The sequence below is a fragment of the Aurantiacibacter sp. KMU-128 genome, from assembly GCF_056933515.1.
On sequence record NZ_JBXORT010000001.1, the window covers coordinates 347501 to 401167 of the forward strand.

Below are 53667 nucleotides of genomic sequence, written 5' to 3' on the forward strand. Positions count from 1 at the left end.
GGCCGAAGGCTCGATGATATGTGTCTGCTGTCGCTTGATCGAAGCAGACGAACACGATGCGATCGAAGGCATCTGGCCATTTGCGCACCATCTCGGCTGCCGTGGTGGTTGCCACTTCCGCCGCCCCATCAGGGGGATAGCCGAAACGTCCGGTCGAGATCGCGGGAAATGCGATAGTAAGCAGGCTGTGCGAACGGGCTAGCTCTAGCGATGTTCGATAGCAGGAGGCGAGCTTTTCGGGTTCGCCCTTTTCGCCGCCTTGCCAATTTGGTCCGACTGTATGGATGATATGCTTGGCTGGCAGACGGTATCCCCGTGTGATCTTCGCCTGGCCGATTTTGCATCCACCCAATAGCCGGCATTCGTGGACCAGTTCGGGTCCCGCCGCGCGGTGGATCGCGCCGTCCACACCGCCGCCGCCCAGCAGCGATGTGTTCGCGGCGTTGACGATAGCGTCGCCCTCAAAACGGGTGATGTCGCCGACTTCTATCTGCAAAATGCCGTCTGTTTCATGCGTGATTCCAGAGGACTAGGCCAGCCACTCAGCGACTTCAAATCTCTCGCCACCGGCGCAAGTCTTCGATAGGCTACGCCAACCGGGGGGGGAACTGGCACCATGCCCAAGAACATCGTCATTCTGCTCGATGGCACGTCGAACCAGATCAGCGAGCACCGCTCCAACGTGCTGCGGCTATATGGCATTCTGTCCAAGCAACCCGACCAGCTGGTCTATTACGATCCCGGCGTTGGCACATTCGGCTCGGCAGGGATGTTTTCCAACATCAAGACCAAGATCGTCGAGCTGTGGGGTCTCGCCACGGGCTATGGCATGGATGCCAATGTGAAGGAGGCGTACCGCTTTTTGGTCGAGAATTACGAGGCGGGGCAATCGGGCGCGGCGAGTGCGGGGCCGTCGCCGCGCGATCGCATCTATATTTGCGGCTTCAGTCGCGGGGCCTATGCCGCGCGGGTGCTGGCGGGCTTTATCAATGCCTTCGGTCTGATGGAGAAGCGCAACCTAAACCTGCTCGATTACGCCTATCGCGCTTACAAGCGCATTGGCGAGCACGGTCAGGACGACAGCACCAGCGAAGCCTTTGCCGAAATGCGGCTGTTCGAGCGCATTCTCGATCCCGACCGACCGCCGATCCGTATGCTCGGCCTGTTCGACACGGTCGCCTCGGTGATCGAGCCCGCGCGTTACGGCTACCGCCTTGCCAGCCACGCTTTCACCAATCGCAATCCCAGTGTGCAGAGCATTTTCCACGCACTCGCGATGGATGAACGCCGCACCATGTTCCGCCATGTGCCATGGGAGGAAGGCGGCGAATATCGCGGCAATCCGTTCAATCAGGCGGGCGCCGTGCCGCAGGAAGTCGAGCAAGTGTGGTTCCCTGGCTTTCACGCCGATGTTGGCGGCGGTCACCGCGAGGAAGACAGCGCGCTGTGCAAGATTCCGCTGTTGTGGATGATCAAGCAGGGCGAGCGCGCGGGGCTGCATTTCTCCAAGACCAGCATCAAGAAACTGGTGATGGCGGATGAAAAGGACAGCAAATACACAGCGCCCGATCCGCTGGCCCCGCGCAAGAACTCGATGACATGGGGATGGAAACCGCTCGAAATCCTGCCTTGCCGCAAGCCTGCGGGTTCGCGGCGACGATCATTGCTCGGATGGATCATCCCGTGGTTCGAAAGCCGGCATGTTCCCCATGGCGCGAAGCTGCACCGCTCGGTGGAAGCCCGGCAGCGCAAGGAAGGCGACTGGCCGCCCAACACACCGCCGCCGGGCCACTTCACCATTGTCGACTGACAGGCGGCAAGGGAAGCGGGGCCGACCAAATCCGAGGTGGGTTGCCAAGGCCAATCGCGCTACACTGCGGCCAAACAGATTCGTCGCAAGAGGACTTTCCCCAATGCATATTGATCGCCGCAAGTTTCTCGCGCTGACCGGAACCGCCTTCTCCGCCGTGCTGGCGGCGGGATGCACGCCCGATGCGCGGATCCTCTCCACGCCGTCTTCGGCAAACCGCTTCGGCCCCTTGCAGCCCGATCCGGCGGGCATTCTCGATCTGCCCGAAGGCTTTTCGTACCGCGTGATCTCTCGCCTTGGCGATATGATGGATGATGGCGAGGGCGTCCCCGATGATGCGGACGGCATGGGCTGTTTCGACATCGGCAATGGCAAGCTGGCACTGGTGCGCAATCACGAAATTTCGCCCGGTCAGGACAATCTCGTCGCCGTGCAGCCTGCCTTCGATACGGTGCAGCGCAGCCTGCTCGCGCTTCCCGGCGGTACAAGCACGATCATTCTTGATGCCGAGACCTTGGAGGTCGAGCGGCAATATCGCAGCCTTGCGGGCACGATCCGCAATTGTGCTGGCGGAGTCACCCCGTGGAACACCTGGCTCACCTGCGAAGAGAACACGACGACGGTTGAGCAGGCCGGTGGCCGCATCAACCAGAACCATGGCTGGGTGTTCGAAGTGCCTGCCGATAGCGGCGGACTGGTCGATCCGGTGCCGCTCACCGCCATGGGCCGATTCAATCACGAAGCCGCCTGCGTCGATCCGGCAACCGGCATCGTCTATATGACCGAGGATCGCGGGGATTCGCTGTTCTACCGCTTCATCCCCGATGTGCCGGGCGATCTGGCAGCGGGCGGCACCTTGCAGGCGCTGGTGCTCGACGGATTGCAGGACACCCGCAACCGCGCTGACGCTTCGGAAGCGATCGCGGTGGGAACGCCCGTTGCAGGCCACTGGATCACGCTCGATAATGTCGAGGCGCCCGAAGACGATCTGCGCACGCGTGGCGCTGCTGCAGGTGCGGCGATATTTGCGCGCGGCGAGGGCATCTGGATGGGCGATGGCGAGATGTATTTCACCGCAACCAGCGGCGGCGCCGCGGGCGAAGGCCAGATCTTCCGTTTCACGCCGCGCGCCAGCGGGCCGGACGTGCTCGAGCTGTTCTACGAAAGTCCCGAAGCCAGCGAATACAGCTTTGGCGACAATCTGGTGGTCTCGCCCTTTGGCGATCTGATCGTGTGTGAAGACCAGTATGGCGACACGGTCGACAATTACCTGCGCGGTATTACGCCAGCGGGCGAGGCCTATGCCTTTGCCCGCCTGCGCTTGCAGACCGAGCCTGCAGGTGCCTGTTTCAGCCCCGACGGGCGCACCATGTTCGTCAATGCTTATAGCCCCACGATGACCCTCGCGATCACAGGGCCTTGGCCGACGGCATAAGCGCGGCGCATGGCATCTGTCCTGTTCGTCTGCCTCGGCAATATCTGCCGCTCACCCATGGCCGAAGGTGCGATGCGCGCGACGGCGGATGCGGCGGGGCTTGATCTGGTGATCGATAGTGCCGGAACAGCCGCCTATCATGTCGGCGAGCCACCCGATCCGCGCGCGGTGGCCTGCGCCGCTGCGCATGGAGTCGATATCTCGCGCCTGCGCGGGCGGCAGGCGATTCTCGACGATTTCTACGATTTCGATCACATCTTCGCGCTGGACGGGCAGAACCTCGCCAACCTCAAGCGCATCATGCCGGATGATGCGACCGCCACGCTCGGGCTGCTGCTCGATGTCCTTCCCGGGCAGGAGGGCAAGCCGGTTCCCGATCCCTATTATGACGGGGAGGATGCTTTCGATTACACTTGGCGGCTCGTCAGCGCGGCGGCCGACGCGATCGTGGCGAAGCTGCAAAGGTGAACTGGCAGCGCCGTATCACTGCCATCACGGGGAGCGAGGTCGTGTCCTCGCGCAAGCTGGCGGGCGGCGATCTGGGCGGCGCGACCTGTCTCAAACTGGCGGACGGACGCGCGCTGGTAGCGAAGGACGGGCCGTTGGCGATGCGCGAGGGCGCGATGCTGGAAGCGATTGCGACAACCGGTGCGCCTGCGCCGCAAATCCATCACCGCGCCGAAGGCCTGCTGCTGATGGACTATGTCGAAGCGGACGGGGCGAAGGATTGGCTGAGCCTCGCCGATGGGCTGGCACTACTCCACGCACCGCGCGACGAGGCGTATGGCTGGGACGAAGACTACGCTTTCGGCAGCGTCGCCGTCGCCAATGCGCGGTGCGAGGACTGGCCGCAATTCTGGGCCGAGAGCCGTCTCGTCTGCCATGCGGCGCATATCGACAGCAGCATCGCTAGGCGGCTTGACCGGCTGGCCGCGCGCCTGCCCGATCTGCTCCCGCGCTACCCGACGCCGAGCCTGCTGCATGGCGATTTATGGGGCGGAAATATCCTGTTCCATCAGGGCAAGCTCGCCGCGCTGATCGATCCGGCGAGCTATATCGGCGACCGCGAGGTCGATGCGGCGATGCTCACCCTGTTCGATCACCCGCCCGATGCGTTTTTCGAAGCCTTGCAGCCAGAGCCGGGCTGGCGCGAACGCCTGCCCGTTTACCGGCTATGGCCGCTGCTGGTGCATTTGCGGCTGTTTGGTGACGGCTATCGCGGGCCGGTGGTGAGCGCGCTCCACGCGCTGGGCGTGTAGCGCGCTCAGCCCAACCTAGCCGACAATGGCGAACTGCGTTGCGATCAGATCGCTGCAGAAACCGGGGTTGCCGGGCACAACCGGACGACCGGTAAGCTGCCACTGGCCGGGTGCGATTTCGGTCAGCGTTCCCTGCAGCTCTGCAGCGCCGTAGCCCTCGGGCTGGGTGATCCAGTCGCGCGGCTGGAGGTTGATCCCCGAATCCCCGACCATCCAGATACCTTCCGCGTGGAAACTGCCCGCGACCATGCCGGAAGGGCCATCGCGGCCCGCAAGCGTCGGGAAGAAGCCGATGATCGCGTCGACATTGTAGCCGACGACCTGCTGCACGCCGTTCTCGTCAGGATCGATGATCGTGTCCATGGTTGTCAGTTCGAGATAGAAGCCATGCTCGCCGTCCTGGCACCTGTAGCTGCCGCCATAAGTGCCCGAAGGCCCGGCCAACTCGTCCTCTAGCGACGGAGCATTCGCAAGGTAATCGGGTTCACCCTGCGCCATCGTCGTTGTCGAGCAGGCGGTGCCGAGCGCAAGAATCGAAGCGCAGGCGAACGAAATGCGGGTGACTTTCAACATATCATACACTCCCTCTGTCACCGCCACGAGATCCCGCAGCGGAAGTGACTATTGCCAATCGTCATCGGGAGGCAGAGCAGGAAAGCGCTGTCAGGCTAACCCCGCGAGCGGTTTGCCCCCCAAATCGCATCAGTGATGATATTCAGGGGAAGTCGAACTGCAACACACAAATGCTGTTAGGATAGCTCCGGAAACGGCGTCCATTCGCCGCCATCGGGGTCTTCGGCGAAGATCCCTTCGAGCAGCGCGTCGATCACGTCTTCGGGCTTGGCCGGATCCCACGCCGGATTGTTGTCCTTGTCGATCAACACCGCGCGCACGCCCTCGGCGAAATCGTGGCGCAGCATCATGCGGCTCGCGATACGGTATTCCATGCGCATATTGTCGGCGAAAGTTTCGCACTGCGCGTTCTCAGCGAATTGCCGCAGCGCGACCTTGCCGGTGGTGGGGCATTTCGCCTTCACCGCTTTCAGCTCTTTCTTCGCCCAGTCGCTGCCATCGGCTTTGAGCGCGGCGATGATCGCTTCCAGCGTGGCGTGGCCGAACAGTGCGTCGATTTTGACGGCATTGCCCGCAATGCGCGCATTGGGCGCGTGGCTTGCCATATTGTCGAGCACGCCCGCAGGCGCTTCGCCCGCAATGATCCGCGCCTTGGCTTCGGCGAGTTTTTCGCTGGTGAGGTAATGCGTGGCGAGGCCCGCCCATTTGCACTCCGCCCCGTCGAGCCGCGCGGCGGTGAGCGCGAGGAAATTGCCCGTCGCACCGCGCAGGCGGGGGAGATACCAACCCGCACCGACATCGGGGAACAGGCCGATATTGCCTTCTGGCATGGCGAACATCGTGTTCTCGGTCGCGACGCGCAGCTGGCAGGGCTGCGAAATGCCGACACCGCCGCCCATCGTCACGCCGTCCATGAAAGCGACGATCGGCTTGGGATAGGTGAACATCAGATGGTTGAGTCGGTACTCGGCATGGAAAAACGCGCGGCCCGATACGCCGTCATCCTCCAGCGCGGATTTCCGCACCATCGCCACATCGCCGCCCGCGCAGAACCCGCGGCCTTCGGCATGGTCGAGGATCACGGCCGTGATCGCATCATCCTCGCGCCAGGCGAGCAGCGCTTCGGACATCGCCTCGCACATGCCTTGCGTCAGCGCGTGCAGCGCCTTGGGGCGGTTCAAGGAGATATGGCCGACGGGGCCGTGGGTATGGATGTGGACTTCGGTCATAATTCCTCCCCGGAACGGGGAGGGGGACCACCGAAGGTGGTGGAGGGGCACCCGCCGCATTCCAAGCCATTTAACGTTCGAAGAGGCCGAGAGTGCCCCTCCACCATGCTTCGCATGGTTCCCCTCCCCCGATGGGGGAAGAATGTTTCACTGCCGCAGCAAATCGCGCCCGACAATCATGCGCATCACCTGGTTGGTGCCTTCGAGGATCGAGTGCACGCGCAAATCGCGCCAGAAGCGTTCGATGGGGTAGTCTTTCAGATAGCCGTAGCCGCCGAAAATCTGCAGCGCATTGTTGACGACATTGCTGCCGCTATCGGTCGCGAGCCGCTTGGCCATGGCGGAGAAACGGGTCTTGTCGGGCGCGCCATCGGTGACCTTCGCAGCGGCGAGGTAGAGCAGCGCGCGCGCCGCCTCCAGCTCGGTCGCCATATCGGCGAGCATGAACTGTGTGTTCTGGAAATCGGCAATCGGCGTATCGAATTGCTGGCGATCCTTCGAATAGGCAATCGCCTCGTCAAGGCAACGCTGCGCGCCGCCGAGCGAACACGCGCCGATATTCAAACGGCCCCCATCGAGGCCCGCCATGGCAAAGCGGAAACCTTCGCCCTCCGCGCCCACACGGTTCGCAACCGGCACGCGGGCGTCTTCGAAAATCACCTGCGCGGTGGGGGAGGCGTTCCAGCCGAGTTTCTTCTCCGGCGCGCCGAAGCTGACGCCCGGCGTGTCCTTGTCGACCACCAAGCAGGTGATGCCGCGCGTCTTGTGTTCGCCCGTACGCACCATCACGACATAGATATCGTTCACCCCGCCGCCGGAAATGAACTGCTTGGTGCCATTGAGCACATAATGCTCGCCATCCAGCTTGGCGCTGGTTTTCAGCGCCGCCGCGTCCGACCCGCTGCCGGGTTCGGTGAGGCAGTAACTCGCCAGCTTCTCCATGCTGATGAGATCGGGCAGGTAGCGGCCCTTCAGATCGTCCGACCCGAAGGTGTCGATCATCCATGCGGCCATATTGTGGATCGAGATAAAGGCGCTTGTCGTCGGGCAGCCATAGGCCATGGCTTCCATGATCAGCGCGGCTTCCAACCGGCCGAGGCCGATGCCGCCCGATTCCTCGCTGACATAAATCCCGCCAAAGCCCAGCTCTGCCGTGCTTTTGATGAGATCGACGGGGAAGTGGTGCTTCTCATCCCACTCGCCCGCGTGCGGAGTGATGTTGTCGGCGGTGAAACGCTGCGCCATTTCCTGAATGGCGAGCTGGTCTTCATTGAGCTGGAATTGTCCGGTCATGGTGCGTTGCGTCTCCTGCGCTTCCCAATGTCAGGAAGTGATTGCAGGTGCAACCAGTGCGATGGGCGATATTATTGCGCCCGTTGGACCTGTGCGGGCTGTTCGGGAACCGGATTGGGGTTGAACGGCTCGGGCGCGGTAGGGCGGGGCGCGAAGCCGGTGGCATTGTCCATCGGTTCGGGCGCGAAACCCTCGGTGCTGATAATCAGATCGTGTGGTTCAGCATGGACGACCGGCGGATCCTCTTCGCTGTCGCCCTCGCTGCCGAACGCGGGCTGGGTTGCCGTGTCGTCAGCGCCGTTGTTGGTGGCTGCAGGCCGCGCCTGGGAAGACCCTGTCTGCGTGCGCCCGGCAGTTGCCAGATCGCTCCCGGAAATGCTGGCAGTGCTTCCCACCGCGGCATTGCGGCTCTCCAGATCGTCACCACAGGCCGCCAGCAGCAATGGCAGCGCGAGCAGCGAAACAGATTTCAGCGGTTCCATCATGACTCTCGTTAGAAGTGATTCGCGTGAGATCAGCCGCAATGTATCCGCGTGATGGTGAAGGAATCGTCATACTCTACATTCAGCCGGTCCATCCGGTAATCCATCGTCACGGCCGAGCGCGGGGGGATCCAGCGCAGGGTGCGCGCGCCGGTCGCGCCCAGCAGATGCTGGCCGACCTCCGCTGTAGCCCGTTCCCCCAGATGCGCTTGCGCGCGGGTCGCATCGCATTCGCCCTCCGGTGCGGCGCGCATCGGCGGGTCTTCGCCCGCATCTGGCGCAGTGGTGGCGCAAGCGGCGAGCAGGGGAAGGGCGAGTATGGTGCAGAGCTGTTTCATGCGCCGCATTCTAGCGCAAAGCGCGCAAACCCGCTAGGCGACTGGGCCAAGAGGAGGCGCGCAGCTATGGCCGGTTTGTGGTTCGAGGAATTTACTGTCGGGCAGGTGTTCGATCATCCCTTGCGGCGCACGGTGACCGAAACCGACAATGTCATGATCACCACCATGACGCACAATCCCGCCGCGCTGCATCTTGATGCCGAATATATGAAAGGCACCGAATATGGCCGCGTGCTGGTTAATTCGTGCTTCACGCTCAGCCTGATGGTAGGAATCAGCGTCAATGACACGACGCAGGGCACCGCCGCCGCCAATCTCGGCTGGGACGAAGTGCGCTTCCCCGCGCCGGTATTTGTCGGTGACACTTTGCGGATCGAATCCGAAGTGCTCGATCTGCGCGAAAGCAAGAGCCGCCCCGCGCAAGGCATCGTTACTTTCGCCCACCGCGCCTTCAACCAGCACGGAACGCTGGTGGCGAGTTGCAAGCGGGCGAGCCTGCAAAACAAGCGACCCGATTGACCGCACAAAGCCGCGATAGTATGCGCCGCGCTGCCCGAGCGGGTGTAGCTCAATGGTAGAGCAGCAGCTTCCCAAGCTGACGACGAGGGTTCGATTCCCTTCACCCGCTCCATATTTTCTGTCCTACCGCTTCGCTGACACTCGGTTGTCCTATCGCTTCGCTACTTGAGGACGGGAGGACTGCTCCATATGATTGTCGGGACCGAATAGACCGGAGCTTGCCCCATCACCGCCCTTTTCCTTGCCTTTCTCGCCACTGCGCTTGCCATGCTGGCGGGGCGGGAGGCGGTGCGGGTGGCGCGGTTTTCGGCAGCTGGGGCATCTACGGGTGCGTTGCTTGTCGTTATCGCGATCGTTGCTATGGGCGCCTGCGCGCTGGCGGCCTGGCTGGCGGGCGAGTTCGCGCCGCTCTTTACGCCGCGCCAGCAAAGCTGGTTTGTCGCCGCGGCATTGGTGTTTGCCGCACTCGAAGTGATCTTCCTCGACGCGCCGCCCGCGCCCAAAGAGCCAACGCAGTCGCTGGGCGCGCTTGGCATTGTGCTGTTTGCTGGTGTTCTCGCCGATGCCAGCGGGCTGGTGATCCTGTCGCTGGCGGTGGCGACGGCTGAGCCCGTGCTTGTCGCCATTGGCGGCGCTTTGGCGGTTATTATTGTCACCGGCTTTGCCGCGCTGGCGGGCGAGGATTGGCACAAATTGCCGCGAACAGTGCTGCGCTTTGCAGTTGGTGCGGTGTTGCTGGCTGCGGGCGCAATAATCGTATTCTTCCCGCCTGCCGCACTTCAATAATCGTCAAAAGCGATCAATGCGGTCGATTGTTTTCCGGAACAATGTCCTGTCCTCGCCCGTTCGTGAGGCAAAGAAGACATTGAAAGGACACATTTATGGCACACGCCGGAGACAATTCGAAAACCGCACTGATCGATGGTCTGAACGGCCTTCTGGCCGATCACCTGGCGCTATACTTCAAGACCAAGAATTTTCACTGGCACGTCACCGGCCCGCGTTTCCGCGATTTGCACCTGCTGTTTGACGAGCAGGCCATCGAGATCCGCGACCAGATCGACGCGATTGGCGAGCGGGTGCGCAAGAACGGAGCGATGACGCTCACCAGCATCGGCTCGGTTGCGCAGGTGACGCAGATTGCCGATCAGGACGACACTTCGCTGTCGGCCGAGGCGATGATTACCGAGCTGCACGATGATAACCAGAAGCTGGTCGAACGGCTGAAGGCGCTGAAGAAGCACGCCGAAGAAGCGGGCGACAACGCGACCGATGGTCTGCTCGACGATTGGACCGATATGGCGGAGGAGCGCGTGTGGTTCCTCAGCTCGACGCTCAACTAAGCGCTGGCGCATACGTATCGAAAGCCGCCGCCGGGTCTCGCCCGGTGGCGGTTTTGTGTTTAGGGAGAGGGCATGGCTGACATTAACATCATCGAAAGTGCAAGCGACGCGCAGATTGCGGCGTTTCTGGAAGACTATCTGCAGGGCGCGCTTGCCGACAGCGAGGGGCGCATCGCCATCAGCGTGCCCGGCGGTTCCACCCCGTTCCCGATTTTCGAGGCGCTGACCAGGACCGGTCTCGACTGGTCGCGGATCGATGTGTGGCCGGGCGATGACCGCATCGTTCCCGAAGACCATCCTGCCAGCAATACCGGCAAGATCCGCGCTTTGCTGGAACCGGTTGGCGCCAGTGTTGTGACGCTGTCCGAGACCGCGGCGCCGCCACGTTTCGCCATGGTGTGGCTCGGTATGGGGGCGGACGGGCATATCGCCAGCCTCTTCCCCAATACCGATCCGCAAGTGGACGAGCCCGCGCGCATCAAGCGCCTCACGCCCGATCCGCTGCCGCCCGAGGCTCCCTTCGACCGCATTACGCTCACCATTCCGGCATTGCTCGACAGCGATGCGCTGATGTTCGTTATTCGCGGCGAGGAGAAGCGCCCAGTGTTCGATGCAGGGGCGGCAGGCGGGCATGATCTGCCGGTCGCGCGGCTGCTCGGCGCGGCGGACCAGAAGGTGGTATGCTTCACCTGATCCCGGCCCCGCTGCACCGGCTGGGCCTGCGCCGGGCGCACGCCTTGCGCAAAATCTTCCGCAAGGTCTGGAAGCCCGACCTGTTCGGTGTCGCCGTGGTGCTGCGCGATGGCGAGGGCCGCGTGCTGCTGGTGCGGCACAGCTATGGCCCTGCCGGCTGGGCGCTGCCCGGTGGCGGGATTGGCCGCAACGATGATCCGGCTGAAGGCGCGCGCCGCGAAATGCGCGAGGAGCTTGGCTGCGAACTGGAAGAGCTGGAACTGCTGCGGACGTTCTCCGAGGTGATTTCCGGCGCGCAGCACACCGGACACCTGTTCACCGCGCGCCCAGACCGCGATCCGGTGGTCGACGGGCGCGAACTGGCGGAGGCGCGCTGGTTTGCGGTGGAGGAGCTGGCGGGGGCGAAGCTGACAAGAGTGACGCAGGAGAGGTTGAGCGCTTTGGGTTTGCTTTAGCCTCCCCTCCCGCTTGCGGGAGGGGCTGGGGGAGGGCCTGTAAACAACAAGCGCCGGAAGCCCACCCCGCTGCGACTAGGCAGCAAGCTGCCAAGTCTCGCTGCCCCTCCCTCAAGGGAGGGGATGACTACAGCAAACTAAGCTGCGCGCTGTCCTCAACCTCTTCCTCCGCCTCCCGCTCCAGATTGCTCAGCGTCACGCCCATCAGCCGGATCGGCAGCGGCAGGGGCAATTCCGCCGCCAGCAATTCATGCGCCAGACGCGCAAACTCGGCCTTGTCCGCCACCGCCCGATCCAATGACCGCGCCCGCGTCATCGTCTGGAAATCGGTGAATTTGACCTTGAGCGTCACAGTACGCCCCTTCGCCTCTTTCTCGGCGATGCGGCCCCATACGATGTCGATAATCCCGTCCAGCGTCTCGCGCAGCTTGCTCCCAGAGGAAATGTCCTCGCCAAACGTCCGCTCCCCGCCAATGCTCTTGCGGATGCGGTTGGGGCGCACGGGTCTGAGATCAATGCCGCGTGCCGCGCGGAACAGGTAATCGCCGAAACTGCCGAAATGCGCGCGCAGCCAGTCGGCATCCTTGGCCGCTAGATCGGCCCCTGTCTCGATGCCGAGCCGCGCCATTTTCTCCGCACCCTTCGGCCCCACGCCGTGGAACCGCTGCACGGGCAGCGACTGCACGAAAGCCGCGCCTTCGCCGGGGCGGATGACGCACAAGCCATCGGGCTTGTTCTGGTCGCTCGCCAGCTTGGCGAGGAATTTGTTGTAACTCACCCCCGCGCTCGCGGTCAGCTGCGTTTCTTCGCGTATCGCCTTGCGGATCGCCTGCGCGATGGCGGTCGCGCTGCCGATGCCGTGAATATCCTCGGTCACGTCGAGATAGGCCTCGTCGAGGCTCAGCGGTTCGACCAGCGGGGTGTGGTGACGAAAGATCGCGCGGATTTGCGCCGAGACCTCGCGGTACACATCGAAGCGATGCTTCACGAGGATCAGGTCAGGGCATTTGCGTCTGGCGGTGACCGAAGGCATCGCGCTGCGCACGCCGAATTTGCGCGCTTCGTAACTCGCCGCCGCGACCACGCCGCGCCCGCCCGCGCCGCCCACCGCCACCGGCTTGCCGCGCAATTCGGGATGGTCGCGCTGTTCGACGCTGGCGAAGAAGGCGTCCATATCGACATGGATGATCTTGCGGAGGCCATCCGCCTCGGCATCGTCATCGCTGTCCTGCACATCAGCCATCGCAGTGATATAGGCGGATCAAAGACGCGGGGCAAAAGGCTTTCCTTTTGCAACCTATACGCGCAAGAACGATTCCATGAGCAGTGCGCCGAGCCTTCCCGCCCATCGGGGCAAGACCTTGAGCGAGCGCGAGATGATCGTGCTGATGGCCTCGCTGATGAGCTTGCAGGCGTTCGGCATCGATTCCATGCTCCCCGCGCTCGGCCAGATCGCGGAGGATATGGGCGCAGAGGGCAATTCGCGGCAATTGGTGATCGGCGCCTACTTCCTCGGCGGCGGGATCGGGGCGTTCTTCCCCGGGGCCTTTGCTGACCGCTTCGGGCGGCGGCCGGTGCTGGCGCTGGCGCTGATCGCCTATGTCGCGCTGTCACTCGCCTGCTCCTTGGTGACCAATTACGATTTGCTGATCGCCTTCCGGCTGGTGCAAGGTGTGCTGTGCGCCGGCCTCAGCGTGGTGCCCGCCGCCATTGTGCGCGACCAGGTGGGCGGCGACAAAATGGCGCGGCTGATGAGCCTGATCATGATGATTTTCCTCGTCGTCCCCATCGTCGCGCCGGCCATCGGGCAGGGCATTATGTATCTGTTCGGATGGCGCGCGATTTTTGATGTGATGGCGGTGATGGGCACGCTGATCGGCATCTGGGCGTGGCTGCGCCTGCCCGAAACACTCAATGCTGAGAATGTGCAGGACATCCGCGTGCCGACGATCCTGCGGAACATGGGCAAGGCGCTCTGGGCGCGCGAGAGCATCGGCTATGTCGTTGGCAGCGCGCTGGTGTTCGGCTCGCTGTTCGGCTTCCTCAATTCGAGCCAGCAGATCATTTCCGAGACATTCGGCATGGGCGATTATTTCGCTTTGATCTTTGCCAGCGGCGTGCTCGGCATGGTGGCGGCGAATTTCACCAATTCGCGCATTGTCGAGAAATTCGGCGCACGGCGGCTGAGCCATGCGGCGCTGTTCGTCTTTATCGGCGTTTCGGTGCTGCAAGTGTGGAGCGCCGCGCAGGCGGAGCAGCCGCTATGGCAATTCATGGGGCTGATGGCGCTATCGATGGCGATGCTCGGCTTTGTCGGCGCGAATTTCTCCTCCATCGCGATGCAACCTTTCTACCACATCGCGGGCGCCGCCAGCAGCGCGCAGACGGCGGTGCGCATGAGCACGGGCGCCATTTTGGGCGCGGTGATCGGCGGGAGGTATGACGGAACGACGCTGCCGCTCGCCTACGCCATGCTCGCCTGCGGCCTGCTCGCGCTCGCCATCGTGCTGTTCAGCGAGCGGGGGCATTTGTTCCGGCGGGTGAATATCGGGAAGCGGGTGCCGGTGGTGCCGCCCCCCGAACGCTAGGCGAGGGCGGCGGGGAGGCTGCTATTCCGCCGCCTCAACCCGCACCAGCAGCGCTTCCACCTGAACCTGCGCACCTTCGCTGGCGGAAAGCTCCGCCACCACACCATCGAAGGGCGCGGTGAGGGCGTGTTCCATCTTCATCGCTTCGAGCACCAGCAGCCGCTGGCCCGCGGTGACGGTATCGCCCTCCGCCACATCGACCGCGATGACCTTGCCCGGCATCGGCGCAAGGATGTCGCCATCGGCGGCGGCTCCGGGGCCGCCTTCCACGCGCGGTTCCGCTGCGAAATAGTGGGAAAGACTTTCGCCCTTTTGAATCCAGACGCCTTTCTTGCGCCAGTTGCGCTCGCTCGGATTCTGAATGCCAGTTCGCTCAAGATCGACCACTTCGGCGCGACCATCCACGGACAGGCGAACCTTGCGGTTTGCCGGGCCGTTCAGACGAAAACCGAACATCGAATTGAAGCGATCATTGCCGACCGGCGCCCAACCCAATTGGCCAGAGATATCGGCCAAGGGGGCGAGCATTTTGGTGTTGAGATGAGGCTCAAGATAAACGAGTGCGCCAGCACCGAGCGCCTCGTTCGGAATTTCGACTTTGGTTAGAGTTTCGCCTCGCCGCTCAATCAACCCGGTGTCCAGGTCTGCCGAAACGAACGACTCATCTTTCAAACAGCTCGCCAGAAATGCCGCGTTCGACCTAACGGGAAAGACCCATGCTGACTGGATCATCTCCAGCAGAAGCTCACGCGCCGCCTCACGGTCGTCGCCACAAGCAACCAATTTGGCAATCATCGGATCGTAGTTCGGGCTGATCTCGTCGCCTTCCTCAACGCCGGTTTCGATCCGGCCTTGATGGCCGAGGTCGAAATGCTCCAACCGCCCCGTACTCGGCAAAAACCCCTTCGCCGGGTCTTCGGCATAGAGCCGCGCTTCAATCGCCCAGCCATTGATGCTGAGCTCTTCTTGGCGAAGCGGAATCGGCTCGCCGCTCGCCACGCGCAGTTGCCATTCGACGAGGTCCACACCGGTGATCTCTTCGGTCACCGGATGCTCCACCTGCAGGCGGGTGTTCATCTCCATGAAGAAGATGCGGTCGGCGCGCAGGCCTTCGCTGGCGTCGGCGATAAATTCGATTGTCCCCGCGCCCTCGTAATCAACCGCTTTTGCCGCGCGCACTGCGGCGGCGCAGATCTCTTCGCGGGTCGCCCCGTCCATGCCGGGGGCGGGAGCTTCCTCGATCACCTTCTGGTGGCGGCGTTGCAGCGAGCAATCGCGCTCGAACAGGTGGACCACGTTGCCGTGACTGTCGCCGAACACCTGCACCTCGATATGGCGCGGCGAGTTAATCCATTTTTCGAGCAGAACTTCGTCATTGCCAAAGCTGGAGCGCGCTTCACGTTTGCAGCTTTCCAGAGCCGACTCAAAGTCTTGCTCCGCCTCGACTTTGCGCATCCCCTTGCCGCCGCCGCCCGCGACCGCTTTGATTAAGACCGGGTAACCGATTTTCTTGGCTTCGTTTGCCAGAGTTTCCGGCGACTGATCCTCGCCCTCATAGCCCGGCGTGACCGGCACGCCCGCCGCGCGCATCAGCTTTTTGGCGGCATCTTTAAGGCCCATCGCATCGATGCTCGAAGGCTTGGGGCCGACCCAGATCAGCCCCGCATCGATCACCGCCTGTGCAAAACCGGCGTTCTCGGACAGGAAGCCGTAGCCGGGATGGATCGCCTCCGCGCCCGTTGCCTTGGCTGCCGCGATGATCTTCTCGCCGACCAGATAGCTCTCGGCAGCGGGCGAGGGGCCGATATGCACCGCCTCATCCGCTTGGCGCACGTGCAGCGCTTTGGCATCGGCATCCGAATAGACCGCCACCGTCGCCACGCCCATGGCGCGGGCGGTGCGGATAATCCGGCAGGCAATCTCGCCGCGATTGGCGATGAGGAGTTTTGCAATCATTCGGCGGGCGGCCCCTCGCAGCCTTCGGTTTCGTGGCTGTAGGTAATGGTGGCGATCTTCCACGCCCCGTCGACCCGCATCAGCGTGAAGATATCGGTGCCGCAATGGCTGCGGTTTCCGTTGATGAGGAAGTCATAGCTGGCCGAAACCACCGCCACGGTCCCGAATTCCTGCGTGCGCAGATCCCACAGCGGCTCGGCAATGTCGAAGGGCAGGCCCGCCAATTGCGCGACCAGATCAGCCATTGGGCTGAAGCCGACATCATCCGGCCCATCGAGTTCCTGCACCGATGCGACCACCGTATCCGGCATCATCAATGCGGTCATCGCCTCGGCGTCCTTGGCGCTGAAGGCGTCCATAAAGGCGATCACGGTCGCTTCCGGCCCGGCGTCTTGCGCGTGGAGCGTGGCGGGGGCAACAAGCAGGGCAAGGGCTGCGAAAAGGGGTGCAAACAGGCGTTTCATCGGGGTTCCTCCTCCGGCGCAGAGATGCCCGCGGCGGCCCGCAATTGCAACCGAAAGCCGATGAACGCCTTGGCGTCAGGCGGGGCGCACGTCTTCATCCGGCAGCGGGGTGTCCCGGATGTCCGGCACTGGCCGATCCTTGCGCGCCATGGCCGTCAGATCGGCGCGCGTCCATAATGGCTCTGCCTCGGGCGGGTAGGAGCCGCTGACCGCTTCCACCAGCCCCGCACCGACAAGGCCGAGCTTCTGCAAACCGGTGGTGTAGACGCGGTGGTCCCACGCGGCTGGCCCTTGCGCCACAACCTCGCGCCCGATTTCGCCATAGATATTCGCCGCGGCAAGGATCGCCCAACGCTGGCGGAAGGCGAGGTGGCCTGCACCGATCCGCGCGCGGGCATCGTGCAGCTTCGCCATATCGACCATGCGGCGGGCGATTTCCACCAGCCGCTCGCGATACATCGGCTTCATGTGCTGCCCCGGCGGAATGTCCGCCTCCACCAGCCATTCCTCGGGAATGTAGCAGCGGCCCGCCGCGTCATCCTCCCAGATATCGCGCACGATATTGTTGAGCTGGAACGCGAGGCCCAGATCGCAGGCACGGTCGAGCGTGTCCTCCGCATCGGCGGGCACTCCCATCACCTGCGCCATCATCACGCCGACCGCGCCCGCGACGTGGAAACAATAGCGCATCAGATCGCCTTCGGTGCGCGGTCGCCAGCCTTCGGCATCAAGCTGGAACCCGTCGATTACATCGTCGGCCATGTCTTTGGTGAGGCCGGTCTCCGCTGCCACCAGGCCGAAGGCGTCGAAGGCTACTTCGGCGGTCGGCTGGCCGTCCAGCGCGCGGTGGGTGAGGATGCGGATGGCTTCCACGCGGTCGAGCGCGCTCGCTTTGTCGAGCTTCAGCTCCCCGCCGTGATCCTGCCCGTCGGCAATATCATCGCATTTTCGGCACCAGGCATAGAGCAGATGCGTCCGCTCGCGCGTCGTGCGGTCGAGCAGCATGGAAGCAACGGCAAAACTCTTGGAGCCCTTGGCGATGCTCGCCTTCGCCTTCTCGACCAGCGCCGCGCGGGGCCGCCCGCCGCCCACCTGCCGCGGCGTGGCTTTCACCACATGGCTGGCGACGAGGGGGCGCGGTTTGATGCGTTTCACAAATCCTCGACCTTCATCTGCACGATGGTCTGGATCGGTTCATAGGCTTCCATCTTCGCCAGCAGTTCAGCGAGCGTTTCGGCGACGATCATAATGTCCTTGTGCATCGGGCGGACAAAGCCCGTCTCCGCCATCTTGGCATAGAATTCCACCAGCCCGTCATAATAGCCAAAGGCGTTGAGCAGGCCGACCGGATCGCTGTGATAGCCCAATTGCGCCCAGCTGATCGCTTCCCACAATTCGTCCATCGTGCCCACACCGCCGGGCAGGGTGATGAACCCGTCCGACATATCGGTGAAGAGCTGCTTGCGCTGGTGCATGGTCTGCACGACGTGGAGTTCGGTGCAATCGGGATTGGCGACTTCCATATCGACCAGCGCCTGCGGGATAACCCCGATGACCTCGCCCCCCGCCTCGAGCGCGGAATAGGCAATCGCGCCCATCAGCCCCGCCTTGCCGCCGCCATAGACGACGCCGATGCCGCGCTCGGCGAGAGTGGAGCCGACTTCACGGGCAAGTTCGATATAACGCGGATCCTCCGGCGTAGCGGAGCCGCAATAGACTGCGATGCGGTTCATCTAAATTCCAACCCTGCAAACTTGCTCAAGAATTCTCATTTCGATGCTGTCCGAAGCCGGTGCGCGGAATTGCGGGGCAGCCAATTCGACAGAAGACTGTACAATGAAGCTTTGATCGTATTCTATAACAGCCGCAACAGCTGTCATGCGCCTGTTGCAATCATAGTATGAGCGGATGCGGCTTATAGAATGTAAGATAGTTCTATCGGTTTCGTGATTCTGCATGACCCATGCTTGCAAAAGTTCGAGGTCACCCCGATAGGTCGTGGGCCTGACCGAGTCCAATTCAAGAGTATAGCTCGTCCCGTTATCGTCCTCGCCAAAGCCCATTAGAACCATTTGCGTTGTCTGCGCTGATGCCGGGGACGACAAGTAGATCGATGCAGCTAGTAACGCTGTAGCGGCAATCTTTATGTGTTGTTCTATGGTCACTTGCCCCTCCACCATGCTGCGCATGGTCCCCCTCCCCGTGCCGGGGAGGATTTTCACCCCAGCAAATCCTCCACCATCAATCCTGCCGTTGCCTTCGCGCTTCCCACAACGCCCGGAATGCCTGCGCCTGGGTGGGTGCCTGCGCCGACGAGGTAGAAATTGTTGATCACATCGTCGCGGTTGTGGCCGCGGAAATAGGCGCTTTGCCACAGCAGCGGTTCGAGGCTGAACGCGCTGCCCAGATGCGCGTTCAGGTCCTGCGCGAAGTCTTTCGGCGCATAGTGGAACTTGGTCACGATCCGGTCGTGGATGTCGGGGATCAGGCGGCGGCCCACTTCGTCGAGCACGCGCTTTTCCAGCTCCGGCCCCACCGTGTCCCAATCGATCGGCATCTTGCCCATATTGGCGACCGGTACCAGCGCATAGAACGTACTCTTGCCTTCGGGCGCCATGCTCGGATCGGTAACGGTCGGGTGGTGCAGATAGATCGAGAAATCGGCAGGCAGCGTGCCCTTGGCGTAGATATCGTCCACCAGCCCCTTATAGCGCGGGCCGAACAGGATCATGTGGTGCGGAATGCCCGGCCAGGTGCCTTCCAGCCCGAAATGCACGACGAAGAGCGAGGGCGAGAAGCTCTTGCGCTTCAGTGACTTGGCGTAGCTTTTGCCGCGATGGCTGTCACCCAGCAGGTCTTTGTACGAGTGCATGATGTCGGCATTGCTCGCCACCGCATCGAAATCGCCGCGCCAGCCGCTTTTGGTGACAACGCCGGTGGCGCGGTTGCCGGTCGTTTCGACCTTTTCCACCGGATCGCCGACGATCATCGTGCCGCCCAGCCGCTCGAAATGGCGCACCATTCCGGCGATCAGGCGGTTGGTGCCGCCGCGCGCCCACCACACGCCGCCATCCTTTTCCAGCTTGTGGATGAGCGCGTAGATACCGCTTGTCTTGAACGGGCTGCCGCCGACCAGCAGCGTGTGGAAGGAGAGCGCCTCGCGCAGCTTCTCGTTGCGCACGAAACTGCTCACGGTCGAATAGACGCTGCGCCACGCCTGGTGCTTGGCAAGCGCAGGGGCGGCCTTCAGCATCGACTTGAAATCGAGGAAAGGCACCGTGCCCAGCTTCAGATAGCCTTCGCGGTGCACATCGGCGGAATATTGCAGGAAGCGGTCGTAACCCGCGATATCGGCGGGATCGAGCTTGGCGATATTCTTTCGCAGATCCGCCTCGTCATTCGAATAGTCGAAATTCGTCCCGTCGGGCCAGTTGAGGCGGTAGAAGGGCATGACATTCATCAGCTCGACGTCTTCTGCCATATCGTGACCGGTCAGCTCCCACAGCTCTTTCAGGCAGGGCGGATCGGTGATGACGGTGGGGCCAGCGTCAAAGGTGAAGCCGTCCTGCTGCCAGTGATAGGCGCGCCCGCCCACCTTGTCGCGGCCTTCGATCACAGTGGTGGCGATGCCAGCGCTTTGCAGCCGCATGGCGAGCGCCATGCCGCCGAACCCTGCGCCGATCACGCAGGCGGTGCGCCCCTTGGCGGTGCTTCCTTCAGGAGTGCTCATCGAATGTCCTTGGTGTCTGGCGCGAGGAGGCTGGGCGATTTGGCCAGCAGCGCCCGCGCGCCGCGATGGATGGGTATGGGCGGTTTGCCGGAGAGAACACGCAACTTGTCAAAAAGTGTCGAGCCACCGGCATAGAAGCGCTCGATAAGCGGCTCGGGCAGGCCGTAAAACCGTCCAAAAATGCGGTATCGGTGGTGCGGCGCCGCGCCGTGGAACAGCATCCGGCCGAGCGCACGGTAGAATCCCATGCGGCTCCAGTGGCGGCGCGCTTCGGCTTCCAGCTTGGCTGCGAGCTGGTCTCCAGGCAAATCCGCATCCTCGGCAATCGCCAGCGCGATATTGACCGCAATGGGCAGCGTATAGCTGGTGAGCGGGTGGACAAACCCGCCGCGCCCGCCCGCAATCGCCACGCCGGGAATGCGCTGCTCTGCCTGATAAGCAGCAAAATCGCCGCCGGTGATGACGGGCAGCACGCCTGTTTCAAACGCTACCGGCTCGCCATCGATGCCATGCGCGCGGCAATATTGGTCGATCCGGCCCGACAGCGCGCTGCGATCAAGCTGCGGCGTATCGGCGTAGTAGGTGTCCTCGACAAACACCTCTTCAAGCCCCAGCGGCAGGACATAGACGAACCGGTATGCGCCGCCATTGCCCGCCGGAGCCAACTGGTCGACCTGCGCGTCCATGATAACGGGGCGAGTGATGCCGTGCGGCCCGGCGGTGCGGATGTGGCGCCCCATGAAGACCTGCCAGCCGCCGCGCAGCGTCGCGGACGGGGTAAAACCGCGGCAATCGATCACGCAGCGCGCGGTGATCTCCTCGCCGCTTTCCAGCAGCACGCGGTCTGCTGCGATTTGCGCGACGCGCCGGTTCGTCAGCAGCGTGCCGGGCGCGAGTTCGCGCTCCAGAGTGGCAGCGAAATCGGGGCTGGCGAGCGAGCGGTAATCGGCCTCCAGCGTACGGGTCAGGCCGGGGAAGCGCACGTCATAGCCGTGCATCCATTCGGTCTTGCGAAACGGAGCCATCAACGCCTCGCCCGCAGGCGAAAGGTCGGTGGAGAACCAGCTCCAGCGGTGATTGCCGCCGATGGCCGCGCCGCCTTCGATCACGCGCACGCTGAGTTCAGGGCGCTGCTGGCGGAGCGCGAGCGCGATCAGTCCGCCCGACAATCCGCCGCCGACAATGGCAATATCACAGGTGCGACCGCTCATGCGCAGTGCCTTAGCGTATCGCGTGGCAGGCGCAATGGGGGCGGCGCTTCGCCGTCCGTTCAGTGCCCGTAGCGTGCCAACACGCTGGCGTAGATTTCCTGCAGCTGCGCTTCCTCGACCCCGGTCATCGGCTCGTTATCCATCGATACGCGGATGGCCAGCATCGGTTCACGCAGCGCCATCATGTTTTGCAGCATTCGCGGATTGCCCATGAGTATGGCGCCGATGGCTTCGATTTCGCCCTGCGTCAGATCCTGCATCGCGGTGGCGGTGGTGGCTTCGACCGATCGCTGCGCATCTTCGCGGGTAAACTCGTCCTCGGACATGAGCCGTTCCTGGCTCAATTCGAGCTGGTAATTGCTCCGCGTGGTGCGCAGCATCCGCTGGCCGAGATCGCTTTCATAGAGTTCGGCGATTTCCACCGCTTCCTCCTCGCTCATCAGCGGGGCGATGGCGGCGACGAAATCGGCTTCGTGCAGATTGCGGTTGCGTGTCATGTAGCTGGTGACGAGCGGTGTCAGTGCTTCTGCCAATGCGGCTTGGAAGCCCGGAGTGGCCGCTTCGATTTCCGCATGGAGCGGGGTCGCCGAGCCCATGATTTCCACCATGATATCCGCCAGTCGCCGTGCGCCCAGCCCGCCCGGATCGGACACCAGCACGCGGTAGAGCCGTTGATAGCCCTCGGTCTGCTGCGCATCGGCGAGAACCTGTGCCTCGTTGGCCGCAGCGAGAGCCGGAGGGGCCTGCACAAGTGCAAGCGCAATGAAAGGGAGAAGAATGTGCTTTTTCATAGGCCTCTGTGTATCATTGGCTGCACCGGCGCGCAAAGTGCTGTTCGCACCAACTGCGAAGAATTTACCGCACAGTGGAACCGCTTGGCCCGCCCGACTGTTTCAACGGCACTACAGACGGGATTATTGCATAATGAATTTTTGCCCTGCCACCACCTGTGCGGCCTTGCTTGCCATTGTCACGCCTGCCGCTGCTTTGGCGCAGGAAAGCGGTGACGAGCGCGCGAGCGGTCGCCCGCAGATCGACTTTGCCAATTCGGTGCTGGGCGGTGACTTTGTGACCGTGGGCGTGGGTGGAGCGTTATCGCCGTCCTATTCCGGCTCCGACGATTACACGCCCAATGTCCTGCCGGTGATTATCGGTTCCATCGGCGGCATCGATATCAACCCCAGCGCGGGCGGTGTGCAGCTTGACTTCGTGCCTGATGGCGATGGCGATGTCTCGTTCGATTTCGGCCTCGCCGCGCGCGTGCGCGGGGATCGCAATGGCCGCATTGTGGACGACATTGCCGAACAATATGGCGAACTCGACACGGCGATCGAAGTCGGCCCGCACGCCAGCGTCAGCTTTGACGGCGTGCTTATTCCGGTAGACTCGATCAGCGTCGGCACTTCGGTGCTGTTCGATGTGGCGGGCGCGCATGACGGTTTTACGGTCAACCCGACCGTGTCCTACAGTACACCCCTGAGCCTCGGCATCTTCGCCAATCTGAATTTCGGCGCCGAATGGGCGGACGCAAATTTCCAGGGCTACTATCTGACCTCAGACCCGCTCGCCTTCACCGGCCCGCCACAGGATGCGCTGCCCGCGTTCGAGCCCGATGGCGGCGGTTTCCGCTCGGTCAGCAGCACGCTGCTATTGGGCTTCGATCTTGACGGCAATGCGCTGAATGGCGGGTTGGGCGTGATCGTGATCGCCGGGTATTCGCGCCTGCTCGGCGATGCGGCAGAGACGCCTTTCACCAGCATTCGCGGATCGCGTGACCAGTTTCTCGGCGGCATCGGACTGACTTACACGTTCGGGTTGTAACGCTCGATCATTTGCGGCTTGCGCGGCCATCCAGCTGCGCGAGCAGGCCGGGCGGCAGGGCATATTGCTCGCCCGGAGCAATTTCCGAGCCAGGCGCTTGGATTTCGAGCGGAACGCCGTCGCGATCAATCGCCACCACTTCGGCCGCGTCGATCCATGCGTCCACAGGGTGCATGGTTCCCAAGGGATAAGCGCGCAGGTTGAAGCGCTCCTCGAGTATCTGCACGCTGTAAATCGCGCCTTCGACCATGAGCAGGCAGGTCACCGAGCGTGAACGCCCGTCGCGTCCCGAGAACCAGCCGTAGAGTTTGCCGGTTACGGGTGTTCCGTTCCTCCGCGCCCGGTGCGCACGCCAGATCGAATGCAGGCCCGCAAACCCGCCCCACAGGCAGAGAGCGGCCATCGGGGCGCAAGCCGCGCGGGCGGCCCAGTGCACTTCGCTGCCAACCGCCGTCAGGCCGGTGAGTGCGAAAGCCGTCAGGCCGATCCCCATGAAGGCGAGCAAGAGGAAGGCTTGCAGGTTCATGGGCTATGCCTGTCGCGGTGGTGCACGTGGTTGCAACCCGCACCACCGCGCAGCAGGATCAGTCTTCCAGCCCCAGATCCGGACGCGGGGCGGGCATCGGGGCGTCGCGGTCGCCGGTCATCAGATAGGTGTCGAACCACTCCATCATGCGCAGATTGTAGTCATACCGCGCCGCCGCCATCGCGTTGCCGTGGCCTTCATCGGGATACCATACCAGCCGCACCGGCGTATCGGGACGGCGCACGCGGATGTGGCGATAGAGCTCCGCGCTCTGCGTCGGGCTGACGCGCGGGTCGGCATCGCCGTGCAGGATCAGCAAAGGCGTATCGGCACGGTCGGCCCAGTAGATCGGGCTGCGGCGCAGGGTCTGTTCGTATTCCTCCCACGGATAGCGGCGGGCGTGGACGTTGTATTCCTCGGTCGGAATATCGGTCGTGCCCCATTTGGAGAGGATGTTGGAGATACCGACAAACATCACGCCGGCGGCAAATTCTTCCGAATAATGCGTGCTGCTCCATGCGGTGGCAAAGCCGCCATAGGAGCCGCCGGTCACGCCCACGCGGTCGGCATCGGCAATGCCTTCTGCCACCAGTGCGCGCTTGGCATCGACCAGATCGTCAAACTCGACGCCTGCCGCATCGCCCTGGTGCTGCATGGAAAATTCGGTGCCATAGGCGGTCGAGCCGCGATAATTGGGCAGGAACACGGCATAGCCCTGTCCCGCAGCGACCTGGCCAGGGCCGGAATAATTGGTGACCCAGCCATTGCTTTCATGCGCTTCCGGCCCGCCATGCACATCGAGGATCAGCGGAGCGCCGCCTTCGGGCACGCCGCCCACCGGCTCGATCAATACGCCTTCGATCTCGGTGCCATCACGCGCGGTAAAGGTGTAGGCGCGCTGGGCACCCATGGCGATGTTCGCCAGCCACGGATTGTGATCGGTCCAGCGTTCGAACCCGCGCCCGGTAAACAGGAACAGCTCGTTGGGATGGCTCGGCGAATTGGCTTCCACCGCCAGCCGGTTGCCGCCCTGCTCCAGACCTGTGAGGATCAAGCCGTCGGTATCATATTCGCGCAGCAGCGCGCCATCGGCGGAGTAGAAGCGCAGCACGCTCTGCACGCCGACATCGACGCTGACGGCCAAGCGGCCATCGGCCATCCACTCGGTATCGGTCGCCGCTTCGGCAGCACCGGCATTGATTGCGCGGAAAGCGCCCGTCGCGGTATCGACGAGATGCAGCGTGGTATCCGCCGGATCGTTCGCCGAAACGCCTGCGATCATCGACAGCTGCGAGCCATCAGGGGAGATTTCCAGATCGCCCAGCTTGCCCGGTGTCTCAATCGTCAGCAGGCTGCCGTCGGTCAGGTTGAGGATATGCGGGCGCCGGGCGGTGTAGCTGTCATCCACCAGCGGCGTCGGCGCGCTGGTGATCAGCGCCCAGTCGCCCGACGGCGCGATTTGGAAACTGTCGACATAGCCGGGAATGGCGATTTCGCGCGGTGCTGTGTCTACGCTGTCGCCGGTGTTGGCGACGAACATCCTGTTGAATTGCAGCTCTTCCTCGTAAACCACCGCATCGAAACCCGCGCGGCTTTCGGCAGCGCGTTGCGGGTTCGGAGCCGCGCCGACGAGCATATAGAGCTGGCTGCCATCGGGCGCGAAACCATAGGCCTGCACGCCCGCGCCTGCCACGCCGCCGAGCTGGCGATAGGCGCCGCCGCCCACGGGAACACCGTAAACGCCGCGATCCCCGCCGGTGGGCGTCCACAGGAAGGTCACCATGCCGCCATCGGGGGTGAAGTCCACGCCGGAAATGCGCATATCCTCGGGCAGCCACGCGGCCACATCCATCGGGCCCTCGGCGAGCATCAGCTGCTGGCGCGAACCGCCGTCGGGCTCGCCCTGCGAGACATCGGGCGCGTGGACGCGGGTGTAGGCGATGGTCGAGCCGTCATTGCTGAGCGCGATGGTGCCGGTGCTTTCGATGCGCGCGACATCGGCAGGCGTCATCACCTCTTGCGCAGCGGCGGGGACGGCGGGCAGGATCAGCGCCGTGGCGAGCAAAGCGGGGCGGAAATGGGTCATCTGTATCCTCTCGAATGAACTGTCGGGTGCTGGCATAGCCTCTGCCACGCCTGCTGGAAAGTTGCCGATGTAACCGCCTGCGTCTGAAGCGCGAATGACGGGCCACATCTCAACAAGGGGAATGCATCATATGACGACCGGTTTCAAAGGGGCGGCGCAAATTGCCGCCATCGCGCTCCTCATCACAGTGGTGACGCAGATCATCTACATCGCCATCAGCGATGGCGGGGGGACGCCGCCGCGCGACATTATCTGGTCGGTCGAGACGATTACCTTTGCCGTGCTTGCGCTCGCTGGCCTTGCCATGCTGCCCGCGCGCCCGCTGATCGGGGCGGGGCTGGCGACGGGCGGCATTCTCAACACCATCCAAGCGGGCATGGGCCTGGTCATGTTCGGCCCGCTGATGGAGGGCGGAGAAGCACTCGCACCTGTATTCAGCGCGGTGCTGGCAATGGCCTTCCTGCTCTATTTCGTGGCGAAAATCGCTCTCGGCGTGGCGGCTTTGGGCGTGGCGGGCGCGCTGTGGCAGACGAGCGGCGCGGGCAAGATCATCGGCGCGCTGGCGGGCCTGACGGGTCTCGCCACCATTGCAATCAACACAGCGGCGGTCTTCCCGGCGACCGACCTCACCTTCCCGGCAGGCGCGGCGGGCACGGCGGCGGCAGCGTTCCTCGCTCTGGCGCTGCTTTTTGTCAAAGCGCCTTCCGCGCAGTGATGTGATCGCCTAGCGTGCCCGCCTTAGCAATCGGAGGGGCGCGGGTTATGTTGAGAGCAATCACCACAGGACTGGCAGTGTCTGCGATGGCGCTCGCCAGCCCTTTGTTTGCGCAAGAGGCGGCTGAGCCGTGCGATTACGAGCTGGTGGTTCTCGGCGCGGGGCAGGATGCGGGCGCGCCGCAGATCGGCAATGCGGAGGATACAGGGCCGCGCCTGCTCCCCAGCTCGCTCGGCCTGATCGACCGCGTGGCGGGCCGCCGCTACCTCTTCGATGCGACGCCTGCGATCACCGAGCAACTGGCGATGCTCGATGCCATCGAACCGCCTGCCGAGGGTCTGGGCATAGACGGCGTGTTCCTCACCCATGCGCATATCGGCCACTATCTCGGCCTCGCTTACTTCGGACGCGAAGCGGCTAGTGCGAACGGGGTGCCCGTCTTCGCCATGCCGCGCATGGCGGAATTCTTGCGCAGCAACGGGCCGTGGAGCCAGTTGGTGGAGTTGGGGAATATCGGGATCGAGAGCCTGCAAGGAAACTTACCGCTCCATTGGGAGCAGATGATGATTACGCCCCTGCCTGTCCCCCATCGCGACGAATATTCCGAGACTGTCGCGTTCATGCTGACACCGGACTATGCAGGCGGCGTCCTTTACGTGCCGGATATTGATTTCTGGCCAGAGGGCGAGGCTGGAAATTTCCTCCGCGTGCTTCTTCCGTTTGTTGATAACGTCTTCGTCGACGCGACCTTCTGGGACGATAACGAGCTGCCCGGACGCGACATGAGCGAAATCCCCCATCCGCGCGTCACCGAAACGATGGATTTGCTGCAAGACCTGCCCGCAGAGCAGCGCGCCAAGGTGCATTTCATCCACTACAACCACACCAACCCCATCCGCGACCCCGACTCCCCCGAAAGCCGCGAGGTTGAAGCGCGCGGGTTCAATGTTGCAAGGCGGGGGGACAGGTTTTGTCTTTGACCTACATTCGTTCGTCCTGAGCCTGTCGAAGGACCTGCGCGCACTCTCCCAGTTCCGACTGCCCTGAGCTTGTCGAAGGGCTGCACTTCCTTTTGGACTGCGCGCCAAGCCAGAAAGAAAAGCAGTCCTTCGACAGGCTCAGGACGAACGAATGCTGGGGTCAATCTCCACCATCAACGATGACGAATACGGCTGCACCAACCCGCTCGCCGCATCCCAGCCGCCATGAAGCCATGTCCGCCACACACGCGGATCGGGCGGCAGGATGGCGGGCATCGCATCGCGTCCCAGCCGCTTCAGCACCGCATTGGGCTCCGCTGTCAGCAGCGCGAAGGACGGCACCTCGCTATCCATCCACACGCCCGCCATCGCGAACACGCGCTGGTCGCTACAGCCGAGCCAATGCTGGCGGCGCTTTCCGTCGCGGCCCTCAAGCCCCCATTCCATGAACGCCGTCGCGGGGACGAGGCAGCGGAATTCGGGGTTGCGCAGGTTTCCGATCCAGAACGGGCTGTCGGGATTGCGCACGCGCAGCACCGGGCGGCCCGCATCATGCGCGGAGCGGGGCGGTGGGACGCCCCATAGGCGCGGCACCATCCGCCATGGCTGGCGCTCTCCGCCCGGCCCGGCGACAAACTCGCGCCCTGCGGTGATCACCGGCGCAAACTTCTGCGGCGCGACATAGCCGCCGCTCCACGGATCATCGCCCGCCGCTATGCCGAACGTGGACGCAATCGCGCCCGCACCGGCATCGCAGCGGTAGAGCGTGGTCATGGCGAGCGGTCAGCGCCCGCGCAGGAACATATTGATCGTCAGCCGCCCCTCTTTGGGGTCGGTGCTCAGCTCGTGCGGGTTCGGGATCACACCCGAATGCAATTGCCGCCCGCGATACAGCACCAGCCGGTCGGGCCGCGCTTCGACTTCGCCGATCAGTTCGTAGCGGTCGGTATCGCCATAGCAATATTCGGGCGGCGGCATTCCGTATTCGGCCTCATCCGCCTCCAGCCCCGCATTATACGCTGCCTCGCGGTCATCGGTGATCGTTTCGAAGCCGGTGCGTTTGTGGCGGTAAAATGCCGTACCGCCGCTTTCGGGGCCGAGCAGATAATGCATGATCGCCACAACTTCGCCGCTCGCATGGTCGTAATGCGGGATGCGCTGGATGGGCGCCAGGTCCTCTGGCGCTAGCGTCACTAGCGAGAAGGTCGAGACATCGAGGCTGATGCCTTGCTTGAAGCCGAACACCTGTTGCAGCACCTGGAACATCAGATCGCGGTTGCGGTCGAGATAATCGGGCTCGCACCAGCTTCGCAGGCCCGGATACATCGCGCCCGCATCCTGATAGGTCGCGCTGCGCCCGCGTTCGAGCAGCTCGCCGGGAATGCCGCTGAACCCGTCAATAATGACGAGCGGCTCGCCTTCATTGCCGAGGCGTTGGATATTGACCTTTGCGTGGTTCATTCCCCGCTTGATTGCGGGCCAGCAGCGCGGGTGTCAACCAAGCCCTTAGGCGGCGCGGATACGCTCCACGAAGGTGCGCGCGCGTTCGGTCAGCATACTCGCCTGCGCTTCCAAGTCTTTCGAAGAGCCGAGCAGCTGGTCCGCCGCCGAGCCCACGCTGGTCGCCTGTGTCAGCAATTCATTGGCGTGGCTTTCCACATCGCTGGTTTCGCGTGCGGACATATCGATGCTGCGCGCCAGCTCCTTGCCCGCCACCGATTGCTGGTCGACCGCAGCGGCGATGGAGACGGACGTGGTTTCCAACTCGCGGATGCGTTCGCCAATCGCGCGCAGTTCGGCAACGCCGGTGTCGGTCGATTGCTGCATGGTGCGGATCTGGCCGCTGACATCTTCGGTCGCGCGGCTGGTTTGCGCGGCAAGTTCCTTCACTTCGGAAGCCACCACGGCAAAGCCGCGCCCGCTTTCCCCGCCGCGCGCGGCTTCGATGGAAGCGTTCAATGCAAGCAAATTGGTGCGGCTGGCAATCGCCTGGATCAGCTCGACGATCTGGCTGACTTCCTTCGCGGATGCGGCGAGCGTCGAAATGGTCTGGTCGGTTTCCTCGGTCACCCGCGCGGCATTGCGCGCCAGTTCTTCGGACTGCGTGGCCTGACGGCTGATTTCCTCGATCGACAGGGCAAATTCGTCCGATGCAGCGGCGGCAGCAGTCGCTCCGCTCGATGCGCGTTTGACCGCGTCGGCCACCAATTGCGCGGTTTGCGAGGAGCCATGCGCGGTTTGCGCCATGGCGGCAGCGGTGGCGTTGAGCTGGGTCGCGGCGGCGGCGACGCTGCCCGCGATCTCGCCCACCGTGGTTTCGAAATCGGCGGCGAGTGCAACCAGCTCGCGCTGGCGTTCTTCGGCATTTTCGGCAGCGAGCTGTTCGTTCGCCACGCGCTCTGCCAGCAGCGCATCGAGGCGCGCATAGTCGCGGGTAAAGGTGCCGAGCGACCGGGCGAGTTCGCCGATCTCGTCCTGCCGGCGCTGGCCGGTAATGGTGATGTCGCGCGCACCCTGCGATAGACGGGTCATCTCGCCGGTAATGGCGAAGACGGGCTCGGCAATTTCGCGTCGCATCACAGCATTCACATATAGCACCCAGATCACGCCGCCGATGGATATGGCTAGTGCGGCAATCGTCGTCTCGTGCAGCCATTCGGGCCGAAGCATGGTGGTAACGCGGAGAATCACGAGCGCGCTGAAGATCACCAACAGGCTTTTGTTATAGATGCCCATCTTCTCCATCAGCAGCCGTCGGCCGAAGAAGCGCGACACGCTCGTCGCGGTGCTGCGGCGGCGCGTGACCGGCAGGGCGTCGGTAGCGGCGATATCGCCTTCATACTGGTCAAGCACGTTTTGCGGCGCATTCATGGATGGTCACTCCGTTTAGGCCTGCTGTGCTAGGAAATCGTGGCTAACAAGTGGTTAAACCACGGCTAACTGCGCGAAAAAATACTTGGGACTCGCGCTTGTCTGGTGTAATACCGCGTATGACAACCTTGTCAGAAGCCACTCGCCATAAGGCGAGGGCATACTGCAATATCAACTGGCCGGAGAGGATTGATGGTGAGCGCGAGACGGACATTCAGGGTATCGGCAATGGCGCTGGCGATTGGTCTCGCCGCGTGCGGTGGAGGCTCTGCCGGATCGACGCCGGGGCCGGTGGCAACCGTGGCGCCCACACCTACGCCGTCACCCACGCCCACGCCTTCTCCCACGCCGCCACCCACCGGCACCTCGCGCCTTACCCAGGCCGATGCGCGCATCGGGGCCTGCGTCAACATGGCGAACCATCTGGAAGCCACCCCGACCGAAGGATCTTGGGGCAGGGCGATTAACGACAATGACATGGCTGACATCGCCGCCGTCGGGTTCGAGACAATCCGCCTGCCGGTGCGCTGGTCTGCCCATGCGAGCAATACGCCGCCTTACACCATCGATCCCGCATGGATGGCGCGCGTCGATACCGTTGTGGCGCAAGCGCGTGCCGCCGGTCTGCGCGTGATCCTCAACGATCACCATTACGACCAGCTCTTCATCACACCCAACACCGAACGCGCGCGTTTCGTGGCGATCTGGCGGCAGGTGGCGGACCACTTCAAGAATGCCGACGATATGGTCTGGTTCGAGCTGCTGAACGAGCCGCACAACCAGATCACCGACGCCAATCTGCTGAGCATTCTGGAGCCCGCTCTGGCCGAAGTGCGCGCCACAAATCCGACGCGGCCGGTCGTTGTCGGCGGCCAGAACTGGAGCGGCATCAACTCGCTGGCAACGCTACCGCTGCCCAATGACGATTATCTGATCGCCACTTTCCACTATTACGATCCGTTCCCCTTCACCCATCAGGGCGCGACATGGGTGAACCCGTCACCGCCCTTGGGCACGACCTTCGGCAGCGCACAGGATCTGGCCGAACTCGCCAGTTCGGTGCAGAAGGCGCAGGACTTCATGCAGCGCACCGGTCGCCCCGTCTTCATGGGCGAATATGGCGCCATCGAGCTGGCCGACCGCGCCGAACGGGCGGAATATTATCAGGCGGTCACCACTGCCTTCCGCAATGCCGGGGTCGATGGCTGCGTGTGGGGATACACCAACAGCTTCTCCTTCCGCGATCGCAACACCAATGAATGGTATCAGGATATGCTCGACGCGATTGGTCTGTAACCTGCCTCAAGACGGCGTGTAATAGGTCGGCGAACCCGGCCCCACCGGAAGGCCCAGCACGAACGTCCAGAGGTAGAAGAACAGGCTCCACGCGGTCAGGAAGAAGATCGTGTAGGGCAGCATCATCGCGATCATCGTGCCGACGCCCAGATCCTTTTGGTAGCGTGTCGCCCAGGCGAGGATCAGCCCGAAATAGCTCATCATCGGGGTGATGACATTGGTGGTGGAATCGCCGATGCGATAGGCGGCCTGGATCGCCTCGGGGGAATAGCCGATCAGCATCAGCATCGGCACGAAGATCGGCGCGGTCACTGCCCATTGCGCGCTCGCGCTGCCCAGCGACAGGTTGATGACCGCGCAGATCAGGATAAAGGCGAAGAACAGCGCGGGGCCGGTCATGCCCGTTTCCTGCAGGAAATTCGCACCCGTCACTGCCGAGATGGCGCCCATATTCGTCCAGCCGAAAAAGGCCACGAACTGTGCGGCGAAGAATACCAGCACGATATACAGGCCAAGCGAGGACAAAGCCGCCGCCATCGCGTCGATCACGTCGCGGTCGGTTTTCATCGTTCCCGCCGCGCGGCCATAGGCATAACCGATGGCGATGAAAAAGATGAGGATCCACACCACGAACCCGTCGAAGAAGGGGGAATCCATCCGGTCGCCTGTCTCCGGATTGCGCAGCACGCCCCAATCGGGAACCAGCGTCAGCGCCATCAGGCCAAGCACGGCCAGCAGCGCCAGTCCCGCCCAGCGCAGCCCCTTGCGCTCGGTGTCGGTAAGCGGCTGCATCATCGCGTCGTCGAGGATTTCCGGCTCCGCCTTGCTCGCATCAAATTCGCCCAGCTTGGGCTCGACGATATACAGGCTCACCAGCGTGCCGATGCCCGCAATGAGGAAGGTGGAGGCGAACATGAAATACCAGTTCGCGGTGGCCAGCACGGTGTAGTCGGGATCGATCAGCTGCGCGGCTTCCTGCGTGATGCCTGCCAGCAGCGGATCGATCGTGCCGATCAGCAAATTCGCCGAATAGCCGCCCGAAACCCCGGCAAAGGCCGCCGCCATCCCCGCCAGCGGATGCCGCCCCAGCGCGTAATAGACCGCTCCGGCCAGCGGGATCAGTACGACATAGCCGACTTCGCTCGCGGTGTTGGAGATGATCCCGGCAAACACGATGGCAAAGGTCACCAGCTTGGGCGGCGCGTTCATCACCATGGCGCGCACCGCGGCGCTGAGCAGCCCCGATTTCTCCGCCACGCCCACGCCCAGCATGGCGACCAGCACCACGCCGAGGGGCGCGAAGCCGGTAAAATTGTCAACGAGCCCGGTGAAAATCCGCCGCACACCGTCGCCGTTCAGCAGGCTGACCGCGCGGATCATCCCGTCTTCCGCGACGCCATTCGATCCCGCCGGTCGCGGGTCTTCCACCGCGACGCCCAGCCAGCCGAGCAGGCCGGAGAGCAGCACGATGCCGACCGCGAGCAGCGCGAACAGAGTCACCGGATGCGGCAGCAGGTTCCCCAACCATTCCACCCCGTCGAGAAACCGGGTGAAGGCGTTGCGCTTGCCTTTGGCGTATTGCGTGGTGGTGGCGGGGAGTTCGGTCATCGGGAGGCCTCGGTATGGGTCGCGGGATGGCGGATTTGCCTGCGTAGCGGCATTGGCGCGATACTCAAGGCCTGCATATGACTGTGCGATGAGCGGGGTTGCGGAAAGCGCGCCGCACACCGCTTGCACCCCTCCTGTTTTGCTATAGCCATAGGCGCATGGGCCAACTCATCCCGAACCGCCGCACGATCATCGTTTCGCTGGCGATCACCATTGCCGCTATCGCCATCCTGCTGCTGATGAACCGCCCGCCGATTTGCGAATGCGGCACCATCAAGCTGTGGCACGGGCAGATCAATGATGCGGGCAATAGCCAGCATATCAGCGACTGGTACACGCCGAGCCACATCATCCACGGGATGCTCTTCTACGCGCTCGGCTGGTGGTTGTTCGTGCGGCGCGGTTGGGGCGGGGTGAATGCGGTGCGCTGGGGCCTGCCGCTGGCGGTGCTGCTGGAGGCGGCGTGGGAAGTGCTCGAAAACACCGAGATGGTGATCAACCGCTTCCGCTCGGTCACCGCCAATTTCGGCTATTCGGGCGACAGCGTCCTGAACTCCGCCGCCGATATCGGCTGGATGGCGTTCGGCTTCTGGCTGGCTTTGCGCCTGCCGGTGCGGTTGACCGTGGCCCTTGCGCTGCTGGGCGAGGTCGTGGCAGCACTGGTGGTGCGCGACGGACTGGCATTGAACGTCATCATGCTGCTGTTCCCGATAGACGCGATTGCCGAATGGCAGGCGGCGGGAACACACGGTTAGGCTCAGCGCATCCTCCTCCGGTGGTAGCGCGTCCGTGCGACAATCACGCCGACCAGCAGCGCCCATCCCGCCGCCATTGCCATCCATCCCCAGTGCTGCATCGGCAGCGGCCCCAGCATCCACGGCCCGCCCATGCGCGGCCATGTGAGCAAGCCGCACGCCAGCAACACCAGCGCGAGACCGCTCCACCGCCACCCCCGCGCATAGCGGCGCAATTCACGGCGATAGGCAGCACGGGATTCCGGAGATGCAAGATCGGGCGGCGACATGGCTGGACTATGTGCGCGGCGCTCCCTATTGTCGAGCTATCCCCGGGGAGCCAGTGTTGGCCGTAGCGATGTTTCGCGAAGGCCCGACGAGAATGGCTGAGAGGGGCGTGTCACGCCGCCCGACCCGTTGAACCTGAACCCGTTAGCACGGGCGGAGGGAAGGGCAGTCTTTGCGGCCCGTATTCCCTCTGCCTTTTGGAGAGAGAGCACATGGCCGACATCAATTCGCAGTTCGAAATCGGCGTTACCACCGGCCCGATTCGCGGCAGCCGCAAGATCTATGTGGGAGACCGCAAAGTCGCCATGCGCGAGATCGATCTGGAGCCGTCCAGTGGCGAGCCGCCGGTGCGGGTGTATGACACGTCCGGCCCCTACACCGATCCCGAAGCGAAGATCGACATCCGCGCCGGCCTGCCCAAGCTGCGCCGCGAATGGCAGCTCTCCCGCGGCGATGTCGAGGAGTATGACGCGCGCGAAATCAAGCCGGAGGATAACGGCCAGCTCGGTCCCGACCGCAGCGGCGGCGTGCCTGCCTTCCCCAATGTCGCCAAGCGTGTGCTGCGCGCCAAGCCGGGTGCGAACCTCTCCCAGATGCACTATGCCCGCCGCGGGATCATCACGCCGGAAATGGAATATGTGGCGGAGCGCGAGAACCTTGGCCGCGCGCGGCTGAAAGAGGCGCGCCATGATCGCGGGCAAAGCTGGGGCGCCAGCATCCCCGATTACGTCACCCCCGAATTCGTCCGCGATGAAGTCGCACGGGGCCGCGCCATCATCCCCTCCAACGTCAACCACCCCGAATGCGAGCCGATGGCGATTGGCCGCAACTTCCTCGTCAAGATCAACGCCAATATCGGCAACTCCGCCGTCGCCTCCGACGTGGCGAATGAAGTCGACAAGATGGTCTGGTCGATCCGCTGGGGCGCGGATACCGTCATGGACCTCAGCACCGGCCGCAACATCCACGACACCCGCGAATGGATCATCCGCAACTCCCCCGTCCCCATCGGCACCGTCCCGATCTACCAGGCGCTGGAGAAAGTCGGCGGCGTGGCCGAAGACCTCACCTGGGACATCTTCCGGGACACGCTGATCGAGCAGGCCGAGCAGGGCGTCGACTATTTCACCATCCATGCGGGCGTGCGCCTGCCCTATGTCCCGATGGCCGCCAAGCGCGTGACCGGCATCGTGTCGCGCGGCGGCTCGATCATGGCGAAGTGGTGCCTCGCGCATCACAAGGAGAGCTTCCTCTACGAGAAGTTCGACGAGATCACCGAGATCATGAAGGCCTATGACATCGCCTATTCGCTGGGCGACGGCCTGCGCCCCGGCAGTATCGCCGATGCCAATGACGAAGCGCAGTTTGCCGAGCTCTACACTCTGGGCGAGCTTACCCACCGCGCGTGGAAGGAAGACGTGCAGGTGATGATCGAAGGGCCGGGCCATGTGCCCATGCACAAGATCAAGGAGAATATGGAAAAGCAGCTGGAGGTGTGCGGCGAAGCGCCGTTCTACACGCTCGGGCCGCTCGTCACCGACATCGCGCCGGGATACGACCATATCACCAGCGGCATCGGCGCGGCACAGATCGGCTGGTACGGCACCGCGATGCTTTGCTACGTGACGCCGAAGGAGCATCTCGGCCTGCCCGACCGTGACGATGTGAAAGTGGGCGTGGTGACGTACAAGCTGGCCGCCCACGCGGCGGATCTGGCGAAGGGCCACCCGGCGGCGCAGGTGCGCGACGACGCGCTGTCAAAAGCGCGCTTCGAATTCCGCTGGCGCGACCAGTTCAACCTTAGCCTCGATCCCGATACGGCCGAGCAATATCACGACCAGACCCTCCCCGCAGAGGGCGCGAAGACGGCGCATTTCTGCTCGATGTGCGGGCCGAAATTCTGCTCGATGAAGATCAGCCAGGACGTGCGCGATTTCGCCTCGAAGCAGAACAGCGACCCCGACAGCTTCCTCGCCTCGACCAAATCCGGCGCGGACACCGCCGAGGAAAGCCGCCAGGCGGCGCTCAAGGGGATGGAGGAGATGAGTGCGAAATTCCGCGAGGGCGGGGATTTGTATGTGCGGGAGGGGTGAGGCCCATGGCTAAGAAATCGGCGCGACAGCTAATTGATGAAAATCTAGCCGCCCAAGATGATGGCGTTCAATGGTACTTCAGTGTCTTACCAGAGGTGTTGGACAACGTATCAACTCCGAGCCCAGCTCTGGCATACGCTTTTCAACTAATCGAAGGCGCGCAACGCACGGCATTGTATGCGCTAATCATGCGAGAATATCGCACTAATAGCACGCTTACTTGGGAAGCAGTTGACCGGTTAGACATCACGCGTTCCAATTTTCCGATTATTTTTGAGAATGTTTTGGGGAAGAAACTAGATAAATCAGGACGGGATATAATAGAGCCAGCGGAAGAAGTTCGCGATGCTATCATGCACGGACGTGAGAAGTCCGATGCAGAGATTCACAGAGCCATTTTGCAATGTCTTCGCTACGCTGAGTTCATAAATTCTCAGTTTGAGCGCAAGGCAGGGTTCAGGCCAGTAGGCCCTCTACGAGGAGTGACCAGCAAGAAGGGCGCACCTCAACTCCCCAAGAAGACCAGCCGAGCTGTTCTGCGTGGCCTAGGTTTATGAGTTGAGCGGACAGACTGGGTGCATTCCTTGCCTAACTCGAGGTATCTAATCCGTAATACGCTAATGCCCCTTTTGTTAGAACATCGGTGGCGACCCCGATCCCGACCTTCCAAGTTCCATCGACCGCCTTCGCAATATTCTCGCCAATCCATTTCTTTGCCTTCGCGCCGAATGGCTCTGCCACGGACTCTGGCGACTCTGATTTGACGACCTCAGCAAACTCTCCCGCCGCCGCAAGCGGGATTCCGTTGTTGGTCAAGAAAGCTATTAGCGATTCAACATCGCCCTTTTTCCCCTCGAAATTGATCGAGCCGATCGAACCGGAGTTGCTAACATTTTGCATCATACCGTGGACGGTTTGGTGGAAAATCTGAGTTACAGCCTGTGAATTCGCAGCCACGTCATTTTCCGGACCCTTGCCAACCTCAATTGCAGCGGCGCCTTCGATGTTTTCGAATTCAAGCGTCAGATCGAGCAAGCGTCCCCGCACCGCATGTTGTAATTCTGATAACTGCGACACACCAAGAATACCTTTGACCTCGTTGCAAGCGTAGCCCTCATAGACCTTACCTTGAAGCATAAGGATGAGGTTGGATGCATTGATATGGAGAGTACCAGTCCCATCAGACGATTTGACCAGTTCATCAACCGCTGCAATGCTTTGACGCATCTCGTGGGTGTTCCATTCCTCTCCGGCGAATTGTTGGATTAGATAATTTGGGATCGGCGCGTTGTTAATGCCAGAGCCAAAAGGGCCGCTGAAAGTGCCACGGTAGGCAATGCCTAGCCGCCGATACTCAGGAACTTCAACTTCGAAAGGATAGCCCTCCAACTCGTGGTTAATCCAATCCTGTAGAGGTTGACTCTTCAGCTTGGCAGCCAAGAACTTGAACTTAAGCAGTACCGGCGCGATGGGGGATTTTTCCTGGAGGAGGGACGATTGAATATCGGATAGGAGTGACATAAGCTCAACATAGGTCGCGACTGAATATATACCAGAAATCTTGAGAGAAATTTTTACGACCGATGGTGCGTTGTCGATCGCCAACTTTCTGTGTTATAACACCCGTATGAACAAGCCGCTCAAGATCACCAGGATCGGCAATTCTGCCGGGATCATCCTGCCCAAGGAGGTGTTGGCGCGGTTGCGGGTCGGATTGGGGGATGACCTCTATGTCTCCGAAGCGCCCGATGGCATTCGTCTGACTGCGTCCAATCCCTCCTTTGCGCAGCAGATGGAGGCTGCCGAGCAGGTCATGCGCGAGGATCGCGACATCCTGCGCGAACTGGCGAAGTGAGCAGAACTCGTCATCCCAGCGAAAGCTGGGATCGCTGCCGTCACGCACAACAGAAACAGATCCCAGCTTCCGCTGGGATGACGGATTGGTGAGATGCCCATCCGCATTGAACCCGTCTGGATCGACGCCAAGGTCGCCACCGCCATTCACGACCGGCAACTGGCCGAGCATGGCGGGCCGTCCGGCGTCCGCGACGCAGGGGCGCTCGAAAGCGCGCTCGCACGGGCGCAAAACAAGTGGGAATATGGCGAGGATGATCTGGCGGTGCTCGCCGCTGCCTATGCCTTTGGCCTTGCACGCAATCATCCCTTTGCCGATGGCAACAAGCGCACCGCATGGGTGCTGGCGCGTGTGTTCCTTGTGCTGAACGGCGCGGAATTGCGCTTCGATCCGCTGGACGCGCTGCGCACCGTGCAAGCCCTCGCCGCCGGAGAGCTTTCCGAAGACGAGCTCGCTGACTGGTTTCGGACGCACCTCGTCGAAGGATAGCTGGCACTCCGCTCGCTCTGGCTCCCCGCCTTCGCGGGGATGACGATCCGGGGGGATCGTCACTTTCCTACACACCGAAAATCTGCCTCATCCTGCCGGATGAGCAAGCACAATCCCCCCTCCGCCTCACATCCCGACCCCGCAAACGCCCGCCATGATGGCTGGTCGCTCGCCAAGCAGGCTGCGTTTCTGCGCCAGCTTTCCGCCACGCATTCGGTGACCGAGGCGGCGCGGTCTGTCGGGATGTCGCGGCAATCGGCCTATCGCTTGCGCTCGCGGCTGAAGGGGCAGGCGTTCGATCTCGCGTGGGAAGTCGCGTTCCACCATTCCTACGATGTGCTCGCCCATGCCGCGCTGGAGCGGGCGCTGAACGGGGTGGAAGTGCCGGTGTTCTTCCAGGGCGAGCAGGTCGGCAGCTATCGCAAATATGACGAGCGGCTGACGGTGGCGTTGCTGGCGCGCTTCACCATGGGCGGCAATCCGGCCTTCGGGCGGCCGGGCGCGACCACCGAGCGCCATGCGCGCGATTTCGAGGCGCTGCTGGCGAAGCTCGAGAGCGGGGAGGCGGTCGAGACGGGCGCGCTGACGCCGGACGATCCGGGCGAGTTTGACGGCTTGCGGATCGGCGGGATGACGGGGGCGAACAGGCCCGCCTTGCCCCATCCCTCATCACCATGTCCGTCCGGCCTGTCCGATGCCGAGCTTATCGCGCATTTACAGGCGTTTGATGCGGAGCGTGAAAAGTGACGCGGTGTCACCTTTGTCACCCGAACCGTTCGGAATCCTCGCCGAAATCGCTGGAACCCGCCGCATCGCTCCCCATATCTATGAGACACAATCACATAAAGAGAGGAGCATCCCCCCGATGACCGAGAACCTGACCATCCAGTTCAATTCCGACAGTTCGGTAATGGGCACGCAGGAAGTGGCCGCGCGGATCGAGGCCATGCTGCACGACAAGTTCGCGCGCTTTGCCGACCGGCTCACGCGGCTCGAAGTCCACGTCTCGGACGAGAACGGGCGCAAGGGCGGCGGGGATGACAAAGCCTGCATGATCGAGGCGCGTCCGCGCGGCGGGAAGCCGATCGGCGTCACCGAGCACGCGGCGAAGGTCGATGATGCGGCGCGCAAGGCGGCGAACACGATGGTGCAGCGTTTGGAGCGCGTGCTTGGCAAGGAAGCCAAGCACAAGCACGATCCGCGCCCCGACAAGGTGCTGTGAGGCGAGGGCGGACGGGACGGCGGTGACCTGAACGGGGGGAGTCGCCGAGATCCGGTCAATCCAGACTAGGGCCTGCGACCGCCGCCGCCATTGCCGTTTCCGTTGCCGTTCCCGCCGCTCGAACTATTGCCGTTTCCGTTGCCGTTATTCCCGCCGCTCGAGCTGTTGTTGCCTCCACTCGAGCTGTTATTTCCGCCGCTGGAGCTGTTGCCATTTCCGTTCCCATTGCCGCCGCCGGAGCTGCCGCCCGAGCTTCCACCGCTCGAACTGCTCGAACTGCTCGAGCTGCTACTTGAACTGCCGTTGCCGTTTCCGTTGCCGTTGCCGTTTCCATTGCCGTTGCCGTTGCCGTTGCCACCGCCGGAGCTTGAACTGGAACTGGAACTGGAACTGGAACTGGAACTCGAACCCGAACCGCCACCATTGCTGTTGCCGCCGCCGCCGGTACCGGTTCCGTAAATCGTACAGGTAGCTGCAGTCAGGTTCTGGCTGTTGGTCAGATCGTTATTGACGCGACCGCGCACGTTGAACGCGCTTTCATGGCGGATCTGTTCGGTGATACGCATAAAGCCGGTGTCGATCAGCGGCTGGTAATCGTAATAGACCTCGACCACCATCACCGCGGTATTTTCGCCTGACAGGATACGGCGGCCGTCGGGGCCGAGCCCGTCTTCGAGGGTATTGTCGGTCCGCCCGTCGCCTTCGATGCCGTAAGCAGGGTCTTGCTCCAGATCGCCCCAGCAACGCTGCCAGTTGATCATCTGGCCTTCGTTGGAGCCGTTCTGGCCGTTATGCTGCAGCGAGGAAAGGACAATGCGACCATTGGCCTGGAAGTCGATCGCTTCGCCAATAACACCGGCTCCGGCAAAGACCTCACGGATATTGGCCTCGTCAATCCCAGTATCGACGCGCCCGGCATTGTCCGCCACGGTCATAGCGATCTGGTTCACCCGCAAATGCGCCATAGCATAATTGGCAAGTTCCAGCCCGCCAAGGATCAGCAGCAGCAAGACCGGCGCGACAAACGCGAACTCGATCATGGCAACCCCGCTGATATCGCGGGCCAGGCGATGGATCGTATTGGACAGTCGCTGCATCAATTTGTCCCGCATACGGTCGGCGGGGTGGACTGCGTGCCCCAGGGTTGGTTGCGCACCGCGGTCTCGGACACCAGCGTGTAACGGGTCTCGCCACCGAGAAAATTGGCCAGCGGAACAAGTGGCTTCATCGACAACCGGGCTTCGTAGAAAACTACATCATTGGCCCCGCCGCGTCCTTGGCGTCCGGTGTCGGTGTCGAACTGGCCGTTTTCGTTAAGATCGGAGAAGCAGTCGCCGTCATCCTCGTCGTACACCCCGTCGCCATCATTATCGCGCACGATCTTTTCTGGATTCCCTATACCTGAAAAGTCGTAATAGTTGCTTTGCGTGACTGTCAGCGTGTAATCCGAAGGGAGCAACGGGCGCAGCTGGCGCTCAACCGCGTTCTTGACCGTTTGCTCGAGTGAATTGGCCGCCCCGGCAAAGCTAGGATTTTGCACGCTTGCGCGGCGAGCGGAATCGGTGAGCGCCCCCTGCATCACCGAAGAAACATAAATGCGATGCCCGAAATCCATCCCGGCCACCAGAATCAGGCATAGCGGCAGCGCAATAAAGGCGAACTCGACGATGGTCACACCGGTTTCGTCATCGCGCAGCCTGCGCAAGGTGGGGAGGATAGTGCGGAGCACCATTAGCGGGTGAGCCTCAGATTACCGATGCCCTGGCCGATTTCCTCAAACACCTGTTCCAGATCGGAACCGTCGCTAGTGAAGAAATGCGCATCACTCGTGGCGCAGGAACGGATCGCACCAGTATCGGTCACATCCAGCGCGATAACCCACACGGTAATACCCATTTCGCCAGCCAAGCGGCAAACAGAGTTAAAACGGGCGAGGTGCTGGGCATTGGTGTCACCGGTTCCACGGGTGCGGTTCTGATAGCGTTCGACCCCATGCGCCGAATACAGGGTCTCGCCGGTATCCAGTCGGCCATCGGTCATGAACACGATATGTGTGTTCACCGGGATGCCGTCGATTTCGGTGACATTGTCACCCTGGTTGAAGTTTGTCCCGCTGAAGAAGCCGGTGCGCGAGGCGAAGCGGGTGCCCCAGAGCATCCCGACATCGTGATAGGTGCCGCCTGTGACATTGGCTGTCGCTGCATTGATAGCGGTCTGAAAGTCGTCGAGATCGTCATATTCCGCAAGGCGACTGGCTTCCGAAGGGCATCCGGTTTGCGAATAGCCGGTCTGGGAGTCGACATCATAGCGGCCAAACTGTCGCGGTTCGTCGCTACCATTGGCGGCAAGATTGTCCACATCGGCTCGCGTGACGTAGTCGCGGATGATAAACTCGCCCGAAGGTGCGGGATTGTCGGGGTCAATGGTTGGGCGTTCTTCGATGCAGCCTTCACCGCTCGTGCGGAATCCCTGACGGTTACCGGGATAGGTGCCGTTGGCATTGTTCCAGCGCGAATTGCTAATGTGCACAACACGTTGGCCAATCGCGGTGATGTAGCGATAGCGAGTATTGTTCGAATACAGGCCGACTGTCGGACGGGCCGTCACCGTGCTGCTGACGCAGTTCCAGATCCAGTAGCCATCAGAGTCGCATTCATTGACTGTCCAGCTGCCTCCCAGATGCCACTGGTTGACCAGAATATCCCGGTTGCGAAGGCTGCGTGCGACATTGACAGTGTGCGAGTAAGGCACAATGCCGTAGCGAGTGATCGAACCGTCATCGCTTTCCAGCGCACGGTAAAGCCCCAAAGTTCCTTCGCGCAGCCGTTCGATCTTGGTCCCGGTGCCATTGCTGGGAGCATCATTCATGGACCCGGTAACGTCCAGCACCAGAACAATATCATTGTGTCCAACATCTTGCGTGGCATCGCAGTTGACCGAGATCGGCACAGTGTCGATCCCGATCACCCGGACTAGGGTGGTGGGAACGGTGGCAGAGGCATTGGCAACCAACTCACTACGATTTCTGGTACTTTGGTTGATATTGAACTGCACATCCGTCGCCCCGGCAGTGCCGGCGGGGAAGTTATAATCGAAGAAGCGGTCGGCTTCGTCGCGCACGTCCTGATTGAAAGTGGTACCGGTCATGTTCTGGCGGGCGGCGAGCACTGCGGCGTCGCAGGCGTTCTGCAACTTGCCGCGCGCCATGTAGGATACACTGAGATCAAGCGCGGAACCGGTGAGGGCAACCATCACCAGGATCGCGGCAGCTGCCATCGGCAGCACACTGCCGGCGGTATCGCCCGCAATCTTCCGCAGAGTTTTGTGCATCGCCATGTAATTGCCCACCATTCACAGTTAAATTCAAAGAACCGTAAGATCAGACTCCTATTTTCCTTACAATGCGAAGCGCACAAAGCAGATTACGGACTTTGGTTAAGAAAATGAGATTCCTTCTTACCGAACAGTACGTGGCCTCAGATCAGGTATTGGTCTCCGTTCGGAGAAGCCGCCTTCGCCGCCACCGGCGAGGATGATTTCCTCATCGCCAATTGAGGGTGCTTCGTAATCCGCAATCTGCAAGTCGTTACGGGGTGGCTGGCCGTTGGCCGGCTCGCTGCTAAACCTACCCTGCGCAGGTCTCAGCGTTGCCGCATAAGATGATGAGCCATCATCGCTTGCGACCGCTTGCTCTGTGCTACCTCGCGCGATCAGCCGTTCGGCCTCCGGTGCGGTCGTTTCTACAGTTTCGGCCAGGAACAAGCACCCAACCACCACGCAGGCGGCGAATGTCAGGGTCTTTCCCGGCTTTCCAATGGGTGCTGCGCGCATTGTAACCTCGAACCTTTCAGTTGGAGGCTACAGAGAAATTCTGGACAAATTGTAAAATTGGCGCGGTTAGAAGCGCGCTACGCGGGTCGCCCCCTCTCAACCCGGCCCGCGTCCGCGTCCGGCAGGGTCGGCATATTGGCCCGAATCGCGGTCGGTGTAGCCGGTGCCGCGGCCATTGCCTGCCGGGTCGGCATAGGCGCCCGAATCGCTGTCGGTCACGCCCGACTGGTAATTGCCGCGCCCGCGCCCTTGTCCGGCGGGGTCGGCATAGGCGCCGCTGTCGCTGTCGGTGATGCCGGTGCCGCGCCCGCGCCCTGCCGGGTCCGCATACTGGCCGCTATCGCTGTCGGTCACGCCGGTGGAATAGCCTCCACCCCGGCCATTGCCAGCGGGGTCGGCATATTGCCCGGCATCGCTGTCGGTCACGCCCGAGGTGCCATAGCCGCTGCGGTAGCCGCGCCCCATTCCGGCGGGATCGGCATAAGGTCCGCTATCGGCGTCTGTCGGCCCGAGCGCGACGCAGCCCGTCAGGCCCGAGCCTGCGGCAGCCGCGCCCGCCACGCGGACGAGAAAGGAACGACGGGTGGTGCGATGTGCGCGTTTCATATTTTGTTACTCCCCCTTGTCTGGCCCATGGTCGCAGCGGGCAATTCCGAAGCTGGCACGCGCCTTCTGAACGCGCAATGACCGCTTTTTCACCGCTTTGTTCAGCCCGACACCCCGGCCTTGCGCAGTTCCGGTCCGAGCCTGCCGGTGAGCCACATGAAGTACATTCTGAAATCGGCGCGCAGGCTCCAGCTGGGATAGGTGAAAGTCGCCGGACGGTTCTTCTCGACGGTGAAATGCGCCAGCCACGCGAAGAAATATCCGGCGAGCGGCATGGCAAGAAGCCACCACAGATTGCCGCTCGCCAAAGCGAAAGCGGCGACAACGAAGACCAGGCTGGTGCCGACATAATGCAACGCACGCGTCAGCGGCCGTGCATGCTCCTGCAGGTAGAACGGCCAGAACTGTTCGAAGGTCGTGAAACGGTTGGTGCCCATGCGCGCAATGCTGCGCGAACGGGAGCGATTGTGCAAGGGTCAGCCGGCGGGTTGCTGTGTCAGCCGCACAAGGCTCCAGTCATAGCCGAGCTCGCGGACGCGCGCTTCGAGGAGCGAGCGGGTGGCCGCATCGGGCTGCGCTTCGCGGGTTAGCATCCACAGGTAGCGCCCGCTGGGTTCGCCTACGATCGACCACGTGTATTGCCCGCTCGCATCCGGCCCGCCGCGATCGAGCACCCAGTAGTCGCCAAAGAAGGGGCCGAAGAAGCTGACCTTCAGTTTCGCGCCATTGCTGCCATCCACGACCCGCGCGCGGCCTTCGGACTGCCGGAATTCGCCGTCGAGCCCGTCCTGATAGCAGGAATTGACCACACGGATGTTGGACGCGCCACTGGTCTCGCGCAGCGAATATTCGGCAGTCACACCTTCGCAGCCGCGTTGGAACGGGGCTTCATAGCGGCCATATTCGTACCACGTGCCAAGATAGGCATCCAGAACCACTGCCTGCGCAGGCTCCGGTACCGAGGCGTTGCCGACCGGCCCCGGCGATCCGACACAAGCGGGTAGGGTGAGGGCAAGGGCGGCAGCAAGGGCTGTACGGTGAAGGTTCATGCAAGCGAAATGCCCCAGGGCGCACTGTGTTCCGCAGCAACGAAGGAGAAGCCCATGCGAACGTCATTAATCGCTTTTACTGCAATTGCTCTCACCGGTGGCGCGGGTCTTGCCGCCTGCGCTTCTGTGGAGCCTGCGGAAGCGGAAGAAAGCGAAGAAGCTTTTCTTGCCCGCATCGACACTTCGCGCGCCTGCTTCACCGAACGCGAGATCCGTGGCTACGCAGCGGCACCCGACGGACGCCGGATTAACGAGCGGATCACGCTCGATACTGGCAGGAATGAAGACTTCGTGCTCGAAACGCTCGGCCCGTGTCAGGACCTAGACGTCGCTTTGGGCGTAGCTGTCAGACCGCAAAATCCCGGCAGCTTGTGCAGCGGTGATTTGGCGGAGATCACAATCTCTTCACGCACTACGGCGGGCACCAACCAGTGCGTTGCGCGGGTGCTTGGCCGGTTGATGCCCGAGGCGTCCTAGGCCGCCGCCGGCCCCGTCGCGCGGAGGATTTTTGGGATTTCCTTTTTGACAGCGAAGAAGCCAGCACGGGCGTGGGGGAAAGTGAGGCGGCTAAGTTCCGGCAGCAGTTGTAAGGGAGCATGGCGCTCCAGCTCCGGCCACAGGGCATCGCGTGTCCAGCCGATGGGCAAGTACGGGGTAACGATCCGGGTGAGGCCTGCGTCCGCCAATAGCGAAGCAAGCGAGCCCGCCTGCTGCCATTCGGCGAGAGGGCAGCCGAACGCCGCCCCTGCTGCTTCCACACCGTCGGCGACAGCGCCCAGTGCGAAGTCACGCGCAGGGTCACCGACAGGCTGCGGCGAGCGTGCATCGGGCCGCGCGGCGCCAATCACCAGCGTGGGCGGCTGCGGCAGATTAAGCGGGCAGTGGCTCGCGCCTTCGTCGTGCAACAGCAGCGCATAGGGCTGCGCGAAGGCGGACGGATCGGGCGCGGCTGGCAGGTCGAGACTTTGGCGTCCATGCGGCTCCGCTTCGGTGAGCGGCTCGGCATGCCGCGCAAGCCCGTCTGCTGCCAGCGGCCCGTCGGGGTGATGCTCCGTGTAGCGGCCAATGTTGTCGGCCCGCGCCAGATAGGTTTTGCCCACCGTATGCAACCCGCCGACCCAGCGCCAGCTGAGCGTGTTGGACGCCGCATCGCCATCCATCAGATGCCGCAGAAAGAAATCAGCGCCGAGTGTCCAGTCGAGCTTCAGGGTGAAAATCCAGATACTGGCGAACCACATTCGCGCATGATTGTGGAGATAGCCCGTCTCCACCAGTTCGCGCGCCCAATGGTCGAACGCGGCGATCCCGGTGCGGCCCTCGACTGCATCGGCATATGCTTTCGCGAGGCCCGCATTACCGGCCAAAGCGGCGTAGGCGTCATCCCGCTGGCGGCAATAGCTCACCCAGATCGACGGCCGCTGTTCCAGATAGCCTTTGAAATAGAGCCGCCAGAACACCTCGGCGATATACTTCTCGGCCTTCTCCGGCGAGTGCTTGGTCAGCACGGCCGCCAGCACTTCGCGCTCGCCCAGCAGGCCGGCGTGCAGCCATGGGGACAATTGCGAGACATTGTCCCGCTTCACGCCATTATCGTGGTTGCGGGATGCAGCATATTTGCGCCCAGCATCAGGGACAAAGCCGTATAGCTGGTTCAAGCCGGTGGAGCGGTTGGGGGCAAAATCCATGCGGCTTCAACCGGAAAAGCGGCGATTGCGTTCCCGCCTTCCGTGCAATTTCCGCGATCCTTCGCGCTGCCTACGGGATTTAGGGCAGGCGGTGCACTTATTCGGAACATCGCTACGTAGCTGGCGTTGATGGCCCGAACGCTTGCGCGAAAAACTCTGCGCGTAACGCTCGTTTCTACCATCTCGCAAACCGGAAAATTTCCGAAAGGACGCATGATGAAAAAGCTTACTCTTGTTCTCGCTTCTGCTGCATCGCTGGCGCTTGTCGCCTGCGGTACCCCTGCCGAAGAAGCCGATACGGCAGCTGACGAAACCGCCATGACCGATGAGGCCATGACCGACGCGACCGCCACGGGCACGATCGTCGATGTTGCCAGCGGTAACGAAGACTTCTCGACGCTGGTCGCTGCGGTGACCGCTGCCGGTCTGGGTGAAACGCTTTCGGGTGAAGGCCCGTTTACCGTTTTCGCCCCGAACAACGCCGCTTTCGCCAAGATCCCGGCCGAAACGCTGACCGAACTGACCACCAACGACACCGAGACGCTGGGTGCGATCCTCACCTACCACGTCGTGGCAGGCAATGTGGATGCAGCGACGCTGGTGCAGGCAATCACCGAAGCGGGTGATGCAGGCTACACCGTGGAAACCGTCGGCGGAGGCACGCTGACCGCAACGCTCGACGGCGAGAACGTGGTGCTGACCGATGCTGCTGGCGGAACTTCGACCGTGGTGGCCACCGATGTGCCTGCGTCGAACGGCGTGATTCACGTCATCGATACGGTGCTGATGCCGCAGTAATCGCACCTGACGATAGCAAGGAAGGCGGGCCCTTTGTGGCCCGCCTTTCGCGTTTGGGCTCACCCCGCCATAGATAGATGTTCCTATGACTCCGCCGCTCGCCCGCCTGCTCGGATTCGCCGGTTTGCTACCGCAAGTCGCTTGCACGCTTGCCGTGTGGGCAGGACCTGAAGAGTGGCGCTGGACTGCGCTGGCGATGGGCTGGGCCTATGCTGCGCTGATTTTCAGCTTCCTTGGTGGATTGTGGTGGGGCCTGGCCGCCGGTTCGCCTGACGAGGCGCGCCGCGCGCCTGCCTGGATCTGGTTGGCTGCGGTCGTCCCGAGCCTTATCGCCTTCGCCACCTTTGCCCCATGGGTGTTCGGCTATACGTGGCCGACACCGTCCTTGCTGGTGCTGGGTCTTGGCATTGTGCTGAGTCCGCTCGTGGATATGCGGCTGGTCACGGTCCGCCCTGCATGGTGGATGCGCCTTCGCGTGCCCCTGTCGCTGGGGTTGGGGATCGCAACGCTGGCGCTCGCCTTAGGTTAGCAAACGGTCGCTAGCTATCCTTGCCTGCGGAGGAGGCAAAGCTCGTGAACAGCATACGCGTTTCCGGCGCCATCTCGTCCGGCAGGCTGCAAGCGAATTCGGTGGCGCTTCCCGCAGCGGTCAAGGGCAGGGCGATGACCCGCATCGACCAGTCGGGGCATTCGCGTTCGGTGATCTCGTCACGGCGCAGGATGCTGAGGCCCCGATGGCGGCTGTCCTGTTGGATACGGCCCATAGTGGCATTGACCACCCGCTCGGCACCTTCGAGCAATTGCATGAAGCGCGCGCCATCATACACCAGCATTCCGGTAACACCGCAGCGGGCATTGGTGCGCGAGGCCTGCGCCTGTAATGCGGCAAGCTCCTCAGCGCCGAGCGCGCTGCTGCTTGTGCTGACATAAACGAGCGATATCATGGTCTCTCCCGCCTGTTGCATTATAGGCAAGCTACGCGCGGTCAAGACACCGCGGCAAACTGGAGATTGCATGATGACGGTTTTTGTTGCCGGTCAGGCTTTGCACGCTGGTGTGCTGGCTGTCTTTGCGCTGGCTTTGTCCGGGTGTAGCGATGCCGTGTCTGACGCCGCCCCCGGTGATACCGGTGACATGACGCCATATGCAGCAATTTCGCCCGACGATACTCTGCGCTTGACCGGCACCGAACCGTTCTGGGGTGGGACGATTGCTAGTGATACGCTGCAATGGTCAACACCCGAACTCCCCGACGGGGTGACCGTGCCCGTTACCCGCTTTGCCGGGCGCGGCGGCTTATCGTTCAGCGGCGAGCTGGAGGGCGCGGCTCTCGATATCTCTATCGTGCCGGGCGACTGTTCGGACGGGATGAGCGAGCGTGCCTACCCCTTCTTCGCCGTCGTGCAGATCGGCGGAGAGACCCGCGAAGGCTGCGCCTGGCGCGAAGGCGTGGACGAACTCGAGGAGCCGTAAGCTGCCTTAAAACAGCCCCGGCACCTCGTATTGCGCATAGGTCATATCGCGCAGGTTCGGCGCGAGCGGGCCTGCTTCATCTACCGACTGCACGCCCACACCGCCACCGGCAATCGCATTGCAGCTGCGCCCGGCGAGGTAATCGAGCGCCGTCGCAATCATCGTCTCGCTCGGATCGCCCAGTTGGGTGAAAATATCGTCATTCGCACGGCAGCTATTGGGCACAGTGCTGGCAAGCCCATTGAAGTACTCGCCCAACCCGTCGCGGTTGGTGATCTGGATGGTCACCGGACGGAACCGGTCATCGCACGCGGCGAGGTCGAAACCCGACTGTCCGACCGGTTTGCCAAAGGTGTTCTCGCCGATCAGCGCGATGTCGACATAGGGCTGCATCGAATTGATGACGAGCTCGCTTGCCGATGCGGTAGAACGGGTGCCGATAAAGGCGATCTTGGTCGGCGCAATCGAATCGGCGGTTGGTGCGAAGCGGTGGACCGAGTTGTTGTTCGCCCGTTCCTGCCGGAATTCAATCTGGCTGTAGATCTGGCCGGTCAGACCCGCTCCCATCAGATCGCCCATCACATCCGCCACCGAAATCCGGCCGCCACCATTGTAGCGGAAGTCGATAATCAGCTCGGTAATCCCGGCCGCGCGGAAGCTGCGGAAGGCGGTGCGCAGATCATCATTGGCGCTTTCCACCGAGAAAGTCCGCAGATTGATGTAACCGACCTGCTTGCCGCCATCATTGATAATCAGCGCGCCATAGCGGTCCGACACCGGATCGAGCGAGAAATCGGCCTTGGACAGCGTAACTTCACGCGTCACCCCGTTCTGGTCGAGCACACGCAGCACGCGGGTGGTGCCCGGCGTGCTAGGGCCAAGTGCATTTGACACCGCCGCCGCGCCGCCGGTAGCGAATAGCGAATTGACGGTCTGCAGATTGGCGGCACTGGTGCCGATCGCAAGGATTTCCGAACCACGATCGATATTCGCGCCGAGCGCCGGTGTGCCTTCGAATGTCTCGATCACGAAAGCGCGCCGGTTGCCGCTGTCATAGGCGAGGCGGAACCCGAACCCGGCAGTAGCCCCGCTATTGTTGAAAGCCTCTTCCTCCTGAATTGAAGTGATGAAGCTGAAAAAGCGGTCGATATTCTGTGCGCGGGCGGGGGCGACCAGATTATCGATATAATCCTGCGGGTCGGTTATCCCGGCACGGCTGACATTGCTGGCGACCAGATTGGGGAACAGATACCAGTCTTCCATCACGTCATCGATAAAATCGAGCCGCTGGCTAATCGTGCAGCCACCGCCACCACCGCCGCCTCCGCCGATCGGCCCGGTTGCAATCGGAGTGGGTGTCGGGCTGCCACCGCCGCCGCAGGAAACCAGCATAGCGGCTGTGGCGATGGCGAGTGCGATTTTCGAAGTGCGCATAGAAACCGGTTCTCTTTCAGGTGCCTGTCATGTCCCCACCAATGCGCAGCCTATCGCTGGCGCAGAGTGGTGACAAGTCAAGCTGTGTCAAATTCCGTCGCTTCTTCTGCCAAGCCGATTCCTTCGACAGGCTGAACGGGCAACAGCCTTGCATTGGCGCGGGGCAGGCGGCAGAGCCTCTTGTAGATTCGACCTTACCGGCGCTGCGAAGGGGCGGCGCGCAAGTTGCAGGATGTTACGCATGGCAGACACTCTCCCCCAATGGCTTGCCGTCGCTTTGGGTAAAGGCGCCGGCGAATTGCGGCCGGGCCATGGCAAGATAGTCGCCGCGCGGCTCGGTTCAGCGAAGGTCGCAGGCAAATCCGGCTTCACCCTGTCCTCTGCCGCGTTCCGTGCGGGCGGAGAGCTCGATCCGTCGTTCACCGCCGACGAGGAAGATTCGGTGGCCCCGCCGCTCGAATGGACCGCGCCGCCTGCTGGCACGATGGAACTGGTGCTGATCGTCGAGGATGCCGATTTCCAGACGGGGGAGCCCTTCTGCCACTGGCTGGTTTGGGGTTTGCCCGGCCAGCGGGGCAAGCTGCTCGAAGGCGAGGCTCCGCCGCGCGTCGGCAAGAACGCCTTCGGCAATTCCGAATGGCTTCTGCCGGACCCGCCAACGGGCGACGAACCGCATGATTATGTGTTCCAGCTTTTCGCGCTCGATCTGCCGCTAACCTTGATGCCAGGCGCGAATCGGGAGGAGCTGATCGCCGCCATGGATGGCCATGTGATCGGCTTGGCAATGGTTACAGCAACTTATGCCCGCGAAGAAGGCGGGGATTACGACTGGGAAGACGAAGACGAGGCCGATTGAAGCGTATAGACCCGTCTCCGGCATTTTTGACTGAAAGGAAAATTCAACAATGGCTGCCAAGAACAATGCTCTCAACAAGCCGGTGAACCTGTCATCGGAGTTGGAGGCCGTCGTAGGCAAAGGCCCGATGACCCGCGCTGAAGTCACCAAAAAGGTGTGGGATCACATCAAGGCAAACAGCCTGCAGGATTCCAAGGACAAGCGCATGATCAATCCCGACGCCAAGCTGGGCGCGGTGATCGGCAATGACCAGATCTCGATGTTCAAGATGACGGGTGCTGTTTCCAAGCACATGAGCTGATAGCTCAGCCATCTGACTGACACAAAAAGCGGGCGGGCGGCCAATCGGCTACCCGCCCGTTTTATATTGCCGCAAAACGACCGGCTCAGCCGCCTTGCGAAAACGCGCCAAAAATCCAGATGGCCGATAGGATGCCGATTGTCGCCAGCAAGCTCGCCGCCAGTATCCAGCGGACATGGCCGGTCTTTTCGCCCGCCATCGCATCGTCATCCTCGATGTGGATCTGTTCCTTGTTTTGCTCGCTCATGGCTATGCCTTTCCGTCCGTTGCGGTTGTTCTAACCGGATTTACGGACGGGGAAGCCTGAAGTTCCGGCCGCCTACGCGGACGCTAGTCGCGCAGCAGCTCGTTAATGCCGGTTTTGGAGCGGGTCTGCGCATCAACGGTCTTGACGATCACCGCACAATACAGGCTCGGCCCCGGCGTACCGTCAGCCAACGGCTTGCCCGGCAACGCGCCGGGAACGACCACCGCATAGGGCGGCACTTCGCCGCGATGGACTTCGCCGGTCTCGCGGTTCACGATCTTGGTCGACGCGCCCAGATAAACGCCCATAGACAGCACCGCGCCTTCGCCGACACGCACGCCCTCGGCCACTTCGGCGCGCGCGCCGATAAAGGCACCGTCGCCAATAATCACCGGGCCAGCCTGCAACGGTTCGAGCACGCCGCCAATCCCCGCGCCGCCCGAAATATGCACATTCTTGCCAATCTGTGCGCAAGAGCCGACCGTCGCCCACGTGTCCACCATCGTGCCTTCATCGACATAGGCGCCGATATTGACGAAACTGGGCATCAGCACCGTGTTCGGCGCAATGTAAGCACCGCGCCGCGCCACCGCGCCCGGAACGACGCGGAAGCCCGCTTCGGCAAAGCGATCCTTGCCCCAACCGGCGAACTTGCTCGGCACCTTGTCATAGGCTGGATGTCCGGCGCTGCCGCCTTCGATCACGCGGTTATCCGACAGGCGGAAGGACAAGAGCACCGCCTTCTTGAGCCACTGGTTTACTTGCCAACTGCCACCATCCACCGGTTCGGCCACGCGCGCCGCACCCTTGTCGAGCAGTTCGATCGCTTCTTCGACCATGCGCCGCACATCGGTGCTGGCGGGGGTGACATTGGCGCGGTCTTCCCACGCGGCTTCGATACCTGCGATCAATTCTGCGGTCATGTAACCGGCCTTTCCCTTGCGGCGAACGTTCGCTCATTCGGCTAGCCACTTGCAGAGGGCGGCACAAGCCTGCTTGGCTGCGGTGATGCGGGGAACTTTTGCGTGTTCATTGCCGGTTATGGCGATATCTGGCAGGCAGTAGGTCCGTAAAGACGGGGTCGCGATTGGGACGTTTAGAATCTTCGACAATGTGGCGAAGCTGGCATTGCGGTGTCGCCGGGGCCGCGCTGCTGGCGCTGACCGCCTGCGGTGGCGGGGCAGGCGCGCGCCCGCCGATCAGCAGACCTGCGCCCGTGCCAACGCCGACGCCGACACCAACGCCTACTCCCACACCTACGCCGACGCCCACACCAACGCCGCCGCCAGTCGGAGGCTTTCCGGTGCAGGCGGTGCCGCCCGCGTTCAACAGCCGCGAATTCCGCCAGTCAGACGGTCCTGCGCAGCACAATGCCGCCAGCGCCTGGGCGCAAGGCGCAACGGGGCAAAGCGTCACCATCGCGGT

Annotated in this window: 63 protein-coding genes, 1 tRNA gene and 1 riboswitch (2 of these 65 only partly in view); of the genes, 29 read left to right on the top strand and 35 right to left on the bottom strand. The window is 62.6% G+C overall.

The annotated features are described in order from the left end of the window. On the bottom strand, positions 1–496 hold the 5' portion of the coding sequence (locus tag ACS0VV_RS01765) for an O-acetyl-ADP-ribose deacetylase (protein WP_483531021.1). Its footprint begins 29 nt before the window's first position; the window shows 496 of its 525 coding nt (coding positions 1–496); the start codon lies at positions 494–496; the stop codon falls past the left edge of the window. Positions 497–616: 120 nt separating this feature from the next. On the opposite strand from ACS0VV_RS01765, the gene ACS0VV_RS01770 reads away from it, so the two are divergent. The 4 genes from ACS0VV_RS01770 (at position 617) to ACS0VV_RS01785 (ending at position 4504) form a co-directional block, all read left to right on the top strand. Beyond that, a complete protein-coding gene (locus ACS0VV_RS01770; RefSeq protein ID WP_483531022.1) occupies positions 617–1810 on the top strand; it encodes a DUF2235 domain-containing protein in 1194 nt (397 codons plus the stop codon). Positions 1811–1913: 103 nt separating this feature from the next. Beyond that, positions 1914–3245: an alkaline phosphatase PhoX gene (locus ACS0VV_RS01775; RefSeq protein ID WP_483531023.1), complete on the top strand. Its 1332-nt coding sequence runs from the start codon at positions 1914–1916 to the stop codon at positions 3243–3245. Between the two features lie 9 nt (positions 3246–3254). Next, the gene (locus ACS0VV_RS01780; protein WP_483531024.1) at positions 3255–3713 is read left to right on the top strand and encodes a low molecular weight protein-tyrosine-phosphatase; all 459 of its coding nucleotides are present in this window, start codon (positions 3255–3257) and stop codon (positions 3711–3713) included. Beyond that, a complete protein-coding gene (locus ACS0VV_RS01785) occupies positions 3710–4504 on the top strand; it encodes a fructosamine kinase family protein (RefSeq protein ID WP_483531025.1) in 795 nt (264 codons plus the stop codon). The genes ACS0VV_RS01780 and ACS0VV_RS01785 overlap by 4 nt, the downstream gene beginning before the upstream one ends. Positions 4505–4519: 15 nt before the next feature. Here ACS0VV_RS01785 and ACS0VV_RS01790 read toward each other — a convergent pair whose 3' ends face one another. The 5 genes from ACS0VV_RS01790 to ACS0VV_RS01810 all read right to left on the bottom strand — a co-directional run bounded on the left by ACS0VV_RS01790 (position 4520) and on the right by ACS0VV_RS01810 (position 8419). Continuing rightward, positions 4520–5077 carry a hypothetical protein gene (locus tag ACS0VV_RS01790; RefSeq protein WP_483531026.1) on the bottom strand — a complete coding sequence of 186 codons (558 nt, stop codon included), beginning with the start codon at positions 5075–5077 and terminating at the stop codon, positions 4520–4522. A 176-nt stretch (positions 5078–5253) separates the two neighbouring features. Next, positions 5254–6309: an enoyl-CoA hydratase/isomerase family protein gene (locus tag ACS0VV_RS01795; RefSeq protein WP_483533479.1), complete on the bottom strand. Its 1056-nt coding sequence runs from the start codon at positions 6307–6309 to the stop codon at positions 5254–5256. Positions 6310–6453: 144 nt separating this feature from the next. After that, a complete protein-coding gene (locus ACS0VV_RS01800; RefSeq protein WP_483531027.1) occupies positions 6454–7599 on the bottom strand; it encodes an acyl-CoA dehydrogenase family protein in 1146 nt (381 codons plus the stop codon). Between the two features lie 71 nt (positions 7600–7670). After that, positions 7671–8084 (bottom strand): hypothetical protein, encoded by a 414-nt coding sequence (locus ACS0VV_RS01805; protein ID WP_483531028.1) that lies wholly within the window; start codon positions 8082–8084, stop codon positions 7671–7673. 29 nt (positions 8085–8113) lie between these two features. Beyond that, the gene (locus tag ACS0VV_RS01810; RefSeq protein ID WP_483531029.1) at positions 8114–8419 is read right to left on the bottom strand and encodes an I78 family peptidase inhibitor; all 306 of its coding nucleotides are present in this window, start codon (positions 8417–8419) and stop codon (positions 8114–8116) included. Between the two features lie 66 nt (positions 8420–8485). On the opposite strand from ACS0VV_RS01810, the gene ACS0VV_RS01815 reads away from it, so the two are divergent. From ACS0VV_RS01815 to ACS0VV_RS01840, 6 genes are all read left to right on the top strand, one after another. Next, a complete protein-coding gene (locus ACS0VV_RS01815) occupies positions 8486–8938 on the top strand; it encodes a MaoC family dehydratase (protein ID WP_483531030.1) in 453 nt (150 codons plus the stop codon). 38 nt (positions 8939–8976) lie between these two features. Continuing rightward, a tRNA-Gly gene (locus ACS0VV_RS01820) sits at positions 8977–9050 on the top strand. A 155-nt stretch (positions 9051–9205) separates the two neighbouring features. After that, positions 9206–9724, top strand: a complete 519-nt coding sequence (locus tag ACS0VV_RS01825; RefSeq protein WP_483531031.1) for a TMEM165/GDT1 family protein — start codon at positions 9206–9208, stop codon at positions 9722–9724. Positions 9725–9819: 95 nt separating this feature from the next. Further along, on the top strand, positions 9820–10281 hold the full coding sequence (locus ACS0VV_RS01830) for a Dps family protein (RefSeq protein ID WP_483531032.1): 462 nt from the start codon (positions 9820–9822) through the stop codon (positions 10279–10281). Between the two features lie 72 nt (positions 10282–10353). Next, positions 10354–10974 carry a 6-phosphogluconolactonase gene (locus ACS0VV_RS01835; RefSeq protein WP_483531033.1) on the top strand — a complete coding sequence of 207 codons (621 nt, stop codon included), beginning with the start codon at positions 10354–10356 and terminating at the stop codon, positions 10972–10974. Next, positions 10962–11429, top strand: a complete 468-nt coding sequence (locus tag ACS0VV_RS01840; protein WP_483531034.1) for an NUDIX hydrolase — start codon at positions 10962–10964, stop codon at positions 11427–11429. The genes ACS0VV_RS01835 and ACS0VV_RS01840 overlap by 13 nt, the downstream gene beginning before the upstream one ends. Positions 11430–11556: 127 nt before the next feature. Here the strand turns inward: ACS0VV_RS01840 and dinB are convergent, their stop codons facing one another. Further along, complete coding sequence (gene dinB, locus ACS0VV_RS01845; RefSeq protein WP_483531035.1) at positions 11557–12672, bottom strand: DNA polymerase IV; 1116 nt, start codon at positions 12670–12672, stop codon at positions 11557–11559. A gap of 76 nt (positions 12673–12748) precedes the next feature. On the opposite strand from dinB, the gene ACS0VV_RS01850 reads away from it, so the two are divergent. Beyond that, positions 12749–14017, top strand: coding sequence for a multidrug effflux MFS transporter (locus ACS0VV_RS01850; protein WP_483531036.1), 1269 nt, complete (start codon positions 12749–12751; stop codon positions 14015–14017). A gap of 21 nt (positions 14018–14038) precedes the next feature. Here ACS0VV_RS01850 and ACS0VV_RS01855 read toward each other — a convergent pair whose 3' ends face one another. The 8 genes from ACS0VV_RS01855 to ACS0VV_RS01890 all read right to left on the bottom strand — a co-directional run bounded on the left by ACS0VV_RS01855 (position 14039) and on the right by ACS0VV_RS01890 (position 22169). After that, entirely contained in the window at positions 14039–15973 is a 1935-nt protein-coding gene (locus ACS0VV_RS01855; RefSeq protein WP_483531037.1) for an acetyl/propionyl/methylcrotonyl-CoA carboxylase subunit alpha, read from the bottom strand. Next, a complete protein-coding gene (locus ACS0VV_RS01860) occupies positions 15970–16437 on the bottom strand; it encodes a nuclear transport factor 2 family protein (RefSeq protein WP_483531038.1) in 468 nt (155 codons plus the stop codon). Before ACS0VV_RS01860 ends, ACS0VV_RS01855 begins: the two co-directional genes overlap by 4 nt. 75 nt (positions 16438–16512) lie before the next feature. Continuing rightward, positions 16513–17592 (bottom strand): phytoene/squalene synthase family protein, encoded by a 1080-nt coding sequence (locus ACS0VV_RS01865; RefSeq protein WP_483531039.1) that lies wholly within the window; start codon positions 17590–17592, stop codon positions 16513–16515. Then, positions 17589–18170, bottom strand: a complete 582-nt coding sequence (locus ACS0VV_RS01870) for an LOG family protein (protein ID WP_483531040.1) — start codon at positions 18168–18170, stop codon at positions 17589–17591. The genes ACS0VV_RS01865 and ACS0VV_RS01870 overlap by 4 nt, the downstream gene beginning before the upstream one ends. Then, positions 18171–18626, bottom strand: a complete 456-nt coding sequence (locus ACS0VV_RS01875) for a surface-adhesin E family protein (RefSeq protein WP_483531041.1) — start codon at positions 18624–18626, stop codon at positions 18171–18173. A 29-nt stretch (positions 18627–18655) separates the two neighbouring features. Beyond that, entirely contained in the window at positions 18656–20167 is a 1512-nt protein-coding gene (locus ACS0VV_RS01880; protein ID WP_483531042.1) for a phytoene desaturase, read from the bottom strand. Continuing rightward, entirely contained in the window at positions 20164–21378 is a 1215-nt protein-coding gene (gene crtY, locus ACS0VV_RS01885) for a lycopene beta-cyclase CrtY (RefSeq protein WP_483531043.1), read from the bottom strand. Before crtY ends, ACS0VV_RS01880 begins: the two co-directional genes overlap by 4 nt. Before the next feature lie 59 nt (positions 21379–21437). Next, positions 21438–22169: a DUF2059 domain-containing protein gene (locus ACS0VV_RS01890; RefSeq protein ID WP_483531044.1), complete on the bottom strand. Its 732-nt coding sequence runs from the start codon at positions 22167–22169 to the stop codon at positions 21438–21440. Between the two features lie 133 nt (positions 22170–22302). Between ACS0VV_RS01890 and ACS0VV_RS01895 the strand changes: the two genes are divergently transcribed. After that, positions 22303–23199, top strand: coding sequence for a MipA/OmpV family protein (locus ACS0VV_RS01895; RefSeq protein WP_483531045.1), 897 nt, complete (start codon positions 22303–22305; stop codon positions 23197–23199). Between the two features lie 7 nt (positions 23200–23206). On the opposite strand, the gene ACS0VV_RS01900 is transcribed toward ACS0VV_RS01895, so the two are convergent. Next, positions 23207–23725: a hypothetical protein gene (locus ACS0VV_RS01900; RefSeq protein WP_483531046.1), complete on the bottom strand. Its 519-nt coding sequence runs from the start codon at positions 23723–23725 to the stop codon at positions 23207–23209. 58 nt (positions 23726–23783) lie between these two features. Next, positions 23784–25811, bottom strand: a complete 2028-nt coding sequence (locus ACS0VV_RS01905) for an alpha/beta hydrolase family protein (protein WP_483531047.1) — start codon at positions 25809–25811, stop codon at positions 23784–23786. A gap of 130 nt (positions 25812–25941) precedes the next feature. On the opposite strand from ACS0VV_RS01905, the gene ACS0VV_RS01910 reads away from it, so the two are divergent. Beyond that, positions 25942–26526: a hypothetical protein gene (locus ACS0VV_RS01910; protein ID WP_483531048.1), complete on the top strand. Its 585-nt coding sequence runs from the start codon at positions 25942–25944 to the stop codon at positions 26524–26526. Between the two features lie 47 nt (positions 26527–26573). Next, a complete protein-coding gene (locus ACS0VV_RS01915) occupies positions 26574–27506 on the top strand; it encodes an MBL fold metallo-hydrolase (RefSeq protein WP_483531049.1) in 933 nt (310 codons plus the stop codon). A gap of 138 nt (positions 27507–27644) precedes the next feature. Here ACS0VV_RS01915 and ACS0VV_RS01920 read toward each other — a convergent pair whose 3' ends face one another. The 4 genes from ACS0VV_RS01920 to ACS0VV_RS01935 all read right to left on the bottom strand — a co-directional run bounded on the left by ACS0VV_RS01920 (position 27645) and on the right by ACS0VV_RS01935 (position 30790). Continuing rightward, positions 27645–28280, bottom strand: coding sequence for an SOS response-associated peptidase family protein (locus ACS0VV_RS01920; protein ID WP_483531050.1), 636 nt, complete (start codon positions 28278–28280; stop codon positions 27645–27647). 9 nt (positions 28281–28289) lie between these two features. Then, positions 28290–28967, bottom strand: coding sequence for a DUF6445 family protein (locus tag ACS0VV_RS01925; protein ID WP_483531051.1), 678 nt, complete (start codon positions 28965–28967; stop codon positions 28290–28292). Positions 28968–29012: 45 nt separating this feature from the next. After that, entirely contained in the window at positions 29013–30377 is a 1365-nt protein-coding gene (locus ACS0VV_RS01930) for a methyl-accepting chemotaxis protein (protein WP_483531052.1), read from the bottom strand. Between the two features lie 131 nt (positions 30378–30508). Further along, on the bottom strand, positions 30509–30790 hold the full coding sequence (locus tag ACS0VV_RS01935; RefSeq protein WP_483531053.1) for a hypothetical protein: 282 nt from the start codon (positions 30788–30790) through the stop codon (positions 30509–30511). Between ACS0VV_RS01935 and ACS0VV_RS01940 the strand changes: the two genes are divergently transcribed. Further along, positions 30789–31673, top strand: a complete 885-nt coding sequence (locus tag ACS0VV_RS01940; protein WP_483531054.1) for a glycoside hydrolase family 5 protein — start codon at positions 30789–30791, stop codon at positions 31671–31673. The genes ACS0VV_RS01935 and ACS0VV_RS01940 overlap by 2 nt on opposite strands. 6 nt (positions 31674–31679) lie before the next feature. Here the strand turns inward: ACS0VV_RS01940 and ACS0VV_RS01945 are convergent, their stop codons facing one another. Next, on the bottom strand, positions 31680–33281 hold the full coding sequence (locus ACS0VV_RS01945) for an AbgT family transporter (protein WP_483531055.1): 1602 nt from the start codon (positions 33279–33281) through the stop codon (positions 31680–31682). A gap of 158 nt (positions 33282–33439) precedes the next feature. Between ACS0VV_RS01945 and ACS0VV_RS01950 the strand changes: the two genes are divergently transcribed. Then, complete coding sequence (locus tag ACS0VV_RS01950; RefSeq protein ID WP_483531056.1) at positions 33440–34036, top strand: DUF2585 domain-containing protein; 597 nt, start codon at positions 33440–33442, stop codon at positions 34034–34036. A gap of 2 nt (positions 34037–34038) precedes the next feature. Here ACS0VV_RS01950 and ACS0VV_RS01955 read toward each other — a convergent pair whose 3' ends face one another. Beyond that, complete coding sequence (locus ACS0VV_RS01955; protein ID WP_483531057.1) at positions 34039–34305, bottom strand: hypothetical protein; 267 nt, start codon at positions 34303–34305, stop codon at positions 34039–34041. 33 nt (positions 34306–34338) lie between these two features. After that, positions 34339–34482, top strand: a riboswitch (TPP riboswitch). Between the two features lie 33 nt (positions 34483–34515). On the opposite strand from ACS0VV_RS01955, the gene thiC reads away from it, so the two are divergent. Both thiC and ACS0VV_RS01965 read left to right on the top strand, forming a co-directional pair. Continuing rightward, the gene (thiC, locus tag ACS0VV_RS01960) at positions 34516–36396 is read left to right on the top strand and encodes a phosphomethylpyrimidine synthase ThiC (protein ID WP_483531058.1); all 1881 of its coding nucleotides are present in this window, start codon (positions 34516–34518) and stop codon (positions 36394–36396) included. A 5-nt stretch (positions 36397–36401) separates the two neighbouring features. Continuing rightward, positions 36402–36953, top strand: a complete 552-nt coding sequence (locus ACS0VV_RS01965) for a hypothetical protein (RefSeq protein ID WP_483531059.1) — start codon at positions 36402–36404, stop codon at positions 36951–36953. Between the two features lie 31 nt (positions 36954–36984). Here ACS0VV_RS01965 and ACS0VV_RS01970 read toward each other — a convergent pair whose 3' ends face one another. Then, positions 36985–38001 (bottom strand): AbiTii domain-containing protein, encoded by a 1017-nt coding sequence (locus tag ACS0VV_RS01970; protein WP_483531060.1) that lies wholly within the window; start codon positions 37999–38001, stop codon positions 36985–36987. Positions 38002–38023: 22 nt separating this feature from the next. Between ACS0VV_RS01970 and ACS0VV_RS01975 the strand changes: the two genes are divergently transcribed. From ACS0VV_RS01975 to ACS0VV_RS01990, 4 genes are all read left to right on the top strand, one after another. Further along, a complete protein-coding gene (locus tag ACS0VV_RS01975; protein WP_483531061.1) occupies positions 38024–38251 on the top strand; it encodes an AbrB/MazE/SpoVT family DNA-binding domain-containing protein in 228 nt (75 codons plus the stop codon). A 93-nt stretch (positions 38252–38344) separates the two neighbouring features. Next, positions 38345–38740 (top strand): type II toxin-antitoxin system death-on-curing family toxin, encoded by a 396-nt coding sequence (locus tag ACS0VV_RS01980; RefSeq protein WP_483531062.1) that lies wholly within the window; start codon positions 38345–38347, stop codon positions 38738–38740. A 99-nt stretch (positions 38741–38839) separates the two neighbouring features. Continuing rightward, positions 38840–39487, top strand: a complete 648-nt coding sequence (locus ACS0VV_RS01985) for a hypothetical protein (RefSeq protein ID WP_483531063.1) — start codon at positions 38840–38842, stop codon at positions 39485–39487. 118 nt (positions 39488–39605) lie between these two features. After that, positions 39606–39962 carry an HPF/RaiA family ribosome-associated protein gene (locus ACS0VV_RS01990; RefSeq protein WP_483531064.1) on the top strand — a complete coding sequence of 119 codons (357 nt, stop codon included), beginning with the start codon at positions 39606–39608 and terminating at the stop codon, positions 39960–39962. Positions 39963–40027: 65 nt separating this feature from the next. Here the strand turns inward: ACS0VV_RS01990 and ACS0VV_RS01995 are convergent, their stop codons facing one another. The 6 genes from ACS0VV_RS01995 to ACS0VV_RS02020 form a co-directional block, all read right to left on the bottom strand. Then, positions 40028–41059, bottom strand: coding sequence for a TadE/TadG family type IV pilus assembly protein (locus ACS0VV_RS01995; protein WP_483531065.1), 1032 nt, complete (start codon positions 41057–41059; stop codon positions 40028–40030). After that, complete coding sequence (locus ACS0VV_RS02000) at positions 41059–41637, bottom strand: TadE/TadG family type IV pilus assembly protein (protein ID WP_483531066.1); 579 nt, start codon at positions 41635–41637, stop codon at positions 41059–41061. Before ACS0VV_RS02000 ends, ACS0VV_RS01995 begins: the two co-directional genes overlap by 1 nt. A 56-nt stretch (positions 41638–41693) precedes the next feature. Further along, the gene (locus ACS0VV_RS02005) at positions 41694–43292 is read right to left on the bottom strand and encodes a TadE/TadG family type IV pilus assembly protein (protein ID WP_483531067.1); all 1599 of its coding nucleotides are present in this window, start codon (positions 43290–43292) and stop codon (positions 41694–41696) included. 597 nt (positions 43293–43889) lie between these two features. Then, on the bottom strand, positions 43890–44399 hold the full coding sequence (locus ACS0VV_RS02010; RefSeq protein ID WP_483531068.1) for a hypothetical protein: 510 nt from the start codon (positions 44397–44399) through the stop codon (positions 43890–43892). Between the two features lie 101 nt (positions 44400–44500). Continuing rightward, a complete protein-coding gene (locus ACS0VV_RS02015) occupies positions 44501–44836 on the bottom strand; it encodes an Mpo1-like protein (protein ID WP_483531069.1) in 336 nt (111 codons plus the stop codon). A 39-nt stretch (positions 44837–44875) separates the two neighbouring features. Next, positions 44876–45448, bottom strand: a complete 573-nt coding sequence (locus ACS0VV_RS02020; protein WP_483531070.1) for a lipocalin family protein — start codon at positions 45446–45448, stop codon at positions 44876–44878. A 54-nt stretch (positions 45449–45502) separates the two neighbouring features. Between ACS0VV_RS02020 and ACS0VV_RS02025 the strand changes: the two genes are divergently transcribed. Then, positions 45503–45925 carry a DUF6491 family protein gene (locus tag ACS0VV_RS02025; protein ID WP_483531071.1) on the top strand — a complete coding sequence of 141 codons (423 nt, stop codon included), beginning with the start codon at positions 45503–45505 and terminating at the stop codon, positions 45923–45925. Here ACS0VV_RS02025 and ACS0VV_RS02030 read toward each other — a convergent pair. Further along, positions 45922–47133 carry an FAD-binding domain-containing protein gene (locus tag ACS0VV_RS02030; RefSeq protein ID WP_483531072.1) on the bottom strand — a complete coding sequence of 404 codons (1212 nt, stop codon included), beginning with the start codon at positions 47131–47133 and terminating at the stop codon, positions 45922–45924. The genes ACS0VV_RS02025 and ACS0VV_RS02030 overlap by 4 nt on opposite strands. Before the next feature lie 216 nt (positions 47134–47349). Between ACS0VV_RS02030 and ACS0VV_RS02035 the strand changes: the two genes are divergently transcribed. Both ACS0VV_RS02035 and ACS0VV_RS02040 read left to right on the top strand, forming a co-directional pair. Next, positions 47350–47931: a fasciclin domain-containing protein gene (locus ACS0VV_RS02035; RefSeq protein ID WP_483531073.1), complete on the top strand. Its 582-nt coding sequence runs from the start codon at positions 47350–47352 to the stop codon at positions 47929–47931. Positions 47932–48016: 85 nt separating this feature from the next. Continuing rightward, the gene (locus tag ACS0VV_RS02040; protein ID WP_483531074.1) at positions 48017–48460 is read left to right on the top strand and encodes a DUF3429 domain-containing protein; all 444 of its coding nucleotides are present in this window, start codon (positions 48017–48019) and stop codon (positions 48458–48460) included. Positions 48461–48470: 10 nt separating this feature from the next. On the opposite strand, the gene ACS0VV_RS02045 is transcribed toward ACS0VV_RS02040, so the two are convergent. Then, positions 48471–48896, bottom strand: coding sequence for a BLUF domain-containing protein (locus ACS0VV_RS02045; RefSeq protein WP_483531075.1), 426 nt, complete (start codon positions 48894–48896; stop codon positions 48471–48473). Positions 48897–48945: 49 nt separating this feature from the next. Between ACS0VV_RS02045 and ACS0VV_RS02050 the strand changes: the two genes are divergently transcribed. Then, positions 48946–49404: a COG3650 family protein gene (locus ACS0VV_RS02050; RefSeq protein ID WP_483531076.1), complete on the top strand. Its 459-nt coding sequence runs from the start codon at positions 48946–48948 to the stop codon at positions 49402–49404. A 6-nt stretch (positions 49405–49410) separates the two neighbouring features. Here ACS0VV_RS02050 and ACS0VV_RS02055 read toward each other — a convergent pair whose 3' ends face one another. Further along, positions 49411–50838, bottom strand: a complete 1428-nt coding sequence (locus ACS0VV_RS02055; protein ID WP_483531077.1) for a S41 family peptidase — start codon at positions 50836–50838, stop codon at positions 49411–49413. 241 nt (positions 50839–51079) lie between these two features. Here ACS0VV_RS02055 and ACS0VV_RS02060 point away from each other — a divergent pair, with 241 nt between their 5' ends. After that, a complete protein-coding gene (locus ACS0VV_RS02060) occupies positions 51080–51694 on the top strand; it encodes a YbhB/YbcL family Raf kinase inhibitor-like protein (RefSeq protein ID WP_483531078.1) in 615 nt (204 codons plus the stop codon). A 49-nt stretch (positions 51695–51743) separates the two neighbouring features. Beyond that, a complete protein-coding gene (locus tag ACS0VV_RS02065; RefSeq protein WP_483531079.1) occupies positions 51744–51995 on the top strand; it encodes an SWIB/MDM2 domain-containing protein in 252 nt (83 codons plus the stop codon). An 85-nt stretch (positions 51996–52080) separates the two neighbouring features. Here ACS0VV_RS02065 and ACS0VV_RS02070 read toward each other — a convergent pair whose 3' ends face one another. Both ACS0VV_RS02070 and dapD read right to left on the bottom strand, forming a co-directional pair. Further along, a complete protein-coding gene (locus ACS0VV_RS02070) occupies positions 52081–52242 on the bottom strand; it encodes a hypothetical protein (protein WP_483531080.1) in 162 nt (53 codons plus the stop codon). Positions 52243–52325: 83 nt separating this feature from the next. After that, complete coding sequence (dapD, locus tag ACS0VV_RS02075; protein WP_483531081.1) at positions 52326–53165, bottom strand: 2,3,4,5-tetrahydropyridine-2,6-dicarboxylate N-succinyltransferase; 840 nt, start codon at positions 53163–53165, stop codon at positions 52326–52328. Between the two features lie 188 nt (positions 53166–53353). On the opposite strand from dapD, the gene ACS0VV_RS02080 reads away from it, so the two are divergent. Beyond that, positions 53354–53667: the 5' end (the start) of a S8 family peptidase gene (locus tag ACS0VV_RS02080; RefSeq protein WP_483531082.1), read on the top strand. Its footprint extends 2047 nt past the window's final position; only the first 314 of its 2361 coding nucleotides appear in the window; the start codon lies at positions 53354–53356; its stop codon lies off the right edge, out of view.

Excerpts from the sequence above, each read along its gene's own strand:
- dapD (WP_483531081.1), bottom strand. The coding sequence starts at position 53,165 with ATGACCGCAGAATTGATCGCAGGTATCGAAGCCGCGTGGGAAGACCGC.
- ACS0VV_RS01825 (WP_483531031.1), top strand. The coding sequence starts at position 9,206 with ATGCTGGCGGGGCGGGAGGCGGTGCGGGTGGCGCGGTTTTCGGCAGCT.
- ACS0VV_RS02070 (WP_483531080.1), bottom strand. The coding sequence starts at position 52,242 with ATGAGCGAGCAAAACAAGGAACAGATCCACATCGAGGATGACGATGCG.
- ACS0VV_RS02035 (WP_483531073.1), top strand. The coding sequence starts at position 47,350 with ATGAAAAAGCTTACTCTTGTTCTCGCTTCTGCTGCATCGCTGGCGCTT.
- ACS0VV_RS02005 (WP_483531067.1), bottom strand. The coding sequence starts at position 43,292 with ATGCACAAAACTCTGCGGAAGATTGCGGGCGATACCGCCGGCAGTGTG.
- ACS0VV_RS01780 (WP_483531024.1), top strand. The coding sequence starts at position 3,255 with ATGGCATCTGTCCTGTTCGTCTGCCTCGGCAATATCTGCCGCTCACCC.
- ACS0VV_RS01995 (WP_483531065.1), bottom strand. The coding sequence starts at position 41,059 with ATGCAGCGACTGTCCAATACGATCCATCGCCTGGCCCGCGATATCAGC.
- crtY (WP_483531043.1), bottom strand. The coding sequence starts at position 21,378 with ATGAGCGGTCGCACCTGTGATATTGCCATTGTCGGCGGCGGATTGTCG.
- ACS0VV_RS01870 (WP_483531040.1), bottom strand. The coding sequence starts at position 18,170 with ATGAACCGCATCGCAGTCTATTGCGGCTCCGCTACGCCGGAGGATCCG.
- ACS0VV_RS01815 (WP_483531030.1), top strand. The coding sequence starts at position 8,486 with ATGGCCGGTTTGTGGTTCGAGGAATTTACTGTCGGGCAGGTGTTCGAT.
- ACS0VV_RS01920 (WP_483531050.1), bottom strand. The coding sequence starts at position 28,280 with ATGACCACGCTCTACCGCTGCGATGCCGGTGCGGGCGCGATTGCGTCC.
- ACS0VV_RS01855 (WP_483531037.1), bottom strand. The coding sequence starts at position 15,973 with ATGATTGCAAAACTCCTCATCGCCAATCGCGGCGAGATTGCCTGCCGG.
- ACS0VV_RS01830 (WP_483531032.1), top strand. The coding sequence starts at position 9,820 with ATGGCACACGCCGGAGACAATTCGAAAACCGCACTGATCGATGGTCTG.
- ACS0VV_RS01990 (WP_483531064.1), top strand. The coding sequence starts at position 39,606 with ATGACCGAGAACCTGACCATCCAGTTCAATTCCGACAGTTCGGTAATG.
- ACS0VV_RS02020 (WP_483531070.1), bottom strand. The coding sequence starts at position 45,448 with ATGAACCTTCACCGTACAGCCCTTGCTGCCGCCCTTGCCCTCACCCTA.
- ACS0VV_RS01810 (WP_483531029.1), bottom strand. The coding sequence starts at position 8,419 with ATGAAACAGCTCTGCACCATACTCGCCCTTCCCCTGCTCGCCGCTTGC.
- ACS0VV_RS01875 (WP_483531041.1), bottom strand. The coding sequence starts at position 18,626 with ATGCGCAGCATGGTGGAGGGGCAAGTGACCATAGAACAACACATAAAG.
- ACS0VV_RS01905 (WP_483531047.1), bottom strand. The coding sequence starts at position 25,811 with ATGACCCATTTCCGCCCCGCTTTGCTCGCCACGGCGCTGATCCTGCCC.
- dinB (WP_483531035.1), bottom strand. The coding sequence starts at position 12,672 with ATGGCTGATGTGCAGGACAGCGATGACGATGCCGAGGCGGATGGCCTC.
- ACS0VV_RS01935 (WP_483531053.1), bottom strand. The coding sequence starts at position 30,790 with ATGTTGACGCAGGCCCCGATGCGCGCATCGGCCTGGGTAAGGCGCGAG.
- ACS0VV_RS01925 (WP_483531051.1), bottom strand. The coding sequence starts at position 28,967 with ATGAACCACGCAAAGGTCAATATCCAACGCCTCGGCAATGAAGGCGAG.
- thiC (WP_483531058.1), top strand. The coding sequence starts at position 34,516 with ATGGCCGACATCAATTCGCAGTTCGAAATCGGCGTTACCACCGGCCCG.
- ACS0VV_RS01850 (WP_483531036.1), top strand. The coding sequence starts at position 12,749 with ATGAGCAGTGCGCCGAGCCTTCCCGCCCATCGGGGCAAGACCTTGAGC.
- ACS0VV_RS01965 (WP_483531059.1), top strand. The coding sequence starts at position 36,402 with ATGGCTAAGAAATCGGCGCGACAGCTAATTGATGAAAATCTAGCCGCC.
- ACS0VV_RS02045 (WP_483531075.1), bottom strand. The coding sequence starts at position 48,896 with ATGCAACAGGCGGGAGAGACCATGATATCGCTCGTTTATGTCAGCACA.
- ACS0VV_RS01975 (WP_483531061.1), top strand. The coding sequence starts at position 38,024 with ATGAACAAGCCGCTCAAGATCACCAGGATCGGCAATTCTGCCGGGATC.
- ACS0VV_RS02030 (WP_483531072.1), bottom strand. The coding sequence starts at position 47,133 with ATGGATTTTGCCCCCAACCGCTCCACCGGCTTGAACCAGCTATACGGC.
- ACS0VV_RS01840 (WP_483531034.1), top strand. The coding sequence starts at position 10,962 with ATGCTTCACCTGATCCCGGCCCCGCTGCACCGGCTGGGCCTGCGCCGG.
- ACS0VV_RS01915 (WP_483531049.1), top strand. The coding sequence starts at position 26,574 with ATGTTGAGAGCAATCACCACAGGACTGGCAGTGTCTGCGATGGCGCTC.
- ACS0VV_RS01985 (WP_483531063.1), top strand. The coding sequence starts at position 38,840 with ATGAGCAAGCACAATCCCCCCTCCGCCTCACATCCCGACCCCGCAAAC.
- ACS0VV_RS02015 (WP_483531069.1), bottom strand. The coding sequence starts at position 44,836 with ATGGGCACCAACCGTTTCACGACCTTCGAACAGTTCTGGCCGTTCTAC.
- ACS0VV_RS01880 (WP_483531042.1), bottom strand. The coding sequence starts at position 20,167 with ATGAGCACTCCTGAAGGAAGCACCGCCAAGGGGCGCACCGCCTGCGTG.
- ACS0VV_RS02040 (WP_483531074.1), top strand. The coding sequence starts at position 48,017 with ATGACTCCGCCGCTCGCCCGCCTGCTCGGATTCGCCGGTTTGCTACCG.
- ACS0VV_RS01900 (WP_483531046.1), bottom strand. The coding sequence starts at position 23,725 with ATGAACCTGCAAGCCTTCCTCTTGCTCGCCTTCATGGGGATCGGCCTG.
- ACS0VV_RS01835 (WP_483531033.1), top strand. The coding sequence starts at position 10,354 with ATGGCTGACATTAACATCATCGAAAGTGCAAGCGACGCGCAGATTGCG.
- ACS0VV_RS02065 (WP_483531079.1), top strand. The coding sequence starts at position 51,744 with ATGGCTGCCAAGAACAATGCTCTCAACAAGCCGGTGAACCTGTCATCG.
- ACS0VV_RS02010 (WP_483531068.1), bottom strand. The coding sequence starts at position 44,399 with ATGAAACGCGCACATCGCACCACCCGTCGTTCCTTTCTCGTCCGCGTG.
- ACS0VV_RS02055 (WP_483531077.1), bottom strand. The coding sequence starts at position 50,838 with ATGCGCACTTCGAAAATCGCACTCGCCATCGCCACAGCCGCTATGCTG.
- ACS0VV_RS02060 (WP_483531078.1), top strand. The coding sequence starts at position 51,080 with ATGGCAGACACTCTCCCCCAATGGCTTGCCGTCGCTTTGGGTAAAGGC.
- ACS0VV_RS01940 (WP_483531054.1), top strand. The coding sequence starts at position 30,789 with ATGGCGAACCATCTGGAAGCCACCCCGACCGAAGGATCTTGGGGCAGG.
- ACS0VV_RS01930 (WP_483531052.1), bottom strand. The coding sequence starts at position 30,377 with ATGAATGCGCCGCAAAACGTGCTTGACCAGTATGAAGGCGATATCGCC.
- ACS0VV_RS01945 (WP_483531055.1), bottom strand. The coding sequence starts at position 33,281 with ATGACCGAACTCCCCGCCACCACCACGCAATACGCCAAAGGCAAGCGC.
- ACS0VV_RS01790 (WP_483531026.1), bottom strand. The coding sequence starts at position 5,077 with ATGTTGAAAGTCACCCGCATTTCGTTCGCCTGCGCTTCGATTCTTGCG.
- ACS0VV_RS01955 (WP_483531057.1), bottom strand. The coding sequence starts at position 34,305 with ATGTCGCCGCCCGATCTTGCATCTCCGGAATCCCGTGCTGCCTATCGC.
- ACS0VV_RS01895 (WP_483531045.1), top strand. The coding sequence starts at position 22,303 with ATGAATTTTTGCCCTGCCACCACCTGTGCGGCCTTGCTTGCCATTGTC.
- ACS0VV_RS02025 (WP_483531071.1), top strand. The coding sequence starts at position 45,503 with ATGCGAACGTCATTAATCGCTTTTACTGCAATTGCTCTCACCGGTGGC.
- ACS0VV_RS01775 (WP_483531023.1), top strand. The coding sequence starts at position 1,914 with ATGCATATTGATCGCCGCAAGTTTCTCGCGCTGACCGGAACCGCCTTC.
- ACS0VV_RS01805 (WP_483531028.1), bottom strand. The coding sequence starts at position 8,084 with ATGATGGAACCGCTGAAATCTGTTTCGCTGCTCGCGCTGCCATTGCTG.
- ACS0VV_RS02050 (WP_483531076.1), top strand. The coding sequence starts at position 48,946 with ATGATGACGGTTTTTGTTGCCGGTCAGGCTTTGCACGCTGGTGTGCTG.
- ACS0VV_RS01770 (WP_483531022.1), top strand. The coding sequence starts at position 617 with ATGCCCAAGAACATCGTCATTCTGCTCGATGGCACGTCGAACCAGATC.
- ACS0VV_RS01980 (WP_483531062.1), top strand. The coding sequence starts at position 38,345 with ATGCCCATCCGCATTGAACCCGTCTGGATCGACGCCAAGGTCGCCACC.
- ACS0VV_RS01910 (WP_483531048.1), top strand. The coding sequence starts at position 25,942 with ATGACGACCGGTTTCAAAGGGGCGGCGCAAATTGCCGCCATCGCGCTC.
- ACS0VV_RS01860 (WP_483531038.1), bottom strand. The coding sequence starts at position 16,437 with ATGAAACGCCTGTTTGCACCCCTTTTCGCAGCCCTTGCCCTGCTTGTT.
- ACS0VV_RS01890 (WP_483531044.1), bottom strand. The coding sequence starts at position 22,169 with ATGAAAAAGCACATTCTTCTCCCTTTCATTGCGCTTGCACTTGTGCAG.
- ACS0VV_RS01950 (WP_483531056.1), top strand. The coding sequence starts at position 33,440 with ATGGGCCAACTCATCCCGAACCGCCGCACGATCATCGTTTCGCTGGCG.
- ACS0VV_RS01800 (WP_483531027.1), bottom strand. The coding sequence starts at position 7,599 with ATGACCGGACAATTCCAGCTCAATGAAGACCAGCTCGCCATTCAGGAA.